The 46,367-nt window shown below is 59.9% G+C and carries 40 protein-coding genes and 1 pseudogene (1 of these 41 running past the window's edge); 12 read left to right on the top strand and 29 right to left on the bottom strand.

Annotation, left to right across the window (positions count from 1 at the left end):
- Window positions 1-265 precede the first annotated feature (265 nt).
- Window positions 266-1,603 (bottom strand): MFS transporter, encoded by a 1,338-nt coding sequence (locus AC1Q8Q_RS16150; RefSeq protein WP_042955208.1) that lies wholly within the window; start codon window positions 1,601-1,603, stop codon window positions 266-268.
- Window positions 1,604-1,848: 245 nt separating this feature from the next.
- Between AC1Q8Q_RS16150 and AC1Q8Q_RS16145 the strand changes: the two genes are divergently transcribed.
- Complete coding sequence (locus AC1Q8Q_RS16145; RefSeq protein ID WP_020795364.1) at window positions 1,849-2,907, top strand: aromatic ring-hydroxylating dioxygenase subunit alpha; 1,059 nt, start codon at window positions 1,849-1,851, stop codon at window positions 2,905-2,907.
- 88 nt (window positions 2,908-2,995) lie between these two features.
- A complete protein-coding gene (locus AC1Q8Q_RS16140; protein WP_492615251.1) occupies window positions 2,996-3,946 on the top strand; it encodes a PDR/VanB family oxidoreductase in 951 nt (316 codons plus the stop codon).
- Between the two features lie 9 nt (window positions 3,947-3,955).
- Here the strand turns inward: AC1Q8Q_RS16140 and AC1Q8Q_RS16135 are convergent, their stop codons facing one another.
- From AC1Q8Q_RS16135 to AC1Q8Q_RS16115, 5 genes are all read right to left on the bottom strand, one after another.
- Window positions 3,956-4,669, bottom strand: coding sequence for a GntR family transcriptional regulator (locus AC1Q8Q_RS16135; RefSeq protein WP_008063900.1), 714 nt, complete (start codon window positions 4,667-4,669; stop codon window positions 3,956-3,958).
- A gap of 84 nt (window positions 4,670-4,753) precedes the next feature.
- Window positions 4,754-6,004 (bottom strand): OprD family porin, encoded by a 1,251-nt coding sequence (locus AC1Q8Q_RS16130; protein WP_093935840.1) that lies wholly within the window; start codon window positions 6,002-6,004, stop codon window positions 4,754-4,756.
- 69 nt (window positions 6,005-6,073) lie between these two features.
- Complete coding sequence (locus AC1Q8Q_RS16125; RefSeq protein WP_492615250.1) at window positions 6,074-7,408, bottom strand: MFS transporter; 1,335 nt, start codon at window positions 7,406-7,408, stop codon at window positions 6,074-6,076.
- Between the two features lie 367 nt (window positions 7,409-7,775).
- Window positions 7,776-8,057 (bottom strand): hypothetical protein, encoded by a 282-nt coding sequence (locus tag AC1Q8Q_RS16120; protein ID WP_454866501.1) that lies wholly within the window; start codon window positions 8,055-8,057, stop codon window positions 7,776-7,778.
- Window positions 8,058-8,180: 123 nt separating this feature from the next.
- Complete coding sequence (locus tag AC1Q8Q_RS16115; RefSeq protein ID WP_492598559.1) at window positions 8,181-8,636, bottom strand: eCIS core domain-containing protein; 456 nt, start codon at window positions 8,634-8,636, stop codon at window positions 8,181-8,183.
- Between the two features lie 393 nt (window positions 8,637-9,029).
- Between AC1Q8Q_RS16115 and AC1Q8Q_RS16110 the strand changes: the two genes are divergently transcribed.
- The gene (locus AC1Q8Q_RS16110; protein WP_492615249.1) at window positions 9,030-11,156 is read left to right on the top strand and encodes a TonB-dependent siderophore receptor; all 2,127 of its coding nucleotides are present in this window, start codon (window positions 9,030-9,032) and stop codon (window positions 11,154-11,156) included.
- A gap of 63 nt (window positions 11,157-11,219) precedes the next feature.
- Here AC1Q8Q_RS16110 and AC1Q8Q_RS16105 read toward each other — a convergent pair whose 3' ends face one another.
- The 13 genes and pseudogenes from AC1Q8Q_RS16105 to AC1Q8Q_RS16045 form a co-directional block, all read right to left on the bottom strand.
- Complete coding sequence (locus AC1Q8Q_RS16105; protein WP_168757588.1) at window positions 11,220-11,399, bottom strand: DUF1289 domain-containing protein; 180 nt, start codon at window positions 11,397-11,399, stop codon at window positions 11,220-11,222.
- A gap of 2 nt (window positions 11,400-11,401) precedes the next feature.
- Complete coding sequence (locus tag AC1Q8Q_RS16100) at window positions 11,402-11,761, bottom strand: hypothetical protein (protein WP_168757589.1); 360 nt, start codon at window positions 11,759-11,761, stop codon at window positions 11,402-11,404.
- Between the two features lie 46 nt (window positions 11,762-11,807).
- A complete protein-coding gene (gene dmeF, locus AC1Q8Q_RS16095) occupies window positions 11,808-12,737 on the bottom strand; it encodes a CDF family Co(II)/Ni(II) efflux transporter DmeF (RefSeq protein ID WP_168759150.1) in 930 nt (309 codons plus the stop codon).
- Between the two features lie 19 nt (window positions 12,738-12,756).
- Complete coding sequence (locus AC1Q8Q_RS16090) at window positions 12,757-13,032, bottom strand: metal/formaldehyde-sensitive transcriptional repressor (protein ID WP_492615248.1); 276 nt, start codon at window positions 13,030-13,032, stop codon at window positions 12,757-12,759.
- Window positions 13,033-13,142: 110 nt separating this feature from the next.
- Window positions 13,143-15,098, bottom strand: a complete 1,956-nt coding sequence (gene acs, locus AC1Q8Q_RS16085) for an acetate--CoA ligase (protein WP_492615247.1) — start codon at window positions 15,096-15,098, stop codon at window positions 13,143-13,145.
- 58 nt (window positions 15,099-15,156) lie between these two features.
- Entirely contained in the window at window positions 15,157-15,912 is a 756-nt protein-coding gene (locus AC1Q8Q_RS16080; protein WP_492598560.1) for a methyl-accepting chemotaxis protein, read from the bottom strand.
- Between the two features lie 102 nt (window positions 15,913-16,014).
- Window positions 16,015-17,040: pseudogene (locus AC1Q8Q_RS16075) on the bottom strand (HAMP domain-containing protein); the annotation flags it as partial.
- Window positions 17,041-17,209: 169 nt separating this feature from the next.
- Window positions 17,210-18,730 (bottom strand): acetaldehyde dehydrogenase ExaC, encoded by a 1,521-nt coding sequence (gene exaC, locus AC1Q8Q_RS16070; protein ID WP_083348609.1) that lies wholly within the window; start codon window positions 18,728-18,730, stop codon window positions 17,210-17,212.
- 74 nt (window positions 18,731-18,804) lie between these two features.
- Complete coding sequence (phnX, locus tag AC1Q8Q_RS16065; RefSeq protein WP_151141343.1) at window positions 18,805-19,632, bottom strand: phosphonoacetaldehyde hydrolase; 828 nt, start codon at window positions 19,630-19,632, stop codon at window positions 18,805-18,807.
- A gap of 39 nt (window positions 19,633-19,671) precedes the next feature.
- A complete protein-coding gene (locus AC1Q8Q_RS16060) occupies window positions 19,672-21,015 on the bottom strand; it encodes an MFS transporter (RefSeq protein WP_033042028.1) in 1,344 nt (447 codons plus the stop codon).
- Window positions 21,016-21,285: 270 nt separating this feature from the next.
- Window positions 21,286-22,452 (bottom strand): 2-aminoethylphosphonate--pyruvate transaminase, encoded by a 1,167-nt coding sequence (locus AC1Q8Q_RS16055; RefSeq protein ID WP_492615246.1) that lies wholly within the window; start codon window positions 22,450-22,452, stop codon window positions 21,286-21,288.
- Between the two features lie 261 nt (window positions 22,453-22,713).
- On the bottom strand, window positions 22,714-24,105 hold the full coding sequence (locus AC1Q8Q_RS16050) for an FAD-dependent oxidoreductase (RefSeq protein WP_083348611.1): 1,392 nt from the start codon (window positions 24,103-24,105) through the stop codon (window positions 22,714-22,716).
- A 46-nt stretch (window positions 24,106-24,151) separates the two neighbouring features.
- A complete protein-coding gene (locus AC1Q8Q_RS16045) occupies window positions 24,152-24,502 on the bottom strand; it encodes a RidA family protein (RefSeq protein ID WP_020800140.1) in 351 nt (116 codons plus the stop codon).
- 133 nt (window positions 24,503-24,635) lie between these two features.
- Here AC1Q8Q_RS16045 and AC1Q8Q_RS16040 point away from each other — a divergent pair, with 133 nt between their 5' ends.
- The 3 genes from AC1Q8Q_RS16040 (at window position 24,636) to AC1Q8Q_RS16030 (ending at window position 26,733) form a co-directional block, all read left to right on the top strand.
- Window positions 24,636-25,511: a LysR substrate-binding domain-containing protein gene (locus tag AC1Q8Q_RS16040; protein WP_020800141.1), complete on the top strand. Its 876-nt coding sequence runs from the start codon at window positions 24,636-24,638 to the stop codon at window positions 25,509-25,511.
- 132 nt (window positions 25,512-25,643) lie between these two features.
- Window positions 25,644-26,189 carry a chalcone isomerase family protein gene (locus AC1Q8Q_RS16035; RefSeq protein ID WP_168757596.1) on the top strand — a complete coding sequence of 182 codons (546 nt, stop codon included), beginning with the start codon at window positions 25,644-25,646 and terminating at the stop codon, window positions 26,187-26,189.
- Window positions 26,190-26,208: 19 nt separating this feature from the next.
- Window positions 26,209-26,733: a DUF3833 domain-containing protein gene (locus tag AC1Q8Q_RS16030; RefSeq protein WP_168757597.1), complete on the top strand. Its 525-nt coding sequence runs from the start codon at window positions 26,209-26,211 to the stop codon at window positions 26,731-26,733.
- A 1-nt stretch (window position 26,734) separates the two neighbouring features.
- Here AC1Q8Q_RS16030 and AC1Q8Q_RS16025 read toward each other — a convergent pair whose 3' ends face one another.
- From AC1Q8Q_RS16025 to AC1Q8Q_RS16000, 6 genes are read right to left on the bottom strand one after another with little or no spacing between them, the layout of a single operon-like run.
- Window positions 26,735-27,232, bottom strand: coding sequence for a DUF2878 domain-containing protein (locus AC1Q8Q_RS16025; RefSeq protein ID WP_492615245.1), 498 nt, complete (start codon window positions 27,230-27,232; stop codon window positions 26,735-26,737).
- Between the two features lie 2 nt (window positions 27,233-27,234).
- Entirely contained in the window at window positions 27,235-28,500 is a 1,266-nt protein-coding gene (locus tag AC1Q8Q_RS16020) for a class I SAM-dependent methyltransferase (RefSeq protein WP_492615244.1), read from the bottom strand.
- The gene (locus tag AC1Q8Q_RS16015) at window positions 28,487-29,278 is read right to left on the bottom strand and encodes a DUF1365 domain-containing protein (protein ID WP_179054502.1); all 792 of its coding nucleotides are present in this window, start codon (window positions 29,276-29,278) and stop codon (window positions 28,487-28,489) included. The genes AC1Q8Q_RS16020 and AC1Q8Q_RS16015 overlap by 14 nt, the downstream gene beginning before the upstream one ends.
- Window positions 29,275-30,522 (bottom strand): NAD(P)/FAD-dependent oxidoreductase, encoded by a 1,248-nt coding sequence (locus AC1Q8Q_RS16010; RefSeq protein ID WP_033042016.1) that lies wholly within the window; start codon window positions 30,520-30,522, stop codon window positions 29,275-29,277. The genes AC1Q8Q_RS16015 and AC1Q8Q_RS16010 overlap by 4 nt, the downstream gene beginning before the upstream one ends.
- Window positions 30,519-31,280: an SDR family NAD(P)-dependent oxidoreductase gene (locus AC1Q8Q_RS16005; RefSeq protein ID WP_492615243.1), complete on the bottom strand. Its 762-nt coding sequence runs from the start codon at window positions 31,278-31,280 to the stop codon at window positions 30,519-30,521. Before AC1Q8Q_RS16005 ends, AC1Q8Q_RS16010 begins: the two co-directional genes overlap by 4 nt.
- Entirely contained in the window at window positions 31,277-31,699 is a 423-nt protein-coding gene (locus AC1Q8Q_RS16000) for a nuclear transport factor 2 family protein (protein WP_168757600.1), read from the bottom strand. Before AC1Q8Q_RS16000 ends, AC1Q8Q_RS16005 begins: the two co-directional genes overlap by 4 nt.
- Window positions 31,700-31,997: 298 nt before the next feature.
- On the opposite strand from AC1Q8Q_RS16000, the gene psrA reads away from it, so the two are divergent.
- From psrA to phnX (AC1Q8Q_RS15980), 4 genes are all read left to right on the top strand, one after another.
- On the top strand, window positions 31,998-33,089 hold the full coding sequence (gene psrA / locus AC1Q8Q_RS15995; RefSeq protein WP_492615242.1) for an iron-containing alcohol dehydrogenase PsrA: 1,092 nt from the start codon (window positions 31,998-32,000) through the stop codon (window positions 33,087-33,089).
- Window positions 33,090-33,273: 184 nt separating this feature from the next.
- Window positions 33,274-34,569: an MFS transporter gene (locus AC1Q8Q_RS15990; protein ID WP_033044693.1), complete on the top strand. Its 1,296-nt coding sequence runs from the start codon at window positions 33,274-33,276 to the stop codon at window positions 34,567-34,569.
- Between the two features lie 54 nt (window positions 34,570-34,623).
- Window positions 34,624-35,496 carry a LysR substrate-binding domain-containing protein gene (locus AC1Q8Q_RS15985; RefSeq protein ID WP_020800152.1) on the top strand — a complete coding sequence of 291 codons (873 nt, stop codon included), beginning with the start codon at window positions 34,624-34,626 and terminating at the stop codon, window positions 35,494-35,496.
- An 86-nt stretch (window positions 35,497-35,582) separates the two neighbouring features.
- The gene (gene phnX, locus AC1Q8Q_RS15980; RefSeq protein ID WP_492615241.1) at window positions 35,583-36,410 is read left to right on the top strand and encodes a phosphonoacetaldehyde hydrolase; all 828 of its coding nucleotides are present in this window, start codon (window positions 35,583-35,585) and stop codon (window positions 36,408-36,410) included.
- 71 nt (window positions 36,411-36,481) lie between these two features.
- On the opposite strand, the gene AC1Q8Q_RS15975 is transcribed toward phnX (AC1Q8Q_RS15980), so the two are convergent.
- Complete coding sequence (locus AC1Q8Q_RS15975) at window positions 36,482-37,426, bottom strand: DMT family transporter (protein WP_168757603.1); 945 nt, start codon at window positions 37,424-37,426, stop codon at window positions 36,482-36,484.
- 125 nt (window positions 37,427-37,551) lie between these two features.
- On the opposite strand from AC1Q8Q_RS15975, the gene AC1Q8Q_RS15970 reads away from it, so the two are divergent.
- The gene (locus AC1Q8Q_RS15970) at window positions 37,552-38,451 is read left to right on the top strand and encodes a LysR substrate-binding domain-containing protein (RefSeq protein WP_168759151.1); all 900 of its coding nucleotides are present in this window, start codon (window positions 37,552-37,554) and stop codon (window positions 38,449-38,451) included.
- Window positions 38,452-38,683: 232 nt separating this feature from the next.
- Here AC1Q8Q_RS15970 and AC1Q8Q_RS15965 read toward each other — a convergent pair whose 3' ends face one another.
- From AC1Q8Q_RS15965 to AC1Q8Q_RS15955, 3 genes are read right to left on the bottom strand one after another with little or no spacing between them, the layout of a single operon-like run.
- Window positions 38,684-40,012, bottom strand: a complete 1,329-nt coding sequence (locus AC1Q8Q_RS15965) for a TolC family outer membrane protein (protein ID WP_033042802.1) — start codon at window positions 40,010-40,012, stop codon at window positions 38,684-38,686.
- Window position 40,013: 1 nt separating this feature from the next.
- Entirely contained in the window at window positions 40,014-41,354 is a 1,341-nt protein-coding gene (locus tag AC1Q8Q_RS15960) for an HlyD family type I secretion periplasmic adaptor subunit (RefSeq protein ID WP_168757604.1), read from the bottom strand.
- A gap of 6 nt (window positions 41,355-41,360) precedes the next feature.
- The gene (locus tag AC1Q8Q_RS15955) at window positions 41,361-43,097 is read right to left on the bottom strand and encodes a type I secretion system permease/ATPase (protein WP_083348625.1); all 1,737 of its coding nucleotides are present in this window, start codon (window positions 43,095-43,097) and stop codon (window positions 41,361-41,363) included.
- 686 nt (window positions 43,098-43,783) lie between these two features.
- Here AC1Q8Q_RS15955 and AC1Q8Q_RS15950 point away from each other — a divergent pair.
- On the top strand, window positions 43,784-46,367 hold the 5' portion of the coding sequence (locus tag AC1Q8Q_RS15950; protein ID WP_492615240.1) for a peroxidase family protein. 8,312 nt of this gene lie beyond the right edge of the window; only the first 2,584 of its 10,896 coding nucleotides appear in the window; the start codon lies at window positions 43,784-43,786; its stop codon lies beyond the right edge, outside the window.

Raw genomic sequence — 46,367 nt, 5'->3', positions numbered from 1 at the left:
GCGGCTAAACCGGCGTCCTGCCGGTTTCCCCACTGCGCAATGCCTGCGTTCGGCCATCGTGGTTAACGGGGCACCCAAAATCTAAAGCCAAAGCGAGGCGGCCTTAAAGCCGACCTGACTTCAAGCGAACACATTCCCCCTGTAGGAGCGAAGCTTGCTCGCGATGGACGTCAACGATAACGCGCCCTGTCTGGATGAGCACGTTGTCAGGACGTTCATCGCGAGCAGGCTCGCTCCTACAATTGGATCGGGGGCAAATCTGCGATCAGGCCACAGCCCGCACACCTGCACCTTTCCCCTCCGCCTGCACATCATGCAGGGAGATCCGTGACGTCTCCGGCAACGCGAGCCCGCCTGCCAACGCCAGCAAGGCAATCGCGATCAGGTAGAACGCCGGCGACAGGTTGCTGCCGGTGGTGCTGATCAACCACGTCGCCACCAACGGGGCCGTCCCGCCGAAAATCGTATACGCCATGTTGTACGTGATGGCCGAGGCGGTGTAGCGAGTTCGGGTGGGGAAGGTTTCCGAGAGCAAGGCCGCCGTGACCACGCCACACAACACCGCGCCAACGGCGAGGAGCATGACGCCTGCGACCGACGCTGCGAACGAGCCGGAGCTGGCCATCAGGAACGATGGATACACGGCCACGATCAACAGGGCGCACGCCGTCATCACCGTCATCCGGCGCCCGACCCGGTCCGAATACAGTCCGGCCAACGGGCAGATTGCCGCTGCGAACAGCAAGGCAATCAACGACACCAGCAACGCCGTTGCGCGACTCAGGCCCCCCGCGACCTGCAGGTAGGTCGCAAAGTAGGTGGTGAACATATAGAACGACAGCGCCGTGAGCGACACGAAGGCGCCCAGGCAGCAGATGGCCGCGCCATGGTTGCGCAAGGTGTCCTTGAGTGGGGAATGGGCGACCGCATGTTCCTGGGTCACCGCCTGGAATGCCGGTGTCTCATCGAGCTTCCAGCGCAGGTAAAGACCCACCAGGCCCAGCGGTGCGGCAATCAGGAACGGCAGGCGCCAGCCCCAACTGCCCATCGCTTCAGCCGATAACGATGCCTCGAGCGCGTAAGCCACCACGGCGGCGGCGGCGAAGGCGGAAAATGTCGACACCGGAATGAAGCTGCCGTACCAGGCGCGTTTATCACTCGGCGCATGCTCCATCAGGTAAGCACAGGCACCTGCGTATTCCCCGCCGGCGGAGAAACCCTGGGCACAACGGATCAGCGAAAGAAGGATCGGCGCCGTGACCCCGATGGCGGCATAAGTGGGCAATACACCGATCAAGGTCGTCGCACCGGCCATCAGCAGAATCGTCATCGCCAGGGTGCGCTTGCGCCCGATCCGGTCTCCCAGCATGCCGAAGAAAATCCCCCCAAGGGGCCGGAACGCAAACGCCACGGCGAATACCGCAAAGGTCTTGAGCAGCGCGGCACTGGCATCGCCGCTGGGGAAAAACTGCTGGGCGATGGTCGTGGCCAGGAAGCCGTAGACGGCGAAGTCGAACCATTCCACGAAATTGCCGATGCCGGCAGCCACGATCACTCTTCTCAGTGTTTTCGGGCTGACTTGTTCCGTTGTTGTGCTCGTCATGCTTGACCTCGACAGTTCGTCAGTAAGCTATCGATTATCGAGGCAGGCGCTAAAGCTGTTCACTTCAAAAGTGTCATCCACGTAGTCAGTACCGACTTCGCCCGCATCAAGTGTTCGAAAGGTTGGGCATCACTGTATGGCCTCAATGGATCCATTAATCTGCATATATCTGTAAAAAGCTTGACTGTTGTCGGTTTTATTCGATTCAATGGATCCATAAAAACAAGCCTGTCCCGGAGAACCCTATGTATCCGAAAAACACCTGGTACGTCGCCTGCACCCCCGACGAGATTGCTTCCAAGCCCCTGGGGCGGCAAATATGCGGTGAGAAAATCGTCTTCTATCGCGGCCATGAAGGGCGCGTTGCTGCCGTCGAGGATTTTTGCCCCCATCGTGGTGCGCCTCTTTCGCTGGGTTATGTCGAAAATGGCAACCTGGTCTGTGGCTACCACGGACTGGTGATGGGCTGTGACGGCAAGACCGTCGAAATGCCAGGCCAGCGCGTACGCGGCTTTCCGTGCAACAAGACTTACGCGGTGCAAGAGCGTTACGGTTTCATCTGGGTCTGGCCCGGGGAGCAGGACAAGGCTGATCCTGCGTTGATCCATCATCTGGAGTGGGCGGTCAGCGATGAGTGGGCCTACGGCGGTGGGCTGTTCCACATCAATTGCGACTATCGCCTGATGATCGACAACCTGATGGACCTCACCCACGAAACCTACGTGCACGCCTCGAGCATCGGCCAGAAAGAGATTGATGAAGCGGCGCCGGTCACCACCGTCCAGGGTGACGAGGTGGTCACTGCGCGGCACATGGAAAACATCATGGCGCCGCCGTTCTGGCGCATGGCCCTGCGTGGCAACAACCTGGCCGACGACGTGCCGGTAGACCGTTGGCAGATCTGCCGCTTCACACCACCCAGTCATGTCCTGATCGAGGTCGGCGTGGCCCACGCCGGCAAGGGCGGTTACGACGCCGAGCCGCAACACAAGGCCGCGAGCATCGTGGTCGACTTCATTACGCCGGAAACCGAGACGTCGATCTGGTACTTCTGGGGCATGGCGCGCAATTTCAATCCCCACGACGAAGCCCTCACCGCCACCATCCGCGAGGGCCAGGGGAAGATTTTCAGCGAAGACCTCGACATGCTCGAACAGCAGCAGAAAAACCTGCTGGCCAATCCCGAGCGCAACTTGCTCAAGCTCAATATCGATGCCGGTGGCGTGCAATCCCGGCGCGTGCTGGAACGCCTCATTGCCCGTGAGCGAGCGCCGGCTGCCGAGCTGATTGCCGCGGTCAAATAGCCAAGGGCAGCGCCCCTGGGCGCTACGCCAGTCCACCCCCATAGATCCTGTTCGCGGCCACTGCGGTGGCCGGCCTTGAAGGTGCGCCATGATTGAAGTCGTCGTGACATCCCGCAACAACGAAGCCCTGGATATCTGCAGCTACGAGTTGGCCTGCGCGCAAGGCGGGGCATTGCCCGACTTCAGTGCCGGGGCCCATATCGACGTGCACCTGCCCGGCGGATTGATTCGCCAGTACTCACTGTGCAATCACCCGCAAGAGCGCCATCGCTACCTGATCGGCGTGCTCAAGGACACTGCCTCGCGCGGTGGTTCCCAGAGCCTGCATGAGCAAATCAACAGTGGCGATCGGCTGCTCATCAGTGAACCGCGCAACCTGTTTCCGCTGGTGGTGGAGGGGCGGCGCAGCCTATTGTTCGCAGGTGGTATCGGCATCACCCCGATTCTGTGCATGGCCGAGGAACTGGCCCACAGCGGCGCCGATTTCGAGCTGCATTACTGTGCGCGTTCCAGTGAGCGTGCGGCTTTTGTCGAGCGACTCAAAGGCGCTTCCTTTGCCGATCGCGTGCACCTGCATTTCGATGAACAGGCCGATTCGCGCCTGGACGCCGCCAGGGTGCTGGCCAATCCGGGGCCTGACGTGCACCTGTATGTGTGCGGCCCTTCAGGTTTCATGCAGCATGTGCTCGACAGCGCCAGGGGCCAGGGCTGGAGCGAGGGGCAATTGCACCGTGAATACTTCGCCGCAGCGCCGGTGGACACCGCTGCCGATGGGGCATTCCAGGTCAAGCTGGGCAGTAGCGGGCAGGTATTCGACATTCCGGCGGACAAGACGGTGGTCCAGGTGCTGGAAAGCCACGGTGTCGAGATCGCGCTTTCCTGTGAGCAGGGCATCTGCGGAACCTGCCTGACCCGTGTGCTCGAAGGGGTGCCCGATCACCGCGACCTGTTCCTGACCGAGGAAGAGCAGGCGGCCAATGATCAGTTCACGCCCTGCTGTTCGAGGGCCCGTTCGGCGCTGTTGGTGCTGGATCTCTAAGCGAGCCGATCATTCGCCGCGCGAGATCACTTTCACCCGCTCGCCATGGCTGATTGCGCCGAAGACCTCGGCGTAACGCAGCGTCGCATTGGCGTGTTCACGCATGATGGCTTCAGCGCGTGCGCCCTGGCGACTGACCAGCGCGTCGAACACCGAGTGGTGTTGCATGTGCGCAAAGTTGAAGCGCCGGTATTCGCGCGCCATGTCTTCACGATCGATCGCCAGCGCCGACACTGAAGCGAAGGGGCGATGGTCGTTGCGCGCCAGGGCTTCGGCAATGGCCGGGTTGGCGCTGCTTTCGACGATGACCTGGTGAAAACGCATGTTGAGGTCATGGAACGCCTCAAGGTCTTCTTCTGTCACGTAGCCTTTGTCGAACAGTGCATCGCCTTGCACCAGGCATTCACGCAGCGCCGCCTGCGCCTGTTCGCTCAAGCCGCGTTCGGCGCTCTGGCGCGCCGCCAGGCCCTCCAGCACCCCGCGCACTTCCACGGCACCGGCGATATCGTCGGCACTGACCGAGCGTACCTGATAGCCCCGTCCGCCATGGCGCACCAGCAAGCCTTCCTGTTCAAGGGTCACGAAGGCCATGCGCACCGGCATCCGCGAGACGCCGAAACGTTCCGCCGTCGGAATCTCCATCAGCCGTTCGCCGGCTGCCAGTTCGCCCGAAGCGATCATTTTGCGCAGTGCGACCAGCACCATTTGACCCGGTTTGCTCATGCAGGCGACTTCCAGAGGTTGGTTCGCCATAGTAACGCAAGGAGGGGACGGATGCAGGGGCGACAAGCGCCCCTGGGGGGAGGGTCAGAGGGACAGTGGGTAGCTGACGATCACGCGGGTCTGATCGAAATCGCTGTTGAAACTGCGACGGTTGGTGGCGTTGTTGACCCGCACGCTGAGGTTTTTCAGTGGGCCACTTTGCAGGGTGTAGCTGACCTCGGTGTCACGTTCCCATTCCTTGCCGTTGCTGCCGGCCTTGGTGGTGGCGTTCTCGCCGTGGCCGTAGCGGGTCATGAGCAATAGGCCGGGGAGGCCGACGGCGGCGAAGTTGTAGTCATAGCGAGCCTGCCAGGAACGCTCATCGGCGTTACTGAAGTTGCCATTGAACATGTCATTGCCCAGGGTGCGGCCGCTACTGCCATACACGGACATCCAGGCGGTATCGCCGCTGACCTTTTGCAGCCCCAGGTACAGGGTATGGCCACCCAGGTTGGCCGAGAACAGCCCGTAGGCGGTATGGCTTTGCACGTTACCGATCAGGGCGCTGCCGTCATCCTTGTCGACGAAATAGCCCAGGTTCGCGCCGAGGGTCCAGTCGCCGAACTTCTGTTTATGCAGCAGGTTCAAATAGCTTTGCTGGTAGATGTCTTCGAGTTGCGAATGCCAGGCGCCGATCAGGGTCTGTTGTTCATTGAAGCGGTATTCGGCGCCGGCATAGTTAAAACCGTCCGACATGACGGTAGGCGCCGCCCAGGCCGAAAGGTCCTGCATGTTCGACGAATTGCGCAGGCTCACGGCGGTGTATCGACCTGCCTGCAGGTTCAGGCCAGGGAGCTCGCGGGACACCAGCATGCTGCCTTGGAAGGTCTGTGGCAGCAGGCGACCGTCATCGTAGCGCAGCAGCGGAACGTCGGGCATCAGTTCGCCCAGCATCAGCTCCGTCTCGGACAAACGCATCTTTGCCGCCACCCCGGCGCGCCCGTAGTTGTCGGCGGAGTGACCATCGTCGTGCACCGGCAGCAGCTCCGAACCGCTGCGCTGAGGGCCGCTGTCGAGCTTGACGCCAAGCATCGCGATACCGTCCAGGCCAAAGCCGATAACGCCAGGGGTGTAGCCGGAACTGAACTTGAGGATCGCGCCCTGGGCCCATTCTTCGATCTTGCTCTTGCTGGCGCCGGGATCGTTGAAGTCACGATTGAAGTAGTAGTTTCGCAGCGTCAGGCTGGTCTTGGAGTCTTCGAAAAAGCCGCCGCTCTCGGCTTGTGCCGGAGGTAAAAGGGCAAGCGCCATTGCACCGCCGAGCAGAGCCCGGGGAGGGAGAGAAAGGTAAGTCATTATTGTTGTTTTCCTGGAGGTGTAGTCGGCAGCGAGGGCAGGGCCTCGCTACCTCTTTTTTGTATCGGCTCAGGCCTGGCTGAGTGCGCTGCCCGGTTGTGCCTGGACCTTGGGCCGCAGTTGCAGCAACACGACGGCGGCCATCACGAACACCACGGCAAACACCCCATACAGGTGCAGTGGCTGCCAACCGCTGTCGAGCAACAGGCCGGCCACAGTCGGCGAAAGGATGGCGCCGATGCGGCCGATACCGATGCCCCAACCGACCCCTGTGGTTCGCACCGAAGCGTCGTAGACAATCGGTGACAGTGCGTACAAACCTGCCACGCAACCGTTGGAGAACAGCCCGATCAACAGGCCCAGGCCGAGCGCCATCGATACCGATGAAGCGGAGCCGACGAACAGCACCAAAAGCCCTGCGGTGATCAGCATGAACAGCGACAGCACCCGGGTTAGCCGCCAGCGCGAGGCCAGGCCGCCAATCAGCGCGGCGCCGAAGATGCCGCCGACGCTCAACAGCACGCCGCCGCTGATGCCTTGTTGTGCCGATAGACCTGCCGAGACCAGCAGCTTCGGCGTCCAGCTCATCACGAAGTAGAAGCCGAACATCACCAGGAAGAACAGCAACCAGATCAGCAGGGTGGTGCGCCGTGAATCAGGCGAGAGCAACTGCGCAAGGCGCCCTCTGCCTGAAATCGGCGCAGAGAGGGTGACAGGTAGTTCGTTCAGTGCTGGCTGGCCGAGGCGAGCGGCCAGTCGGTTGATGCGCACCAACGCGTTTGCCGGACGGCGGGCAATCAGGAAGTCCAGCGATTCTGGCAAGTACAGCAGCACCAGGGGAATCACCGCCAGGGTCACGGCGCCCCCGAACAGGAACACCGAACGCCAGCCAAAGTGCGTCAGCAACCACACCGACAACAGCCCGCCCAAGGTCGCACCCAAGGCATACCCGGTCGATTGCAGGCTCACCGCCAGCCCGCGCCAGCGCTTGTTGGCGTATTCACTGGCAATCACGTTGCTGCTGGCCAGGATCCCGCCGATACCCAGGCCGGTCAGCCCACGCAACAGCGCCAGTTGCAGCGGCGTCTGGCTCAGGGCCGACAGCAGCATGCCAGCCCCCGAGAGCAGCAGGCACAGCAGAATCAGTGGCCGGCGACCATAGCGATCAGCCCATGGCGCGATGAACAGAGAACCTGCTGCCATGCCAAACAGTCCGGCACTCAACAACAGCCCGATCTGCGCGCCGTTCAACGCCCATTCGGCGGACACGGAAGAGGCCGTGAAGGCCATCACCAGCACGTCGAAACCATCGATCATGTTCAGGACAATACAGATGCCCACCGCCAACCATTGGAAGCGCGCCATGGGACGTTCATCTACCACACTCTTGAGATCGACACTCATGGCTGCCCCTCGAGAAGAGGCTGGGTAAAGGCAAAGCGAGAAAGGCACGCGTTGGTGGGTGCAAGCCGAAGCTTGAGCCCGATTGAGAAGTCATTCATCCCGACACCCTTGTTATTTTTATGAGCGGGCAGGCGCTGTACCTGACACCGTGCAGTGCCAGTCAATCAAGATATGGATCCATTGAAAAGTGGGTTTGACTGGATTTTTATCGAGATGTTTTTATTTTTTTAATAAATCACATAAAAATCAATGAGTTAGTTTGATTTATAAAGTGTTCGATTATCGGTCATCTTCATTTTTTTTATTAAGGGATCCATTGATGGTGGATGCGAAGCTGTCGGACGCAGAGCATGTCCGGCCACAACAGCTATTTCTCCTGCGACTTCATTTCCGTTCTTATTTGCGTCTCAGGCCCGAAAAACTGATTGGGATCATCGGCCTTCTCCAGGTCAACCCAGGCTCGGCAAATGCAATGGGAGAATTGTTCCCGCACCTTTTCGGTGTCTTGCCAGTCCATGGGTGATGCCTGGGTTTTCTGTCCTTCGGCCGTTTTGTAGCAGACACAATTGTCGAGTCGGGTGACGCCGTTATCGCTCTGGCAAGCAGTGGTAAGCAAAGAGATCGCGATGAGCATGACGATGCGTTTCATTGGCTCCTCTCCGAGGCTGTGGTGAAGGGCTTGGGTTGAATAGACGGCCCCACAGTAGAAGAAGCTTAGCTGTCATTTTCCATCGCTCCATCCACTGCCAGCTTTGGTAGCGGTCGCTTTGACTCACGGATTTCGAGGAAGCTCTGGGGAGGCTACGCTGGCTCTCAGCGCCTTCGCTACCTGGGTTTGAATCTCGTAGGCAGGTGCCTCGACGGCGTTGTAGTCACGGGTGTAGCGAGTGGCAAATTCGCCGACGCCCCATTGCTGGTATTGCTGCACGTGCTTCAACTCATGGGCCCATAACGCGACGTTGTTCAGTGCATCGTCCTGACTGCGAAAGACGATGATGTCGACAAGGGTGACGGCATTGACATCGGGGTTCTGCAGCATGGTGTTCGCGGCATTGAGCTCTTCGTCATCGCCGATCTTGTAGCGGGCCGAGTCGAGCACCTGTATGTCGTAGTAGGGTTCAAGCTGGGCGCGAATATTCAGCGGGATGGTTTGAACATCGCCGGTTGCCGCGGTGTTGCGCGATTGAACGATCCAGCTCTGTAATCCTGCGGCCGCTATCTGGTTCATGTTTTCGAAGAGCTCCCCGCTGTCCTCCTTGGAACCTGGAGCACAAAAACAGGCAACCACACACACCTGGTACTGACCTTGCGGGCAGGCGAGAGCCGTAGACGAAGTGCCAACGCACAAGAGTGGAATCGCCAGGCGCAAGGCTTGACGCAGAAAGACGGCTGACAATGGGGACTCCCGCAGGCAGTTATTTGGGCAGGAGCATGCTGTCCTGCCACGAATTCGACCGTTGTTACTGCGTTCGATTCCCTTGATCCACGGTTTTTTCGTACCATTGCCCGCAAAAATACGAATGAGAACGCCTATCAAAAGCTATTGATACGGTATACCATGCGCCGCGAAATTATTGGCAAGTATGCCGTCCCATTTGGCTATTCTCTCAAGGCTTCCTAGATGCGTCGTACCCTGCTGTCTATCTGTGTGCTCCAGGCGTTTTCCACTTCCACCTGGGCTGAGCCAGCGACAACCGCTGCAACCGGCCTGGAGTTGCAAGCGACCGACATCGTTGGCACCGCGGACCTTGAAACCGCCACGGGGCCAGTGGACGGCTATCGCGCAACCCGCTCTGCCAGCGCAACCCGTACCGACACGGCGATCCACGAAACCCCTCAGTCCATCAGCGTAGTGACCAAGGATGTCGTCGAGGACATCAGTGCCACAAGGTTGCAGGATGCGCTCGATTACGCCGGCGGCGTGGGACGAGCCAACAATTTCGGTGGCCAGGGGCTGACCACCTTCACCGTGCGTGGCTTTACCACCGGTGAGTTCTATCGCAACGGCTTCCCGATCAACCGTGGTTACCCGAATATGCCGGATGCGAACACCATCGAGCGGCTTGAGGTATTGCGCGGCCCGGCGACCACGCTTTACGGCCGGGGCGATCCCGGCGGTACGTTCAACGTGGTCTCCAAGCAACCGCTTGCCGAACGCACCGTCACGCTGGGCAGCCAGCTCGATGATCAGGGAATGAAGCGTGGCACCCTGGATGCCTCGGGCCCGCTCGACGAAGAGGGTCGCCTGGCCTATCGTCTGAACGTGGTGGGCGAGGGCGGTGACACCTTCCGCGATCACGTGGAAACCGAACGCTATGGCGTGACGCCGGTTATTTCGTGGCAGGCCAACGATGACACCAAGGTGATCTTCGAAGGCGATTTCATGCGCAACAATCACCCGCTGGATCGCGGCCTGACGCGCTATCCGAATCAGATTGGCACCGCGTCACGCGACACGTTTTTCGGTGAAAAAGACGTTGGCAAGTTGCACAACGACAACAACATGGCCCAGTTGCGTTTCGAGCACTTCCTGAATGACGACTGGACATTGGGCGGTGGCTTCCAGTGGCTCGATGGCACCTTGCAGGGCAATGCCGTTGAAGCCAATGGCGTGGCGGCCGATGGACGCACCCTGGGGCGCAACTTCAACTACCGCAAGCTTGAGTGGACAGACAAGGACACCCAACTCAATCTCACCGGGCATTTCACCGCGCTCGGTTTCGATCACACCTTGCTGACTGGCGTCGAATACGAGGATTACGACTACAAGTCGATCATCCAGCGCTCCAGCGGTGCAGTGAGTGCCTACCCGATCGATATCTTCGACCCGGTGTATGGCCAGCCTCGCCCGGCCCTGACCCGTACGCCGACCGACGACAAGGAAAACCTCAAGACCTACGCCGCCTTCGTCCAGGATCAGGTGGCGTTGACCGAGCGCTTGAAAGTCCTGGCGGGCGCCCGTTTCGAGCGCTTCGAGCATGACTACGAAACCTTCGTGCCGGGTGGCAGGAGCTGGGAAGCGAGCGATAACGCGGTGACGCCACGTCTCGGTGTGCTGTATGACCTGACCGACACCGTGGCGGTGTATGCCAATACCGCGCGCTCATTCAAGCCCAATAGCGGGGCCAGCCGCGAGGGGGGTGGTTTTGACCCGGAGAAGGGCAAGTCCTATGAGATGGGCATCAAGTGGGAAGCGCTGGATCGCCAGCTGAGTGTGGACGCGGCGATCTACCAGATTGAAAAACGCAATGTCCTGACCACCGACCCCGTGGACTCGACCTTCAGTGTGGCGGCCGGCGAAGTGCGCAGCCGTGGCTTTGACCTGAACGTGGCTGGCAATGTCACCCCTGAATGGCGGGTGATTGGCGGCTATGCCTATGTCGACGCCGAGGTTACCCAGGACAACGTGATCGAGTCGGGCACCCGGTTGATGAATATTCCCAAGAACAGTTTCAGCCTGCTCAACGTCTACGAGTTCCAGGAGGGCGCGCTCGAGGGGCTGGGGCTGGGCACGGGGCTCAAGTACGTCGATGAGCGCGCAGGCCAGACGGCCAACACGGCGTTTTCGATGGGCAGCTACACCGTCGTCGACCTGCTGGGCTTCTACAAAATCAATGACAAGGTCCGGCTCAATCTCGATGTGAAGAACCTGTTCGACCGGGATTATGAAGAAGGTGCCTTTGGTAACGTCTATGCCTACCCGGGTGCGCCGAGGACGGTTCAGGTCGGTATTTCCTACACCTTGTAGCTCGATGGGATGTAGCTGTTCACTCATTCGCCCGCCGCGTCGCAGGGCGAGTGAGTGAATGGGTCACGGGATCTTCTTCAGTCCCTTCAAGCGTATAGTCGCCCTTTGCACCGCGGCCATTTTTTCAGGCCGCTTCATGCGCTTCCACTTCCTGATGTCTTCCTTACTACGCCCGCAGCTCACGCACAGATCGCCGCGCAGTTGGCATACGGAAATGCATGGGTTTTCGATGTCCTTGGCCATCGTCAATGGCCCCTCGATGCCAGGCGTTTTTGCCAATCGCCATCATGAGCGCGTTGGCATTCCTCCTCAGAGTCGAATCGGACAGTGTGATCCGAAGGCTCCAGATCGATGCCTGCCTCATCCAGCGCGATGGCCGTCAACTCAAATACCCGCGCTTTCGCGCCAGCCTGGGCGAGTTTTCTGTCGGACAGGGTTTCGAACACCCAGGTCACCTTCAGCGTCTGGGCAAACGCGTTCATGTCAGCCGTGTGGGTGAGCCAGGTAAAGCCTTTGATTTCAGATTTTGCCGTTTCGCAGGCGTCGGTCAGTGTTGCAATCAAACGGCGCTCGATTCGCGCAAGTTCACGTTTGCCCAAGGGCATGGCGGGCTCCTTTGTGAGAAGTCGTGGGGGTTCCCTGTCGGGTAAATCAGACAGGTCGAAACTCGACAGTCAGATGGCTGATTTCGTGAACCGGCTTCAGGCGTTCACGAATGCTTTCGGTGTTTGCAGTGGCTTGGCCAATGACGCTGACGATCGCTGCATGCGCTTGCGGCCCAATCCGCCAGACATGCAGGTCGGTGATGGTTGCATCGCCGGGCCGTTCAACCAACTCGCGAACTTCCTCTGCAACGTGCTCATCGGTTTGATCCAGCAGGACGCTCGCGGTGACACCCATCAAGGTCCATGCCCATCGCGCGATGACAACGGCACCCACGATGCCCATTGCAGGATCCAGCCATACCCATCCGAGGTAGCGGCCAGCGAGCAATGCCACAATGGCCAGGACGGACGTCAGCGCGTCCGCGATGACGTGGGCGTAGGCTGAGCGCAGGTTATTATCGTTGCCGTGATGTTGGTGGTCATGATGATCGTGATCGTGATCGTGATCGTGGCCATGACTGTGACCGTGGCCAAGCAGCAGTGCACTGACAATGTTGACGATCAAGCCGACAATCGCAATCAGCGTGGCGGCTCCGAACTGGACCGTTGTCGGCTGCAACAGCCGCATGACGGACTCTACGCCGATTGCCAGCGCAACCATGCCGAGAATGAGCGCTGAGGCAAACCCACCCAAGTCTCCAACCTTACCGGTACCGAAGCTGTAGCGCCGGCTGGACGCATGGCGCCTGGCGTATCCATACGCGGCCACCGCGATGCCCAATGCACCGGCATGGGTTGCCATGTGAAAGCCATCGGCAAGCAGCGCCATCGAGCCGGTGATATAGCCGACGCTGATTTCGCCCACCATCATCACCAGGGTCAGCGCCACGACCCAAAGCGTGCGTTTGGCATTTTCTGCGTGTGCAGGCCCAAGGAATACGTGGTCGTGTACATGTTTGATGTTGGTGTTGCTCATGAGCCGGTACTCCTTGAGTTCACTTGGCGTAGCGGCGAATGGCTTCAAGCAGTTCTTCAACACCCTTGTTGCGTTCATCTTCACTGAGGGCAGGGTTCGCGACATGCTCGCGAGCGTGATCCTCGATGATTTCTTCCATCAAGCCATTGATAGCCCCGCGAGTGGCAGCGACAAGATGCAATGTTTTCGCGCAGTCGAGATCCGATTCCAGTGCACGCTCAACGGCCTGGATTTGTCCGGCGATGCGTTTAACACGCTTGAGAAGATCGTCTTTGTAGGCAGCAATATGACTCACGGGATACCCCCTTACTTTCGTTTGGGGAGTATAGGTATACCCCCTATACCTATACAAGCCTCTTTCGTCCTTGAAAGTGAATGCCGGCTTTCAGGAAAGGGGGGCAGCTGTCAGGCCGCAGTAATGGTCTTGTGCGTATCAATCAAATGCTGCACCACCCCCGGATCGGCCAGGGTGGAGATATCGCCCAGGCCATCGTATTCAGCGGTAGCAATCTTGCGCAGGATGCGCCGCATGATCTTGCCCGAACGCGTCTTCGGCAGCCCCGGTGCCCACTGGATGACATCCGGCGAGGCAATCGGGCCGATTTCCTTGCGCACCCAGTTCTTCAGCTCCAGGCGCAGTTGCTCGCTGGTCTCTTCACCAGCGTTCAGGGTGACGTAGACATAAATGCCCTGGCCCTTGATGTCGTGCGGCACACCCACCACCGCCGCTTCGGCGACTTTCGGGTGGGCGACCATCGCGCTTTCGATCTCGGCGGTGCCCATGCGGTGGCCGGAGACGTTGAGCACGTCGTCGACGCGGCCGGTGATCCAGTAGTAACCATCGGCATCGCGACGGGCGCCGTCACCGGTGAAGTACATGCCACGGAAGGTCTTGAAGTAAGTGTCGACGAAACGGTCGTGATCGCCATACAGCGTACGCGCCTGGCCTGGCCACGAATCGAGAATCACCAGGTTGCCTTCGGCCTCGCCCTCGATGATGTTGCCCAGGTTGTCCACCAGCGCCGGCACCACGCCGAAGAACGGCCGCGCCGCGGAACCCGGCTTCAAGGCATGGGCGCCGGGCAGCGGGCTCATCAGGGTGGCGCCGGTCTCGGTCTGCCACCAGGTGTCGACGATCGGGCAACGGGATTGGCCGACGTTCTTGTAATACCAGTCCCAGGCCTCGGGATTGATCGGTTCGCCCACCGAACCCAACAGGCGCAGGCTGCTGCCATCGGCGCCTTCGACGGCGGCCGTGACCGCCGCCATCATCGCGCGGATCGCGGTCGGCGCGGTGTAGAGGATGTTGACCTTATGCTTGTCGACGATCTTCGCCACCCGGGTGATGTCCGGGTAGTTCGGCACGCCTTCGAACAGCAGCGTGGTCGCGCCGTTGGCCAGCGGGCCGTAGACGATGTAGGTGTGGCCGGTGACCCAGCCGACGTCGGCGGTGCACCAGTAGATTTCACCCGGGCGGTAGTCGAACACGCGCTCGTGGGTCATGGCCGCGTACAACAGGTAGCCGCCGGTGGTGTGCTGCACGCCCTTGGGCTTGCCGGTGGAGCCGGAGGTGTAGAGGATGAACAGCGCTTCCTCGGCGCCCATCTCTTTCGGCGCGCACACGGTGCCCGCCACTTTCATCAGGTCTTCGTACCAGATGTCGCGGTGCTGGTTCCACTTGATGTCGCCACCGGTGCGCTGGCACACGATGACTTTCTGGATGCTGCTGGTTTCCGGGTTGGTCAGGGCGTCGTCGACGTTGGCCTTGAGCGGGATCTTCTTGCCGGCACGGATGCCTTCGTCGGCGGTGATCACCACCTTGGATTTGCAGTCGATGATGCGACCGGCCAGGGCTTCCGGCGAGAAACCGCCGAACACCACCGAGTGAATCGCGCCGATGCGGGTGCAGGCCAGCATGGCGACCACGGCTTCGGGGATCATCGGCATGTAGATGGTCACCACGTCGCCGCGGTGCACGTCCTGGCCACGCAGGGCGTTGGCGAACTTGCAGACTTGTTCGTGCAGTTCGCGGTAGGTGATTTTCCGGCTTTCGGAAGGGTCATCGCCTTCCCAGATGATCGCGACCTGGTCACCGCGTTCGGCCAGGTGACGATCGAGGCAGTTGTAGGAAACGTTGAGGGTGCCGTCGGCGAACCACTTGATGTCGACATGGTGATCGTCGAAGGACGTCTGCTTCACCGTGGTGAAAGGCTTGATCCAGTCGAGGCGCTTGGCTTGCTCGCGCCAGAAGCCGTCCGGGTTGACGACTGACTGCTGGTACATGGCCTTGTAGGTCGCCTCGTCGGTCAGGGTGTTGGCCAGAACCTCGGGACGAACGGGATACAGGGAAGCCGCACTCATCTTTCTTACCTCGGTGGAATAGTTGTTTTTGTGATCTGAAATTGTGTTGCTGTGCACTTCAAATCCTGAAGCGGCTGAGCAGTCTGTGCTGCTCGCCTACCTGTTCCCCCATCACGGAACATTGGCGGACCTGCTTGGCGGCACTGCCGGTGACTTCGAGGCTGATGTCGCGGATGTTGGACGTATTGCGATTGATTTCCTCGGTCGTGGCGCTCTGTTCTTCAGCCGCCGCGGCGATTTGCAGGTTCATGTCATTGATGCGGTAAATGGCTTCACGGATGCGCTCAAGGGTTTCATTCGCCGCGTTGGCATCCAGGGCGGTCTTGCTGGCGGTGTCGCGGCTTTGCTGCATGCGCACCTGGGCGTGTTTCACCCCCATCTGCAGTTGGTCGATCATCTGGCGTATTTCCTGGGTGGATTGCTGGGTGCGCGAGGCCAGGGAGCGCACCTCATCGGCAACCACGGCGAACCCGCGTCCCGATTCGCCAGCACGTGCCGCCTCGATGGCCGCATTGAGCGCGAGAAGGTTGGTTTGATCGGCGATGCTGGTGATGACCGCGACAATCGATTCGATGCCTTGACTGAGCGTGGACAATTCATTGATGGCCTGGCCGGTGTCGTCCATCTCCTCGGCCAAACGCTTGATAGCCCCTGTTGACCTGGACACCAGGGCGACACCGTCTGCGGTTTGCCCGGTGGCAACGATGGCCGCCTCGGCAGCCGCTTGGGCATTGCGCGCCACGTCCTCGGCGGTCGAGGCCATCTCAGTCATGGCGGTGGCGAGTTGATCCAGTTCCTGCAGCTGAATTTGCACGCGACTGGCGGCCTGGTCCGCTTCAGACGACGTTGTGGTGGTGCTCTCACGGACGTGTCGAGCGCTGTTTTTCACATCGCCAATCAGCGATTTGAGGTTTTGCAGGAACTGGTTGAACTCCCTGGAGACCTGCGCAATTTCATCATTGCCAGACACGGGTAATTGGTGGGTGAGGTCACCGTCTCCGCGGTTGATGTCTGCCAGTGACGCCTTGAGCCGATCCAGCGGCCAGAGTAGTCGCCGGACCAGCAAGCCCAGGACCAACAGGCTGAGCAGCACACCCAGGCCAGTACCGATCACGGCTCGCCAGCTGAGGATGCGGGCTGCGGCCATGACGATGTCCTGGTCCAGCACCACACCGATGTACCAATCCATGCCCTTGAGATCGGTGAGCGGAATGAAGGACACCAGGAGCGACTTTCCACCGCCGCTGGCTTCTTGAAGTTGACCGGTCAGCGGCAGGGCGCTACCGGCGAAAAGCTGGCTGTAGGGTTGACCATTCAGCCCGGCGTCCGGGTGAGAAATGATGTTGCCACTTTTACTCAGCAGGAACGCATAGCCGGCGCCGCCGAAATCCAGGGTGTTGATGGCATCGGCCACGGTGGTCAGGCGGATGTCACCACCGAATACCCCGAGCGGTTGACCCGCGTCGCTGATCCGGGCCACCGCCGAGATCAGGATTTCGCCGGTGGTGGAGTCCTTGTAGGGTTCGGTCAAGACCGCTTGGCTGCCTGCTTTACCCGTCGCGTACCAAGGGCGGGTGCGACCGTCATAGTCGGGTTTTGGATTCCAGGGTGAAGCGTTCTTGATGGGTTTGCCGTCGGACTCAAGGGCGCCGAATACCAGCTTGAATTCGTCTTTCAAAATGGCTGAGTCGATGATCCTCTGGGTCGCTTGCGCGCTGTACTGACTGTCGATCGCCTGGGCGGCCAGGTCCATCAGGTGAAGCTTGCCGTTCAGCCAGTTTTCGATCTGACGTGCCACGGCGTTACTCGATTCGCCAATGCTGGCCTCGACCTGGTTACGCAGAATCGTTCGTATCTGCCCTACCTGAACCAGCGACAGGAGACTGGTTGTCACCAACAGCACAAAGGCAGCCACAAGGCTCACCTTGTAACGAATTTTCATCGAGGATTCACCTGCAGATACGGCGTGATCCTTGTAGGAGCGAGCATGCTCCGGGCGGCGTTCCGACGATGGTCGTCAACGATGACGCGATTAGTCTGGCACCCCGTGGCGTGCTCAGGTTTTTCGCGAGCATGCTCGCTCCTACAAGGTGGTTGTTGTTAGTGCGAAATCAGAAGAAGCCCAGCGGATTGATGTCGTAGCTCACCAGCAGGTTCTTGGTCTGCTGATAATGGTCGAGCATCATCTTGTGGGTTTCACGACCGACGCCGGACTTCTTGTAGCCACCGAACGCGGCATGCGCCGGGTACAGGTGGTAGCAGTTGGTCCACACGCGCCCCGCCTTGATCGCCCGGCCCATGCGATAGGCGCGGTTGATGTCGCGGGTCCACAGGCCGGCACCGAGGCCGAACTCGGTGTCGTTGGCGATGGCCAGGGCTTCGGCTTCGTCCTTGAAGGTGGTGATGCTCACCACCGGGCCAAAGATTTCTTCCTGGAACACGCGCATCTTGTTGGTGCCCTTGAGCAGCGTCGGCTGGATGTAATAGCCGCTCGCCAGGTTGCCCTCGAGTTTTTCCACCTTACCGCCGGTCAGCAGCTCGGCGCCTTCGCCCTTGGCGATTTCCAGGTAGGACAGGATCTTGTCGAATTGCTGCTCGGACGCCTGGGCGCCGACCATGGTGTCGGTGTCCAGCGGGTCGCCGCGTTTGATCGACAGGACTTTTTTCATCACCTCTTTCATGAAGTCGTCGTAGATCGATTCCTGCACCAGGGCGCGGGAAGGGCAGGTGCAGACTTCGCCCTGGTTGAAGAACGCCAGCACCAGGCCTTCGGCAGCCTTCTCGATGAAGGACGGTTCGGCCTGCATGATGTCTTCGAAGAAGATGTTCGGCGACTTGCCACCCAGCTCCACGGTGGACGGAATGATGTTCTCGGCCGCGCATTTCATGATGTGCGAGCCGACCGGGGTCGAGCCAGTGAAGGCGATCTTGGCAATGCGCTTGCTGGTGGCCAGGGCTTCGCCGGCTTCTTTGCCGAAGCCCTGCACGATGTTCAGCACGCCGGGTGGCAACAGGTCGCCGATCAGCTCGACCAGCACGGTGATGCCCAGCGGGGTTTGTTCGGCAGGCTTGAGCACCACGCAGTTACCGGCGGCCAGGGCCGGGGCGAGTTTCCAGGCGGCCATCAGGATCGGGAAGTTCCACGGGATGATCTGCCCGACCACGCCCAGGGGTTCATGGAAGTGATACGCCGCGGTATGTTCGTTTATTTCGGCCGAGCTGCCTTCCTGGGCGCGGATGCAACCGGCGTAGTAGCGGAAGTGGTCCACGGCCAGCGGGATGTCGGCATTGAGGGTTTCGCGCACGGCTTTGCCGTTGTCCCAGGTTTCGGTGACGGCCAGCAGTTCCAGGTTCTGTTCGATGCGGTCGGCGATTTTCAGCAGCGCTAAAGAGCGGTCCTGCACCGACGTCTTGCCCCAGGCATCGGCGGCCGCGTGGGCAGCGTCCAGGGCTTTGTCGATGTCTTCAGCCGTGGAGCGCGGGAATTCGGCAATCGGTTGGCCATTCACGGGCGAGGTCGTGGTGAAGTACTGACCCTTGACCGGTGCGACGAACTCGCCGCCGATGTAATTGCCGTAACGGGACTTGAAGGAAACGATGGCACCGGGGGTGCCAGGGTGGGCGTAGTTCATGGTGGCGTTCTCTTGTTTTTTTTGGATGTGGCCGTCCTTGGGGCGGCCACTGTCAATTGCGCAAGCCGACAGGGTCAGGAACCCTGAGGGGTTTCCCCACGTGCCAGACGCGCATTGATGTCTTCGATGACCGCCGGCAAATCAACGATGGTGTCGATCAGGTAGTGAGGGCGCGAGCCTTCGAACATCTTGACGATGCGCGCGCGTTCCTCGGCCAATGCCTCCAGGGACAAATCCTTGAATTGGTCATAGGTCAGGCCCAGTGCGTTGCCGGAGCAGGTCAGCGCCACCGTCCACATGCCCGCGCTTCGGCCTTCGAGAATGCCCGGCCAGGTGTCATCGACCTTCACGCAAGCGGCGACGTCGCTGATGCCCAGGGCAATGACGTTGGCCAAGGCTTGCGCCGGGTGCGGGCGTCCATTGGGCACTTCGTCGGTCGCCACCACGTGGTCGGTGACATAGCCGTTCTTGCGCGCCAGTTCCACGACCTTCTCCATGACCACGGCCGGATAGCCGGAGCAGGAGCCGATTTTCAGGCCCTTGTCGCGCAGGCCGTTGATGGTCTCGAGCGCACCGGGAATCAGCGCCGAATGCAGGGCGATTTTCTCGATCTGCAGCGGCATGAAGCGCTCGTAGAGGGCGGTGACATCATCGTCGGTTGGCAAGCGGCCGAACACGGCGTGGTAGCGGTCGGCAATCTGTGGCTCGTTGCACAGCGTGCGGATGTGGTCCCACTTGCCCATGCCCATCGGCCCGCGAGCTTCTTGCAGGGACACCGCGACGCCGAACTCGGCAAAGGCCTCGACGAAAATCTGCGTCGGTGCGAAAGAACCGAAATCAACGACGGTGCCGGCCCAGTCCAGAACCACGGCTTGCAACTGAGAAGGTTGTTGGTAATTCATGATGATTGCTCCAGTGATAATTGATAGATGGGTTCGGGTTCAGGAGTTGGTGCCAAGTACGACCGGCTGCACCGGCGTCGAGGACAGCACCGGGCTTTCCACTGTTTTCGGGCGGCTGTTCCAGAAGGGCACCAGCATCAGGCTGGCCAGGAGTGCAGCGCCGGTGAACACCAGGAACACGGTGATGGTGTCGAAGTAACCCGGCAGCAAGCCACCGAGCACGGCACCGACCGAGCCACAGCCATTGACGAAGCCTGCGGCGGAGGCCGCGCCGTCCTTGCTGCCGAAATCGATCGCCGCCGAGCCGCTGAGCATCGAGTCCGGCCCGTAAAGAGACAGGCCCATCATGAACAGCAGGCCGACCACGATGTAGAGGCTGCCGCTTTGCATGGCGGGAACGAACAGCGCAAGACAGGCAGTCAGGATCACCAGGCTTAGGACACAGACGGGAATACGACGGGCGCCGAAATACTTGTCCGAGGCGATACCGATGAGGATCGGTCCGATCAAACCGGCCAGTTCAAACGAGGTGGGAACGATGGCTGAGGCCACCTTGCCGATCTCGGGCATGCGCTCGTAGATGATCACCGGCCCCCACAGGAGGATGGCGTAGCGCGCTGGCTTGAGCATGAAGTAGGCGAGGCCGAGCACCAGCACGGTCCGATTTTTCATCACGGTGCGCAAGCCGGCCCACATGCTTTCACGCGGTACCACGACGTTGCTGACGGGCTCGATTTCGATCTCCACCGGCGGCAGGCCGACGTCTTCCGGCTTGTTGCGTTGCAGGAAGAAGAACAACACCGCCACCACCAGGACCACCACGGCGCTGCTGATAAACGCGAGGCGCCAGTCGTGGTAGTGGTTGTAGGCCCACCAGCCGGCAAACGGCGTGGCGACCAGGCCACCGAAGGCGTAGGAGGTGCTCCAGAAACCCAGCACGCGGCCGCGTTCGCTGGTGCTGAAGAAACTGCCGACGTTCTTGCACAGCCCCGACCAACCGGTGGACTGGGCGAGGCCCTGGACCAGCATGCAGGAAGCGAAAATCGGCAGGGTCGCGTAAGTACCCATCAGCAGCGCGGCCAGCGCCGAAATAACGAGCCCGCTCAGGACCACGACCCTGGGGCCGAAGCGGTCGGAGAAGTTGCCCCACAGAAACTGCCCCACGGCATACGCGGTCAGGTAGAGGGCGTCGAGATTGGCCATCATGGCCTTTTCGAGCATGAAGTCCGGGTCTTCGCCAATACCCAGCTTGGCAACGGAAAACGCCTTGCGGGTGAAGTAGAAGGCGGCATAGGCCACCCAGGTGATGAGGAAAACTTGCACGCGCCAACGCTGGAGCGATTTCCAGCCAGTGGCGAGAGGACTTGTAGCGTTCTTGTTCATGGTGTTCTGATCCCGTATGTGGTGCCAGACAGCGCAAATAATGAGTTTTGTTTTTGTTTTCGGTACAGAAAGACTGTCCACGCACACGGCATCGATCAGATGGCCGTGAGATGGCATCAGGCTTTAAGCATTAAATTGACGCGATCGCTGACGGCTGCCCGGCTCTGCCTGGCGATCAGTCAGCGAATCCATGTTTAAAAAAAGATCCCTGTCCAAAGGTGCTACCCATTGCACCCGTGCTCGAATTGACAAAGACCTTTAAAGGGGCGGTCAGCCTGCCGGTAGATGCATGTCGACGTTCATCGCCACAAGACTGTCGGCGATGGCGCGCAGCAATTGATGGACGATGTATTCGTCGATCTGGCCGATACAGCCGATGCGGAAACTCTCGGCGACGGTCAGTTTGCCGGGGTAGATGATGAACTGGCGGGCCTTGAGTTCATCGTAGAAGCGCTTGAACTCAAAGTTCGGATGTTCCGGACTGAAGAACGTGGTGATGATCGGCGACAGCCAACGGTCTTCCAGCAACGTTTTGAAGCCAAGCTTGCGCATGCCGGCGACCAGTACGTCGCGATTGCGTGTGTAGCGTGCCAGTCGGCCATGCACGCCGCCTTCGGCAGTGTGTTGCTCCAGGGCTTTATGGAAAGCCACGACGCTGTGGGTCGGAGGGGTGAAACGCCATTGCCCGGTGCGCTCCATGTATACCCACTGCTCGTACAGATCCAGGCTCAGGGAGTTGGCGCGGCCTTTGGCGGCCTCCAGCACGGAGCGGCGGATGATGACGAAGCCGAACCCCGGAATGCCCTCGATGCATTTGTTGGCAGAAGACACCACCACGTCGAACGTGATGTCCTTGACCGTCAACGGCACGGCGCCGAAGGAACTCATGGCATCGATGATCAGGCTCTTGCCATGGGCCTTCACCACATCGGCGATTTCGCGCAGCGGATTGAGAATGCCGGAGCTGGTTTCGCAATGGACGATGAAGACGTTGGTGACCTCCGGATTGTCCTTGAGCAGGGCGTCGACTTCCTCGGGCTGCGGCGGCAAGTAGTCGCCTTTGTCCAGGGTGATGAAGGCGCGACCGAGGTACTCCAGGGTCTTGGTGGCGCGTTGGCCGTAGGCGCCATTCATCAGCACCAGCGCTTTACCGTCACGGGGGATGGCCGTGGCCAAGGCGGCTTCCACCGAGTAGCTGCCACTGCCTTGCAACGGCACGCAGGCAAAGCTGTCGTCCGCGACGCCGGCCATGCTCAGCAGGTTCTGGCGAACCTCGGCCGTGACTTGATTGAAGGAAACGTCCCATGAGCCCCAGTCGCGCAGCATGGCTTCCTTGGTGGCCCTGGAAGTGGTCAATGGCCCTGGGGTCAGCAGGTAGGGTTCACCCAAGACTGGTGTAGCCAGCGCCTGTGTGGTCGGGAATTCAGCTTTGGTCATGATCTTCTCCGGCGGTGTTGTTCTTGTAGGGGAGTGATGCATGTGCTGATCAAAACATCTGCGGAAAAATAACTGAAATCGATTTATCACATGTCACAAACAAGCTGGGCTTATAAGTGGAAACTGGGCGCATTGATCGATATCGGCACGCCGCAAATCTTCGCTCGCGGCTCAATTGAACGGTTGAAACCAGGAAACCCCGCCTGGCAAGCGCCAGGCAGGGTTGATCACCCAAACAAATATCGCAGACCTGACGCTGCGCTATGCCTTGTCCGACTTGCCCGCCGCCGCGGCGAACTTCGCCAGGCGCACGTCCAGTCGACGGGGGCGCAGGTTGCGGTCCTCGGCGTGCTCTTTGCGGCGAATGGCGTTGCGCACCATCAGCGAGCCCAGGTAGCGGATCGGCTCTGGCGGAAACAGGCCGAGCGGTCCTTGCACCAGCGGCGAGCGTGTCCAGGGGTTGTCCTGCCCCAACACCAGCGATGAAAGGATTTGCCCACCCATATGACAGGGACCGACGCCGCTGCCGGAATAGCCGAAGCCATAAAACACGTTGCCGCTTGCGCCCATTCGGCCGAAGAACGGCAGCCCGGTGACGGAGCGATCGGACGGGCCGTTCCACGTGGCGGCAATGCCGACATCGGCAAAGTCCGGGAAGAACTCGGCCAGGGTCTTGCGCAACAAGCCCTTGTAGGGCGAAGGCTGGTCGAATACTGGCAGGATGCGACCGCCGTAGGCGAAGGTATTGCCACCTTTGCCGAGCATGATCCGGCCGTCCGGGGTGTTGTGGTAGTAGTGCACGAAGATGCGCGAGTCGAGTACGGTGACCCCGCTGGTCAGGCCGATTCGCTCCAGCAGGTCGGGGCGCGGTTCGGTAATGATCATGTCGCTGGAGACGATGGCCACCGAGCGCGAAAACTCTGGAAAGGCACGGGCCATCCAGGCGTTGATGGCCATGACTACGCGCTTGGCCACGACTTTCCCGCCCGGCGTGTTGACGGTGGCCGGCAGCCCGTGTTCGAGGCCGGTCATTGGCGAACCCTCGTGGATCCGCACGCCCAGGTCGAGCGCAACCCGGCGCAGGCCACGCACCAGCTTGCCCGGTTGCACACTGGCCGCCGCCGGTGAGAACCAGCCTTCGACGTGACGGGTTGAACCCGACATGCGTTGCACCTCAGGGAGTGCGCGTTTGGTAAAGGAGTTGATGCCATTGCGCTCCAGCGCCGCGATCACCCCGTCCGTCGAACCGACCTGGGCGCGGTTGGTCGCGGTGTAGAGCGTGCCATCGAGGCGGTAGTCGGCGTCCACCGCGTATTTTTTGCAGAAGGCGCCGATGGCGTAGATGCTCTGTTCCGATTCCTTGACCAGGCGCACAGCCTCTTCGACCCCGAACAAGCGTTCCAGGGTGAAGAACTTGGCCGACCAGGACAGCGCACAACCGCCGTTGCGTCCACTGGCGCCGGCACCGCAGATGTCCGCTTCGACGATGACAACGTCCAGTTCGGGGTTCTGTTCCTTGAGCATGATGGCGGTCCAAAGGCCGGTGTAACCACCGCCGACGATGCAGACGTCGGCGTGGGTGTCTTGGCGCAATGGCGGGCAGGGCGTATCGGATTGGCTTTTCAGGGCCTGGTCGAGCCAGAAGGGGCGCATGGGGAGTCTCCGTTCGAAAGGTTGCGGGGTGGCATTCAGGACGCAATCAGCCGCAGGCGGCGACCACGATCATTTCCACGCGCCAACCGGGGTCGATCAGGTTGGCCAGGGTACAAGCGCGTGCGGGGGCATGGCCTTCGGGGAAAAATTCGTCCCAGACCCTGTTGAGCCCTTCATAGTCCTCGCGGTGAGCCAGCAGGATGCGCACCGAAAGCACCCGCGTACGGTCGCTGCCGACACTGAGCAACAGCTGCTCGATGGCGCAAAGAACCTCGTGGGTCTGTGCCTCGATATTGCCACTGAGGTCCGTGGCAACCTGGCCCCCGATGTAGAGGACGTTGTCATGCCGGACCATGTCCGAACGGCGTTTTATCGTGGCGAAACGTTCGATTTCCATTAGGCATTCCTGATTGATCCAAGCAGCGGCTCGTTGGCCAAGGCATTTGCGAAATCCATCCTTGCAGTTCATTGTTCATAAATAAAATCGATTTATCGTATGTATGAATAAGTTGAAACTATAGGTAGGCCCCATGACGATCTCCCATACCCAGCTCAAGGCTTTCCACGCCGTGGCAATCAATGGCAGTTTCACGCGCGCGGCCGAACAGCTGTGCCTGTCCCAGCCGGCGGTGTCCGACCAGGTGCGCAAGCTTGAGGAGTACTACGGCGTGATGGTGTTTTTCCGGGACAAACGCCTGGTGCGCCTGACGGAGGTGGGCGAGCGCTTGTTCGGGCTGACCCAGCGCCTGTTCGATATCAGTGTCGATGCCCACGACATGTTGATGGACTACCGCACCCTGTCGACAGGGACCCTGAACCTGGCCGTGGACGCGCCCGTGCATGTGCTGCCTTACGTCGCGCGCTTCTGTGCTCGATACCCGGGCGTGGATGTGAAAGTGGAAACGGCCAATACCGATGAGGTCCTGCAGCGGCTGTTCGGCCACCAGGCAGACATCGCCCTGCTGGGGCGCAATATCGAAGATGACCGACTGCTCAAGCTGCCCCTGCGCAGCGATCCGATGCTCGCCTTCGTCGCCCATGACCATCCCTGGGCACAACGAACTTCCATCTGCCTCGCCGACCTGGACAACACGCCCCTGGTATTGCGCGAGCAGGGCTCGGTGACGCGACTGTCCCTGGAGGAGGAGATGGCAACCGCGGGCTTGCGCATTCGCAAGGCCATCGAGGTGGAGGGGCGTGAAGCGGCCCGTGAGGCCGTCGCCATCGGTATGGGCGTCGGCGTTGTTTCGGCGGCCGAACTCGGTGCGGATTCGCGGATTCGCGGCTTGCCGATCGTCGATTGCCAGCAACGTTTTACCGAGACCCTGGTTTGCCTGCGAGCGCAGAGTTCCCGGCGCATCCTGACGACGTTCTTTGACATTGTCAGGGAGATGGCAGGGGCGTGATCTCCGTGAGGGCTTGAGCTCGTCAGATACCGCCTTTCAACGCTGACCATAGCGGTTATTAGCTGTACAAAATAAAAATTTGGTATAGCTTTTAAAGGCGTCCCTTGAGTCTTATCGAGGCCTTTGCACGATATGCAGACAGACCGCTTTATCCGCCACGTTGTCTGTCTTGTTCTGATGCTCCAGAGCCCAGGACTGTTGGCTGATTGGCGCGAGGCCCTGCCCGATGCTCGTCGGATAGGGGGCGGCGAGATGCGAATATTCGGTTTTTCCATCTACAGCGCGCAATTGTGGAGCCCACGCCTGCTTGCCGGTGATCTGCCAGGCGCGGATGTGCCTTTTGCGCTGGAGCTGACCTACCGACGCGCGATCAGTCGCGAGGATCTGGTCGAGGCCAGCATCAAGGAAATCCGCCGCCTGTCGCGCACCCCGCCGAATTCGCAATTGATGGCCCGTTGGGAGCGGGAGATGCTCAAGGCCTTTGTCGATGTGCGCGCCGGTGACCGCATTACAGGCGTCTATGTGCCCGCACAGGGCGCACGTTTTTACGTCGGCGAGAATCTACGGCATGTGGTGAAGGACGAGGCGTTCGCCGAAGCCTTCTTTTCCATCTGGCTTGACCCTCGAACCCGCGACCCGCAACTGCGCGCCCAATTGCTGGGCATCGCCAAACCCTGAAAACATCGAGGAGATATGCATGCTGAGGATATGGCTATTGCTGCTGTGCATCGGCCTTGCAAGTTGTAGTCGGGTGGATGTGCAGACCTACAGTCAGGAAACCCCCAAGCTTGATTTGCGCGAATTTTTCGAGGGGCGGGTTGAAGCCTGGGGAATCTTTCAAAAGCGTTCAGGCGAGGTCACCAAACGCTTCCACGTAGAGATCAATGGCCACTCTGAAGGTAATCAGCTGATCCTCGACGAGTCATTTACGTACAGCGACGGTACTCGGCAGAAACGCGTGTGGACGCTCACCCCGGCCGGACCTGGCCAATGGCGTGGAACCGCTGGCGACGTGGTGGGCGAGGCGCAGGGTGAGGTGGCAGGTAATGCATTGCGCTGGCGATATGTGCTGAGGTTGCCGGTGGAGGGCAAGGAGTATGAGGTTCATCTGGACGACTGGATGTACTTGATGGACGAGAACACCCTGATCAATCGCTCGTACATGTCCAAGTTCAACGTGGAGGTTGGCCAGATCACCTTGTTCTTCCGCAAGCAATCTTGAGTCAACGAGCAGGCTGTCCGGCCAGCCAGTGCAATGCCGGCATCAACATCGCCCAAATCAAAGCGAGTATCAGAATGCTGGGCCAGGTACCCAGCGGCAGGCCGACATCAGCCAACCTGGCACCTCCCCAGTAAGAGAGAGGCCCGCCAATAGCCCCTAGCAGGCTGCCTATCCACCAAGGGCGCTTTGTCCAGCTCAGGCTGTGACGCAAAGTACTGGCAAAAAGTAGCCAGAGGATTGCCAGCCAGAGCGGCAAAATGAGTGTGGCACCGGGAAACTGGAATACCCCGAGATGCAATAGAGCACTGTCCAGGACCCAGCCGCAGGCTGACACCTTCAACAGATAACGCCACTCATCAGGGGTGTTTGCAATCCATAGCAGGTGTATCGCCAGGCAGGTCATTGCCAGCAGCAACAGCCACGGCCGTTGCGCACCCAGCACACAGGCGAACCAGCCGATCTGGAACAGTCCTGCGTTGAGCAACAACCGGCCTCGCACGTTCACGCCTCCAGGCCGAAAGGCTGCGGCCGTGCCCCGGGTTTGGCGAGTAAAAGGTGCGCGGTGCCGATGCTTCGTTCCAGGAAGCCGCCCTCGCAGTAGCACAGGTAAAACTCCCACAGGCGAAAAAACGCCTCGTCATAGCCTAGCGCTTCCAGGTTGTGCCGGCTGCGTCGCAGGTTCTCGTGCCACAGGCGAAGGGTGCGTGCGTAGTGAAGCCCGAAGTCCTCCATGTGATGAAGGTTCAGGTCGGTGTCGCGACTGATGGTGTGCAGCATGGTGCTCACCGAAGGCAAGGCGCCACCCGGGAAGATGTAGCGCTGGATGAAGTCGACGGTTTTTTTCGCCTGCTCGTAGCGCTGGTCTCGAATGGTGATGGCCTGCAATAGCATAAGCCCGTGTTCCTTGAGCAGGTGCGCGCACTGTTTGAAGTAAGTGGGCAGGAAGCGGTGGCCGACGGCCTCGATCATCTCGATCGACACCAGCTTGTCGTATTGACCCGTCAGGTCACGGTAGTCCTGCAGCAACAGGGTGATGCGGCCTTGCAGGCACTGCTCTTCGATCAGGCGCTGGGTGTAGGCAAACTGCTCACGCGACAGCGTGGTGGTGGTGACCTTGCAGCCGTATCGGGTGGCCGCATAAATGGCCATGCCGCCCCAACCTGTGCCGATTTCCAGCAGGTGGTCGCTGGGTTTGAGATCGAGCTTTTGGCAGATGCGCTCCAGCTTGTACATTTGAGCTTGTTCAAGGCTATCGCTGCTGGACCGGAACATGGCTGCCGAATACATCATGCTGGGGTCCAGCAGGTGTTCAAACAGCGCGTTGCCCAGGTCGTAATGCGCAGAAATGTTGCGTTGCGAGCCTTGGCGTGTGTTGCGGTTGAGCCAGTGCAACGCTTTTGCCAGGGGACGGCGTAGACGTGCCAGGCCGCGCTCCATTCCATCCAGCACGTCGAGGTTGGCAACGAATACGCGGATCACGGCCGTCAGGTCGGGGCTGCTCCAGTAACCGTGGATATAGGCCTCGCCGGCGCCAATTGAGCCATTCACCGCCACCATTGGCCAGAGCGCCGCATTATGCACTTCTATCTCGCCATGCGGTGCCGCGCCAGGCTGGCCGAAGCTCAGTGGCTCACCGTCGACGATGATGACCAAATGTCCGTGGCGCAGGTGCGCCAGTTGATGCAAGACGCCTTTTTTCAATACACGGGAGCCTATCCCGTTGGCAGCAGAGCCACACGTTATTGGGGTCAGGCTAGGATTCGTCATGGCGAGACTCCAGGTTTGCGGTGCGGTATTCACCGGCGGCGGGTTGATGGGAAACCAGGGGCAGACGCTTGAGCAGCAGGCGCAGAGCTTGCGAGTAAATGCCGAGCAGGGTCTTGGCGGTCATCCAGGGAAAGTCCAGAAGGTGGCGATGCAGGCTTTGGCGCGTCAGTTCGACGCGCTCCAGACCCAGGCCGGCTTCAAATATTTTTTGCTCACCCTGCCAATCCTGCATGTTCACGTGCAGCGTTTGGCCGGGAGCGGAAAAACGCATGCGGTACTCCAGGTCACGAGGCAGGAAGGGCGAGACGTGAAAGCTCTTGGCGACCCGGTGGCATGACTCACCGGTTGCATGGGTCGGCAGTACATAGTGGTAACGCTCTCGCCAAGGGGTATTGCTGACTTCGCAGAGAATGGCGGCCAGGCTGCCGTCGGATTCGAAGCAGTAAAACAGGCTGATCGGATTAAAGGACAGCCCCCAGCTACGGGGCTGGGTGAGCAGACAGATGCGTCCCTGCGGCGCGTGACCAAGGGCCTGTTCCACGCGCTGGCGCACTGCATCGCTCAGGCTCATACCCTGACGCGTTGCAAGCGGCAGGTAGTCAGTTTCGCGGAAGGCGAAGGCGGCCCAGCGCGAATGTCCGGCGAACCAGGATAAGGCCAGCACCTGCGATTGTTCCGCCAGATCGAGGTAGAGCATACCCATGCGGTAGCGAAACCCATGGGTGCGCGGCAGCAGCCGTCGGTGGCTGACCCAGCCGCGGTACAGTGCACTGTTCACAGTTTTTCTCCGAAAGCGCTCGCCACGCGCAAGGCGCTTACCACGCCGTCCTCGTGGAAACCGTTGGCCCAGTAGGCGCCGCAGTAGTAGCTGAACTGGGGCCCCTGTAATTCTTGCCAACGCGCTTGTGCGGTCATGCCTGCCTGGCTGTATTGCGGATGGGCGTAGCGGAAGCGGTCGAGGATTTTGCCGGGGTCGATGGCTGCGGTCTGGTTCAGGCTGACGCAAAAGGTGGTGTCGCTCGAAAGCCCCTGGAGGATATTCATGTTGTAGGTAACAGCTGCCAGGTGCTGGGCTGAGCCGCCGAGGCGGTAGTTCCAGCTCGCCCATGCTCGGCGACGGTTGGGCAGCAGGCGGGTGTCGCTGTGCAGCACCACATCGTTTTCGGCGTAATGCAGTGCACCGAGTATCTCTCGCTCGGCTTGGCTTGGAGCGGCCAACAGGCGTAGCGCCTGATCGCTGTGACAGGCGAACACAACGTTGTCAAAACGTTTGCTTCCGGTCGCACAGTGCAGGGTGACCCCGCCCAGGTCACGTTCCACGCGATACACCGGGCAGTTAAGGTGGATACGCTCGACAAAACCGGCACTCAACGCCGTTACGTAACGGCGCGAACCGCCGCTGACCACACGCCATTGCGGCCGGTGGGTGACGGACAAGAGGCCGTGATTTTTACAAAAGCGTACGAAGAACTGCAGCGGAAAACGCTGCATGTCGCCCAGTGACATCGACCAGATCGCCGACCCCATAGGGACGATGTAATGTTCGATAAAACGCTGGCCGTAGCCGTTTTCCCGCAGGTAGGCGCCCAGCGTGGTGTCGGCAGTGATGCGCTGTTCTTCCAGATCACGTGGGGCTTGGCGGTTGAAACGCAAGATCTCGCGCAACATGCCCCAGAAGCCAGGTGAAAGCAGATTGCTTCGCTGGGCAAACACTTGGTTGAGGTTGCCGCCGTTGTATTCAATGCCGGTGTGCGGGTCCTGGACCGAAAAGCTCATCTCGGTGGGTTGCGAAGCCACGCCGAGTTGATCCAGCAGACGGATGAAGTTGGGATAGGTCCAGTCGTTGAAGACGATAAAACCCGTATCGATGGCATGGCGTTCGCCCTTTACTTCAACGTCGACCGTATGGCTATGGCCACCGATCCAGTCACTGGCTTCGAACACAGTGATGTCGTGTTTGCGGTTGAGCAGGTAGGCGCAGGTCAGGCCGGAAATACCGCTGCCGATGATGGCTATTTTCATGAAGACTCTTCTGTGACCGGACGCGCCATGCGTCTGCCCAGCGTCAGTTGCAGGCGTTGGGGCAATAACGCTAATGCGCGCAGAGCGGCAATGAATGGCCAGGGAAATGCAATGTCCAGGGGACGTTTTTCCAGGCGGGTGGCGATGTAGGAGGCAGCTTTGCCGACCGGCCAACGCATCGGCATCGGGAAATCGTTTTTTTGCGTGAGTGGCGTATCGACGAAGCCCGGGCTGACGAGCGTGACGTCGATACCTTCGTGAGCCAGGTCGATGCGTAACGACTGAAACAGGTAGCGCATTGCCGCCTTTGAGGCGCCATACGCTTCGGCGCGCGGTAACGGCAGGTAGGTCACCGAGCTGCACACGGCCACCAGATGCGGCCGCTGAGCCTTGCGCAACAGTGGTAGGGCGGCTTCCACGCAATGGGCGGCGGAAAACAGATTGGTCCGCATCACGCGTTCAATCATGTCGGCTTCAAAGACGCCTGCGTCCACATACTCGCAGGTTCCAGCGTTGAGGATGACCTGATCCAGATGGCCCCAGACTTGCCCGATTCGCTCGCCCATGGCTTGAACCTGGCGTGGATCGGTCAGGTCGCCCGGCAGCAGAAGTACCTGCTGCGGATGACCCCTGTGTAACTTTTCCAGGGCCGTTGCATTGCGTGCGCTGACGGCCAGGAAATGGCCTTGGGTCAATAAAATTTCCGCCAGGGCGGCACCGATGCCGCTACTGGCTCCAGTGAGCCAGATGCGTTTCATGCCAATCTCCCCTTTAGCCAGCCAATCGCACTTCCCATTAGAGGCAAGTGCTCATAGAGCAGAGCGCCTGCATCAAAGTAGTCGCGATGCTGATACACCTTCTTGTGCCAAAGCAGGTGCGAACAGCCAACCACCTCTATGAGTTGGCCATGTCTCAAGCGGGGATGGCGATAATGCAGGGTCCAGCGTAGATAACCGGCGCCGTCTTGCACCTGGTCATAGCCGTGGAAGGTGAAACCAAGCTCGCTGACGTTGGCATACAGCTCAGTAAAATATTCTTCCAGCGCTGTCAGGCCCTGGATCTCATGGAGCGGATCACTGAAGCGTACGTCGTGACTGTACAGATGCTTGAGATTGTGCAGATTGCTGCCGTCCAGCGCTGCAAATTCGCTGGCAAAACATCGCAAGAAATCAGCCACGTCGTGTCTCCATTGCAGGCAGGCATGGAATTTCCCCGCCTCTTTTTCTTGTACAGGCGCATGGGGTTTGTATAGTTATTTGAAGAATAGGACGTTGCCTGTACAAGTCAACTTTTTTGTACAACTTTTCTGAGGGGGAGGGTTTTTCATCAGTTCATGAGCGCGTCAGGTACCCGCTGCCAACGCTGATCGCTGGTATCGGCTGAGCCTATGCATACCTGCGAATTATCGATTTGTGCGGTTAACCTCGGGCCGTGAGTATGGCGCCACGTCTTACAACAACAAGTAGAGGACCGCCATGATCGCCCGATTCCATAATCCTGTTGACACTCGTCTGGGCTACAACAGCCTCGTAGAACTTGCCTCGATCACCGAAAACCAAAAAGTTGCCCTGGTGATCTTTCCCGAAGCGCGTGGGTTGGGACTGGTCGATCGCATTCAGGATTTGCTCGGCGAGCGGCTGATATACATCGTCGAAGATGTCCAGCCCAATCCCGATGTCGCTCAATTGCGTGGCACCTATGAGCGCTTCTGGCAGGAAGCGGGCGATTGTCAGACAGTCATCGCCGTTGGCGGAGGCAGCGCCATCGATACGGCCAAGGCATTGATCGTGGGGACGGAGTCGGGTCGCTTCGATGAACTGGTCGCCTTGTTGGCAACGGGCAAGCCCTTTGTTCCAGCCCACAGCAAAGCGCTGATTGCGGTTCCCACCACGGCAGGCACCGGCAGTGAGGTCACCCCATGGGCGACAATCTGGGATACCGAAGGACAGAAAAAATACTCGCTGCACCTGGATTGCACCTGGCCCAAAGTGGCGATCGTCGATCCCGGTCTGATGCTCACTGTTCCAGCGGGTGTCACGGTTTCAACCGGTCTGGACGCGTTGTCTCATGCGCTGGAGTCCATCTGGAACATCAACGCCAATCCGGTTTCGGACACCTTCGCGATCTCCGCGATCGAAGACATTCTTGAGTGCCTGCCGCTGTTGCGGCATGACCTGGGCAGCAAGGAACTGCGTTCACGCATGGCACTGGCCGCGCTCAAGGCCGGGCTGGCCTTTTCCAATACCAAGACGGCGTTGGCCCACTCGATTTCCTACGAAATGACGCTGCGCCACGGCCTGCCCCATGGCATCGCCTGCTCCTTCACCTTGCCCCTGGTCCTGGGCCTTGCTTGGGGACGTGACGAAGCGCGCGACAGGGTCTTGAAACGGGTGTTCGGCAAAGACCTCGACGAAGCGCAGGCAGAGCTGCGCAATTTCCTCCACAGCCTCGATGTAAAGACCGAGTTTGCCGACTACGGCGTTACGCAAGAGGAAGCCCGGGAGATGATCGAGTTCGCACTGCAGGGCGCACGAGGCAAGAACTTCATCGGTGCACACGCCGCCTGACACGTGCCCCCCCCCCTGTAGGAGCGAGCATGCTCCGGGCGGCGTTCCGACGATGGTCGTTAACGATAACGCTGGCAACCTGACACCCCGCGGCGCTCTCAGACTCATCGCGAGCATGCTCGCTCCTACAAAGGTGCGCCCTCCGATTCGCCTGGAGGGTACGAACAATAATAAGGAAAAGATCATGAATCGTGCCCAAGCTTTACCGAGTCTGGCAGTCTCCACGTCCTCATTCCGCGTCGCGCAATGGCGCATGCTGTTGGCGGCGATGTTCTGCTACCTGTTTTTCTACACCGGTCGACAAACGTTCGGTTTCGCCATCCCGGGCATCCAGGCAGAGTTCGGTTTTACCAAGGAACATCTTGGCTGGGCATCGGCTGCCATGTTGTGGGCGTATGCCATCGGCCAGGCAATCAATGGCAATCTTGCCGACAAGTTCGGTGGGCGCCGCATCATGACGGCCGGTGCCGTGTTGTCGTGTGCAGCCAATTGGATCACCAGCTTCGCCGGTAGCTTCGTCGCGCTCATTTTACCCTGGGGCATCAATGGATACTTTCAGGCATTAGGCTGGGCGCCAGGCAGTCGGCTGATCTCCAATTGGTGGAGTACCGGCGAGCGGGGCAAAGTCTATGGTTTTTACGTGTTCGCTGCCGGTTGTGCCTCTGTCCTGTCCTACGTGACCTCAATCGTTGTGCTTGAAGTGCTGCAACTGGAGTGGCGCTGGATCTTCCGCCTGCCGGTTTTGCTGATGCTGGCAGGGGGCATCGTGTTTTACCTGGTGGCGCGCGAGCGACCGCAGGACATGGGCTTCGAGCCGCTCGCCGATACCGGTGTGGCCAATGCCGATGACAAGAATCACGAAGTCGCCCACGGCGAACTCGAAACCTCGGCGCAGCGCTACAAAGCCGTGCTGAAAAACTACCGCTTGATCATCGCTGCAATCTCCCTGGGGTTCCAGAATGCCGCTCGCTACGGTCTTATCGTCTGGGTGCCGGTGCATTTTCTGGGCGCCGACTGGAAAAGCGGCGACAGCCTGATCGATCCCAAGTGGATCACGGTTGCCCTGCCGGTGGGCATGGCCATCGGTGCGCTCAGCAATGGCTGGATCTCGGACAAACTGTTCGGTTCAAAACGCTACCTGGCGATCATGCTCTACATGTTCCTCGGCGCAGGCACCAGCCTGTGGATGTGGAGCCTTGCGCCTCACAGTGCCGTCGGCCTCGTGGCGTTGTTTCTCTGCGGGTTCTTTGTCTATGGTCCGGCGTCGAGTTTCTGGGCACTGTGCCCGGACCTGGTCGGCGCCAAGCGCGCGGGCACCGCGACCGGCATCATGAATTTCTCCTCATACCTTTTCGCAGGCCTGGCGGAACCGCTGATCGGCAGTATGCTCGACAGTACCGGCAACACGTCGTTGATCTTCATCGTGGTCACGTCTGCCTGCCTGTGCAGCGCAGCGGTCGCCTTGTTCATCAGGCGTTGATTGCTGTTTACACCGGTGTGAATCAGGGCTGCGGCTCAGGAACAGGATCTTTTCATGTACCAGTACCACAAGTGGCTGCGTTCCTTTCATGCGGTGGCCAAGACCGGCAGTTTCACCCTGGCCGCCGAGTACCTGAGCGTTGGGCAACCGACAGTCAGTGAGCAGGTCACGGCGCTGGAAAAGAAGTTTTCCGTGGAGCTCTTTCATCGACGCGGGCGCATCGTCGAGATGAGCTCTGCGGGACACAAGCTGTATGCCATCACCCAGGGTCTCTTTGGCCAAGAGGACGAAGCCGTGCAACTTCTACAGAGTTTCAAGCAACGTAAAACCGGGATGTTGCGCCTGGGTGCCGTCTCGCCGCCCATTGCAATGAACCTGACGTACGAGTTGATGCAGCGGCATCCGGACATTGAGTTGGAAACATCATTCTCGCCGGAAAAAGAGACCCTGGACCGCCTGTTCAATTTCGACATCGACGTGGCCATCCTGGCGCTGTCCGAATTCGACCAGCGTTTTGATACGCAGCTTTATCGGCGTTATCCCATCATTGCTGTCGTGCGCGACGATCACCCCTGGGCTGCGCAGAAGGCGGTGCACGTTGAACAGATCAGCGACGAGAAGTGGGTCCTTCGGGAAAAAAGCTCCCGCACTCGCCAACTGGTGGAGGAGAGTTGCGATCGCCTTGATGTCGACCTGAACTGCGTCATGCAATTGAACAGCCGCGAAGCCATCGTTCACGCCATCGCCAAGGGAATCGGCATCGGTTTCGTATCGGCTGTCGAATACGCTGAAACGCCGGGAACAAAGCCCATTACCTTTGTCGATCATCCGTTTTTCATTGATTACCACCTGTGTTGCCTGGGTATTCGCAGAAACCGGCCGATGATCGCCGAGCTGTTCGATTCCAGTCCGATCCCGGCCACCTGATCGCCTGATCCGAATCAAGCCTCAATAACCTTACCTCCTGGCGACAGGAGGGACGGGCTTCCCTTAGCCAAAAATGGAGACTCACCATGCATTATCAACAACCTTCCCAATTGCAAGCCGTGGTCCTGGACTGGGCGGGCACCGTCGTGGATTTCGGTTCCTTCGCACCGACGCAGATTTTCGTCGAGGCCTTTGCCGAGTTTGGCGTCGCGGTGTCCCTGCAAGAAGCCCGCGGGCCGATGGGCATGGGCAAGTGGGACCACATCCGCACGCTGTGCAACGAGCCGCAGATCGCCGCGCGCTACCACGCCGTGTTCGGCCGGTTGCCAACCGACGATGATGTCACCGCACTCTACGAGCGTTTCATGCCGCTGCAGATCGAGAAAATCGCCCTGCATTCGGCGTTGATTCCCGGTGCACTCGAGACCATCAACGGCCTGCGCGACAAGGGCCTGAAAATCGGCTCCTGCTCCGGCTACCCGGCGGTGGTCATGGAAAAAGTCGTGGAGCTGGCGCGCCAGAACGGCTATGTCACCGACCACGTAGTGGCCACCGACGAAGTGCCCAACGGACGCCCGCACCCGGCGCAAGCCCTGGCCAACGTCATTGCCCTGGGGGTCAGCGACGTCGCTGCCTGCGTGAAAGTCGACGACACCTGGCCGGGCATTCTCGAAGGTCGTAGCGCGGGGATGTGGACGGTGGCGCTGACCTGCTCCGGCAATGCATTGGGCCTGACCTATGACCAATACAAAAACCTGTCAGCCGACGAACTGAGCGAAGCGCGATCACGCATTACCCGGATGTTCGAAGGTTCGCGCCCGCACTACCTGATCGACACCATCGTCGATTTGCCGGCGGTCATTGAAGACATCAACGCTCGCCTTGCGCGCGGCGAGGTACCTCAATGCTGCTGATGGTTTTTTAGTTTTTATCGCTACCGGCTTGTTTTTGCACATCAGGGCAGGCTGGTAACGACTGTTGGATTCTACGGTTGAGCATGTTTCACCGGGACCACGCGGTGACGCTTCGCCGCCCAGACCACACCCACCACCAGCAACACGATCGAGATCACTTCCATCAGGCCAGGCACCCGCTGGCTGAACAGAAAACCGTAGACACAGGCAAACAGCGTTTCGAACACGATCATCTGGCCGCTCAATGACGTGGCCATTCGACGCGAGCAGGCATTCCATAGCCCATTGGCAAGCCACGAACCACACAGTGCCAGGAACAGGCACACCCACAGCAAAGCCATCCAGCGACTGCTTTCAACCTGAGTGGGGACCAGGTTCGGGAATAACATCAAGGCGGCGATGCCGAACACGACCGCCACGATACCCGTCACGATGCCCACCAGCGTGGACCATTCGCTGCTGTTGAAATGGCTCTGCTTGAGATAGCGGGCATTGCGGGTCGCGTACCACGACCAGCAGACGACAGCGCTGAAGCCACAGGCCAGGCCGAGTAAACGGGAAGACAGCGAAGTACTCGCCGCTGGCGCGCCTGAGTGTTCCAGGCTGACCGATACGATGCCCAGGAATACCAGCAACAAAGGCAGCTTGAGCTTAGACAGGGGCAGGGACCCAGGATCACCACGCCCCAGGAAGGTAATGGCAACCGGCATCATGCCATTGATCAGGGCGGCAGCCGTCACCCCGCTCAGTTGTACGGAAGCACCCAACAGGGCGTAGTTCAGGACGTTGCCAGTCAATGACAAACGCAACAGCACAAACACATCGTTGCGCGTCAATCGGGCGAGCAGGCTCGATGCAATCGGCAAAGCCAGCAGAAGCGAGATCAGCCCATAGAGGGAAAACCGCACACTGCTGATCAGCACGGCATTGAATTCTGGCAGCAACGAAGGGCCGATAATCACCCCACCCCAGATGGCGCCTGCCAATATCGCAAATACGATCCCACTGTTCATCATCTCGGCTCTGGCAGGCTGTTTAGCGGCATTCTAGCCATGGTATATAAGCGCCACCTGCGATAAATATTCGGCCACCCATTCCGCAGGGGAATGTCGGGTCGCAGTCGCCAGCCAGGAGAATCCTCATCAACCGTTACCTGCGTACCTTGCCCCCACTGGAGACCCTGATCACGTTCGAGGCCGTGGGACGGCACAAAAGCTTCACCGGTGCCGCTGGCGAACTGTTCCTGACCCAGAGCGCCGTGAGCAAACAGATGCGCCAGCTCGAGGACGGCATGGGTGTGGCGCTGTTCGAGCGCAAGCCACGGGGTGTCGCGTTGACCGGCGCAGGCGAGGAGCTTCTGATGACGGTCAACATGCTGCTCGCCACGATGTACCAGAGCGTCACGCGAATCCGCAATGTCCATCAGTCCAACGCCGTCTCGGTGCTGGCGACCCATGCCCTGGCCCAGTTCTGGTTGTTCCCCAAGTTGATCGAATTCAACAAGGCGTACCCCGACATCGCCGTGCACGTGCACGCGATCAACGAGTTCGACGAGGCCAGCCTCAATGATTTCGACGTGGGCATTCTCTACGGTTCTGGCCAATGGCCCTCGCTGGACAGCGATTTCCTGCTACCGGAAATCGTCTATGCCGTGGCGCATCCTTCACTGGATGTCTCGGGAATCAAGACGCTGGAACACTTGGTGCAAGCCAACCTGGTGCAGATCGACACCTGCGCCTGGCAATGCCTGGACTGGCGCCAGTGGTTCGGCCACTTTGGCATCGACTACGTGGCGCGGGACAAAGCCCCGGTCTTCAACCAGCTGACATTGGCCTATCGTGCCGTCCAGCAAGGCATGGGTATTGGCCTTGCGTGGACGTTCATGGCGGATGAGGCGCTGGCCAAGGGCGAATTGCAGCGGGTTACACCGTTCGAATGTGTGACCGGCAATGGCGAATTCCTGGTGTCGCTCAAGCATCGCAAGCGCTCTGCCTGTGCCGAGATTTTTTGTCAGTGGCTCCTTGGCTCGCTGGGCGACTGAGTAAGGTACGGCTCAAGGCACCTTGAAGAATTCTTTCAGCGCACGAAGGATATCGAGATGGGGTGCGCAAGATAAACACCCACGTGGACACGCCGGAAAAATCGCCACATCCGACGTGAACCGACTGAAAATGACTACGGGTGGTTCATCGAGTCGCGTGCGCAATATCGCCTCAGAAAATATCGGCGCTGCCATCTTCGGGTGATGTACGCACGACAACCGAGTACTTAAGTCAGTTGGTGACTAACAGTTCCGGGCCCAGGTAGTTGTTGATGTGGTCGATATCGTCGTCGCCCAGGCTACCCACCGAAGAGGCCAGGCGCAGGCGCGACATCAAGTAGCGCAGTTTTGCTTCGAAAAGATCGTGGCGCGCAACGAAGAGCAGCTCTTCAGCATTGAGCACGTCCGAGTTGGTGCTGGTGCCTCCTTCCTTGAAGCCCTTGCGCGTCGAAGCCAGTGAGCGTTCGTTTGACGCCACTGCCTTCTCCAGTGCGTGGATACGCTGAGCGCCGCTCTGTACGCCTTGATACTCGCGGGTGGTACCGGTGATGACTTCCTGGCGCGTGGCGTCGAGCTCGTCCATGGCCTTGTAGCTATTGGCACTGGCCTGGCGTGCCAGAGCGCTGGTTCCTCCACCGCTGTACAACGGGAAGTTGACTTCCAGCCCGATTGAACTGTAGCGGTTGCGTTGATTCAGCTCGGAGATTGACTGGCTATCGCCTGCGGTATATCCGGCGACGAAATCCAGTGTGGGCCAGTGGCCGGCCTTGGCGCGCTTCACTTCTTCTTCGGCAAGGGCGCTGCTATGACGGCGCGCATGGATCAGCGGGCTATCGGCCTGGGCTTTGACCAGCCAGTCCTGCAGATTGCTCGGTAGCAGCGGCGGTGTAGCGAAATTCGGCTGCAGGGTGGTCAGCGATTCGGGGGGTTCACCTATATATTCTTCCAGCTTGCGGCGCGCATTGACCAGGTTGTCCTGCGCTTCAATCAGTTCAGCCTCGGCGAGATCGCGGCGAGCGACCGACTCGTCAATGTCGGTGATGGTGCCGGCACCCAGCTCCATGCGGCGTTTCGCCGAGGCGAGTTGCTCTTCGAAGGCGTTCAGCTTGGATTTGGCCAGGAGGATGGTTTCGCTTGCCAGGAGCACGTCGAAATAGCTCTCGGCCAAGCGCACGGCGGCGTCCTGGCTCTTGGCATCGAACACCGCGACGCTGTAGTCGGCACGCTGCTTGCCCTGGCGGTACTCGGCCATCTTCTGTTTGTTGAACAGCGGCTGGCGCAGGCGCACGTTGGCGCCCTTGGAGTCGTAGTCCAGATCCCTGTCGAGGCCGTTCTGGCGTTGAGTGCCATTGACCTTGTTGTCGTAGGCCGAGGCATTGACCTGCGGCAGCAGGCCGGCCTTGCCGATGGCGCGGTTTTCCTCGCCGGCGGCTTTTTCATGCACGGCGGCACGGTAGATGGGGCCTTGGTACTGCAACAGATCCCAGGCTTGTTTGAGGTCCATGGCGCTGGCCGGCAGGGACAGCCCCAGCAGGCAGAAGACTATGCAATGACGGTCCATTTCATTGTTCCTTAAAGGAGCTGTCCACGCGTTCGAGCATCGGTTTGAGCAGATAGCTCATCAAGTTGCGCTCACCGGTCTTGATGGTGACGCTGGCGGGCATACCGGGGCGAATGTGATTGCTGCCAAGCAGCCTCATGCCATCGGAAGTGACTTCCACCTGGGCCAGATAGAACGGCTGCTTGCTTTCCTCATCGAGCAGGCGATCGGCGGAGATGGTCTTCACGCGGCCGGGAATGTTTGGCGTCTGGGCATGGTTGAAGGCCGGGAAGGCAATATCCACGGGCAGGCCGGGGACCATCTTGTCGATGGCCTGCACGGGAATCATTGCGTCGACCTGCAGCGGCTCGTTGACCGGAACGATTTCCATGATCTTGAAGCCAGGCTGAATGACTCCCCCGACGGTGGCAATGCTCAGGGACTGGACCATGCCGTCGATGGGCGACCGTATCACCGTGTGGGTCACTTCATAGTCCAGCGCGCGCAAGCGGTCGGCCAGGGTGGTATTTTCCTTGGCGGTTTCAGTCAGCTGTGATTCGACTTCCTTCAGGTAATCGTGCTGGCGCTGCAGGATGCGCAACTTGATTTCGGTAGCCTGGCTACGCACGCGAGCGATGTTGTTGAGGTTCTCGGCCTGGCCGGCCGAAAGGTCGGCGTTGCTGCGTTCCAGCTCAAGCAAGCGGTTGCGCGGCACATAGCCTTCGGCCGCCAGAACTCGGGTGCCTTGCAGTTCCTGGTTGAGGAAGTTGATTTGCGAGGTGCGGGCGCCATAGACCTGCTGCAGGCCCTTGAGCTGCACCTGCGACGCCGCCAGGTTTTCCTCCAGGATGCTGATTTCACCCGCCAGGCCGGCACGCCGGGTGTCCAGTAGACGCTGTTGCAGGTCCATGGCGGCTACCAGGCGGTGGTCATTGCCGAAGCGTTTGAGCAGTTCGGGATCGAAGATCACCACATTGCGCGCGTCACGTTCCGCTTCCAGCCGGTTTTCCACCGTCTTGCTGACGATGTACTGGGCGCCAACCGCACCCTGTTCGGCAGCGGCACGTAACGAGTCGAGGCGCACCAGCTCCTGGCCCTTGGTCACCACATCGCCTTCGCGAACGAGAATGGCCTCCACAGTGCCGCCACTCAAATGCTGCACGGCTTTGCGGTTGCTGGTGACTTTGACCGTGCCAGTCGCCACCACGCCGGCATCCAGCGGCGCCAGCCAGGACCACAGGAGGAAGCCGCCGAAGCCGGCAAGCACCAGCCACACGCCCCAGCGCGCGGGCTTACCGACGTCCAGGTCTACCACGCTCCTGGGATCGGCTTGAATCATCTCGGTGTGTTGGCTCATCTGCATGATCGGTCACTCCCGTGCTTTGACGGAGGCCAGCGGGGTCGGCGCGCCTGCAGGCATCACACTGGCCTTGCGCAGCGCTGCGAATACTTCGTCACGCGTGCCGAGCATCTGCACGCCGCCGTCACGCAGCATCAGTACCTTGTCGACGGCGCACAGTACGTTGGGACGGTGGGAAATCAGAATGACGGTGGCACCGCGGGCCTTGAGTTCGGCCAGGGCATCGACCAGGGCCTTTTCGCCGACGTCGTCGAGGTTGGCGTTAGGCTCATCCAGCACGATCAGGTTGGGCTCGCCATACAGCGCGCGGGCCAACGCGATGCGTTGCTTCTGGCCACCCGACAGCGGGCTGCCATCGGTGCCCAGTCGAGTGTCATAACCCTGGGCAAAGCGCAGGATCATCTCGTGCACGCCAGTGCTCCTGGCAGCGCGAATGACCGCGTCGCTGTCCACTTCGCCAAAGCGCGCAATATTGTCGGCGATGGTGCCTTCGAACAGCTCTACGTCCTGTGGCAGGTAGCCGAGCCAGGGGCCAAGTTCCCCCTTGTTCCAACTGAATATGTCCGCGCCATCCAGGCGTACTTTGCCGGCCTGCGCCGGCCAGACGCCAACCAGCAGGCGGGCGAGGGTGGATTTGCCCGAGGCGGATGGGCCGATCACGCCAAGGCTTTCGCCGTGGGCAAGGCTGAAACTCACTCCGCGCAGGATTGTGTTGTTGGTGGCGGGGGCACCGGCATACACATTCTCCACCGCCAGCATGCCCAGCGGACGCTGTAATGGCATGCTCGGTGGTCGGCGCGGATAGTCGTGCAGCATCTCGTTGAGCCGGCCCCAGGCCGAACGGCAACCGAGCAGTTGCTTCCATGACCCGATAACCTGTTCCACCGGACCCAGTGCGCGGCCGGTGAGGATCGAACAGGCAATCATCATCCCCGGGGTGATCTTGCCTTCGATCGCCAGCAGCGCGCCGGCGCCGAGGATCAGCGACTGCAACGTGATACGCACGAAGCGCCCGGTGCTGCTGATGAGGGCGGCGCGGTCGGAGGCCAGGGTCTGCATTTCCAGTATGCGCAAATGGCTTTGGTACCAGCGCTTGCTGATCGACGGCAGCATGCCCATGGCCTCGATGACTTCGGCATTGCGCAGGTTATTGTTGGCGTAAGTGGCGGAGGAGAGGGCGGCCTGGTTGGCTTCGGCCAGTGGCTTTTGCGTCGCCTTCTCGGTGAGATAAGCCAGGCCTACCAAAATCAGCGAGCCGATCAGTGTGATCAGTCCGAGCAGCGGGTGGATCAGATAGGCGACCAGCAGGTAGATCGGCGTCCATGGCGCATCGAAGAAAGCGAACAGGCCATTGCCGGTGAGAAACTGGCGAACTTGCGAGAGATCCTGCAGGGCCTGGGCCGGATTGCCGCCGGCGCGGCTCAGGTTACGCTCGAAAGCAGCGGTGAAGATGCGCCGGTTGAGGTCCATGTCGAGGCAGTTGCCGACCCGGATCAGTACACGGGTGCGGACCATTTCCAGTGTGGACATCAGCAGGAACAGCCCTATCACTAGCAAGGTCAACATCGTCAATGTTGTGACATTGCGACTGACCAGGGCCCGATCGTAGACCTGCAGCATGTACACCGCTGGCGTCAACATCATGACGTTGATAACGCCACTGAACGCTGCCAGCGAGTAAAAACTGCGGCGCAGGCGAAATATCGCGTCGGACAGTTCTGAGCGAGTGCTCGACTGCTTTTGCATTTGCGTCCTCCCCACCGAAAAGCCAGGTTGGCCATGCGGCGCACCCGCTACCGGTAAATGTGATTGACTATCAGATAGATGTAGATCTCCAGGTAACTCGTCGGCTTGAGCAGTCGTTTTTTTTTTTGTAATTCACATGCAGCAGCGTAGGTGGCGTTTGTTTCTCTAGCGATACAGTTTTAAATAACATTTCGCTCTAATATTGCTTAGAATTTCCTATATATCCTTTAATAACAGTAGGTTGGCATTTCCAATGCCGGTCGTCTGTTTTTGCGGCGTAATATTGACAGTTTTTTGCTATGGAACTTTAGTCATGTTCAAAGATCGCCCCCCGGAAGCCAGCCAAAACTTTGGCATTGCAAGGCGGTGATTTTCCCGAGGGAGCAAACATGTCGATCCATTTGATCTTTTGCGAAGTGACACAGTCGTTCAGGAAGTTCACTTCGACTTCCCAATTCCATGGCCCACCCACAGCTCGGGATCGCTCTGCCTGATCGCTCGGCGACCCATCCATTTCGCGAATTCCAGGCGCGCATTTCACGGGCGCCGGGGGACGGCTTTGCCTAACCCACGCCTGCTCTCGCCCTGCAACTGAACCAACGAACTTCGCAAGCCAGCACCTGACTGGGCGTGGGAGGATTGTTTCGTCCTGTGCCTTTCCCCCAGAGAGATCGAGGACAATAAAAATGGCCAATTTCAACAAGTCGGACCTGGAATTCATACTCAAGCAAATCTTCATCGCGGAGGCGCACGCCGACGGCACCAGCCTCAGTGATTTGCTGCCCAACAGCCAAGTGCCATTCGGCCTGCGCACCGTCGATGGCAGCTACAACAACCTGGTCGCCGGACAAAGCGAGTTTGGCGCCGCGGACAATTCCTTCCTGCGCCTGCTTGATGCCCAGTATCGGGCGGCCTATGCCGCGTCAGGGAATGTGGTCGACCCGCAGCCACGGATAATCAGTAACCTGATCGTCGACCAGACCGCCAACAACCCGGCCGCGGTGGCGGCGAATGGCGGTGCCGACCCGGTGATCAGCCCCGGTCTGGATGGGGTGTTCGGCACGGCCGACGACAAGGAAGTGTTTTTCATTCCCAACGTGTCACCTGATGCTGGCCTGACCGCCGGCTTCAACTCGTGGATGACCTTCTTTGGCCAGTTCTTCGACCACGGCCTCGACCTGGTCACCAAGAGCAGTACCGACTTCGTGTTTGTTCCGCTGCAGCCGGACGATCCGTTGTTCGTACCGGGCAGCCCCACCAACTTCATGGTGCTGTCACGTGCAGTGCATTCCGCTGGCGCGGACGGAATAGTCGGCACTGCCGATGATGGCCAGACCAACACCACCTCGCCGTTCGTGGACCAGAGCCAAACCTACAGCTCGCACCCCTCGCATCAGGTGTTCCTGCGCGAGTACGCCCTCAACGCGGCAGGCAACCCTATTGCAACGGGCCGCTTGATTACCAATCGTGATCTCGGCGCCGATGGCAAGTTCGGCACGGCCGATGATGGCAATGGCGAAAATGGCGGCATGGCGACCTGGGCAGTGGTCAAGGCCCAAGCCCGCGACATTCTCGGGATCAACCTGACCGATGCCGATGTGCACAGCGTGCCGCTGCTGGCAACCGATGCGTATGGCAACTTCATCCGCGGACCGAGCGGCATGCCGCAGGTGGTGATGCGCGTCAGTAACGGTGCCGACGGTATCGGCGGGACGGCTGATGACGTCACGCAACTGGTCGAGGGCAACCGGGATGCGCCGATCAGCCTGGCCAATGCCGTGAGCACCGGTCATGCCTTCCTCGACGACATCGCCCACAATGCCGCGCCGGTCGTGGTCAATGGGGTGCTGCAGGCGGATGGCGACACCGATATCGGCAATGCGCAGCTCGTTGGCGCGGGCGGCAACAACCTGACCTATGACAACGAACTGCTCGACGCCCACTACATTGCCGGCGACGGCCGGGTGAACGAGAACATCGGCCTGACCGCTGTGCACCATGTGTTCCACGCCGAGCACAACCGCCTGGTCCAGCAATCCAAGGACACCATTCTTGCCGCCGGCGACCTGGCTTTCCTCAATGAGTGGCTGGCGGACGATGTGACCGCGATACCGACGACCCCAGCCGGTATCGCAGCGTTGGTATGGGACGGCGAACGCCTGTTCCAGGCCGCCAAGTTCGGTACCGAGATGCAGTATCAGCACCTGGTGTTCGAGGAGTTCGCGCGGACCATTCAGCCGCAGGTCGACGAATTTCTTGCCCCCAACGGTTATGACACCTCGATCAACCCGGCCATCCTCGCCGAGTTCGCCCACGTGGTGTACCGCTTCGGTCACTCGATGCTGACCGAAACCGTCGATCGCTTCGACCCTGAGTTCAATCCGCTCCTTACTGACCCGAACAATCCGGACTCGCAAATGGGGCTGATCGCGGCCTTCCTCAATCCGCTGGCGTTCGCCGGCAGCGGAGCGACATCGGACGAAGCGGCAGGGGCGATCATTCGCGGTGCGACCCGCCAGTTGGGCAACGAGATCGACGAATTCGTCACCGAAGCGTTGCGCAACAACCTGCTCGGCCTGCCGCTCGATTTGCCGGCCCTTAACCTGGCGCGCGGTCGCGACACTGGCATTCCCACGTTGAATGAAGCGCGCCGTGAGATGTACGCAGCCACCGGCGACAGCCAACTCACGCCGTACATCAGTTGGTCTGACTTTGCGGACCACCTCAAGCACCCCGAATCCCTGGTCAACTTCATCGCCGCTTTCGGCACCCACAGCGCATTGATCGCGGCCGATGTGGATACGCTGGTCGAAATGCGTGCGGTCGCCGCGGCCCTGGTGTTTGGTGGCAGCGCGGTGATCAACGCCGGTACTGCCGAAGAGCGTACCTTTACCGCCAATCTGGCCGATCGCCTGGCATTCCTTAACAGTACGGGCATCTACGCCATGGTCAATGGCGTCACCACCACCGGTGTGGACGACATCGACTTCTGGGTCGGTGGCCTCGCCGAGCAGAAGATGCCGTTCGGCGGCATGCTCGGCTCGACGTTCAACTTCGTCTTTGAAACCCAGATGGAGGCGTTGCAGAACGGCGACCGCTTCTACTACCTGTCGCGCGTCGCAGGCCTGAACTTCGGCACTGAGCTTGAGAACAACTCCTTTGCCAAGCTGATCATGCTCAACAGCGATGTCACCCACCTGTCGAACACCGTGTTCCTGACGCCGACGTTCACCCTCGAAGTCAATCAGGCCAATCAGTTCACCAACCTGG

The sequence above is a fragment of the Pseudomonas sp. GW823-FHT06B06 genome, assembly GCF_058795195.1.
The sequence above is the reverse complement of the archived record's forward strand: the minus strand, read 5'-3'. Positions and strand labels throughout refer to the sequence as shown.

Bases quoted from the DNA above. Each gene is read 5' to 3' on its own strand.
- AC1Q8Q_RS16050 (WP_083348611.1), bottom strand. From the start codon at position 24,105: ATGCGCCCCTTCTGGCTCGACCAGGCCCTGAAAAGCCAATCCGATACG.
- AC1Q8Q_RS16110 (WP_492615249.1), top strand. From the start codon at position 9,030: ATGCGTCGTACCCTGCTGTCTATCTGTGTGCTCCAGGCGTTTTCCACT.
- AC1Q8Q_RS15975 (WP_168757603.1), bottom strand. From the start codon at position 37,426: ATGATGAACAGTGGGATCGTATTTGCGATATTGGCAGGCGCCATCTGG.
- AC1Q8Q_RS16105 (WP_168757588.1), bottom strand. From the start codon at position 11,399: ATGGCCAAGGACATCGAAAACCCATGCATTTCCGTATGCCAACTGCGC.
- AC1Q8Q_RS16130 (WP_093935840.1), bottom strand. From the start codon at position 6,004: ATGACTTACCTTTCTCTCCCTCCCCGGGCTCTGCTCGGCGGTGCAATG.
- AC1Q8Q_RS16135 (WP_008063900.1), bottom strand. From the start codon at position 4,669: ATGAGCAAACCGGGTCAAATGGTGCTGGTCGCACTGCGCAAAATGATC.
- AC1Q8Q_RS16010 (WP_033042016.1), bottom strand. From the start codon at position 30,522: ATGAAAATAGCCATCATCGGCAGCGGTATTTCCGGCCTGACCTGCGCC.
- AC1Q8Q_RS15960 (WP_168757604.1), bottom strand. From the start codon at position 41,354: ATGCAGATGAGCCAACACACCGAGATGATTCAAGCCGATCCCAGGAGC.
- AC1Q8Q_RS15985 (WP_020800152.1), top strand. From the start codon at position 34,624: ATGTACCAGTACCACAAGTGGCTGCGTTCCTTTCATGCGGTGGCCAAG.
- AC1Q8Q_RS16040 (WP_020800141.1), top strand. From the start codon at position 24,636: ATGACGATCTCCCATACCCAGCTCAAGGCTTTCCACGCCGTGGCAATC.
- AC1Q8Q_RS15990 (WP_033044693.1), top strand. From the start codon at position 33,274: ATGAATCGTGCCCAAGCTTTACCGAGTCTGGCAGTCTCCACGTCCTCA.
- AC1Q8Q_RS16005 (WP_492615243.1), bottom strand. From the start codon at position 31,280: ATGAAACGCATCTGGCTCACTGGAGCCAGTAGCGGCATCGGTGCCGCC.
- AC1Q8Q_RS16145 (WP_020795364.1), top strand. From the start codon at position 1,849: ATGTATCCGAAAAACACCTGGTACGTCGCCTGCACCCCCGACGAGATT.
- psrA (WP_492615242.1), top strand. From the start codon at position 31,998: ATGATCGCCCGATTCCATAATCCTGTTGACACTCGTCTGGGCTACAAC.
- AC1Q8Q_RS16150 (WP_042955208.1), bottom strand. From the start codon at position 1,603: ATGACGAGCACAACAACGGAACAAGTCAGCCCGAAAACACTGAGAAGA.
- AC1Q8Q_RS16120 (WP_454866501.1), bottom strand. From the start codon at position 8,057: ATGAAACGCATCGTCATGCTCATCGCGATCTCTTTGCTTACCACTGCT.
- AC1Q8Q_RS16045 (WP_020800140.1), bottom strand. From the start codon at position 24,502: ATGGAAATCGAACGTTTCGCCACGATAAAACGCCGTTCGGACATGGTC.
- AC1Q8Q_RS16140 (WP_492615251.1), top strand. From the start codon at position 2,996: ATGATTGAAGTCGTCGTGACATCCCGCAACAACGAAGCCCTGGATATC.
- AC1Q8Q_RS16125 (WP_492615250.1), bottom strand. From the start codon at position 7,408: ATGAGTGTCGATCTCAAGAGTGTGGTAGATGAACGTCCCATGGCGCGC.
- AC1Q8Q_RS16115 (WP_492598559.1), bottom strand. From the start codon at position 8,636: ATGAACCAGATAGCGGCCGCAGGATTACAGAGCTGGATCGTTCAATCG.
- AC1Q8Q_RS16055 (WP_492615246.1), bottom strand. From the start codon at position 22,452: ATGACCAAAGCTGAATTCCCGACCACACAGGCGCTGGCTACACCAGTC.
- exaC (WP_083348609.1), bottom strand. From the start codon at position 18,730: ATGAACTACGCCCACCCTGGCACCCCCGGTGCCATCGTTTCCTTCAAG.
- acs (WP_492615247.1), bottom strand. From the start codon at position 15,098: ATGAGTGCGGCTTCCCTGTATCCCGTTCGTCCCGAGGTTCTGGCCAAC.
- phnX (WP_151141343.1), bottom strand. From the start codon at position 19,632: ATGAATTACCAACAACCTTCTCAGTTGCAAGCCGTGGTTCTGGACTGG.
- AC1Q8Q_RS16035 (WP_168757596.1), top strand. From the start codon at position 25,644: ATGCAGACAGACCGCTTTATCCGCCACGTTGTCTGTCTTGTTCTGATG.
- AC1Q8Q_RS16100 (WP_168757589.1), bottom strand. From the start codon at position 11,761: ATGCCCTTGGGCAAACGTGAACTTGCGCGAATCGAGCGCCGTTTGATT.
- AC1Q8Q_RS16020 (WP_492615244.1), bottom strand. From the start codon at position 28,500: ATGACGAATCCTAGCCTGACCCCAATAACGTGTGGCTCTGCTGCCAAC.
- dmeF (WP_168759150.1), bottom strand. From the start codon at position 12,737: ATGAGCAACACCAACATCAAACATGTACACGACCACGTATTCCTTGGG.
- AC1Q8Q_RS15955 (WP_083348625.1), bottom strand. From the start codon at position 43,097: ATGCAAAAGCAGTCGAGCACTCGCTCAGAACTGTCCGACGCGATATTT.
- AC1Q8Q_RS15965 (WP_033042802.1), bottom strand. From the start codon at position 40,012: ATGGACCGTCATTGCATAGTCTTCTGCCTGCTGGGGCTGTCCCTGCCG.
- AC1Q8Q_RS16060 (WP_033042028.1), bottom strand. From the start codon at position 21,015: ATGAACAAGAACGCTACAAGTCCTCTCGCCACTGGCTGGAAATCGCTC.
- phnX (WP_492615241.1), top strand. From the start codon at position 35,583: ATGCATTATCAACAACCTTCCCAATTGCAAGCCGTGGTCCTGGACTGG.
- AC1Q8Q_RS16030 (WP_168757597.1), top strand. From the start codon at position 26,209: ATGCTGAGGATATGGCTATTGCTGCTGTGCATCGGCCTTGCAAGTTGT.